This is a genomic window from Pseudomonas sp. GL-B-12, assembly GCF_019955895.1.
GTDB lineage: Bacteria > Pseudomonadota > Gammaproteobacteria > Pseudomonadales > Pseudomonadaceae > Aquipseudomonas.
In genome coordinates, this window is record NZ_JAHBCX010000014.1 from 1 (window position 1) to 57,388 (window position 57,388).

Below are 57,388 nucleotides of genomic sequence, written 5' to 3' on the forward strand. Positions count from 1 at the left end.
GGCTTGCTCGCGAAGGCGGAGTGTCAGTCAACTTCTCAGTTGAATGATCCGACGCTTTCGCGAGCAAGCCCGCTCCCACAGGGTGTTGCATGTATCCAGGGATTTAGAGGTTGAGCAGTTGCAGGCGCTCGCGGATCGAAGCCTCGATCCCGGCTTCATCCAGGCCGCACTCAGCCAGCATTTGCGCAGGCTTGGCGTGTTCGACGTAAATGTCCGGCAAGCCCAGGTGCAGCACCGACTTGAGGATGTTTTCGCGGGCGAGGAATTCGCTGACCGCGCCACCGGCGCCGCCCATGATCGCGTTTTCTTCGACGGTCACCAGCAGCTCGTGGCTGCCAGCGATTTCGCGAACCAGCGCTTCATCCAGCGGCTTGACGAAACGCATGTCGACCACGGTCGCGTCCAGCGTCTCGGCGACTTTCAGGGCTTCGGCCAATTGCACGCCGAACACCAGCAGGGCGACTTTGCTGCCTTGGCGGCGGACTACACCTTTGCCGATCTCGATTGGCTCGAGGTCTTTCTCGATGGTCGCGTTCGGGCCGTTGCCGCGCGGGTAACGCACCGCCGCCGGGCCTTCATACAGGTGACCGGTGGTGAGCATCTTGCGCAGCTCGTTTTCATCGCTCGGGGTCATCACCAGCATGCCGGGAATGCAGCGCAGGAACGACAAATCGAAGCTGCCGGCGTGGGTCGGACCGTCTTCGCCCACCAGGCCTGCGCGGTCGATGGCGAACAGTACGTCGAGATTCTGCACTGCGACGTCATGCACCAACTGGTCGTAGCCGCGCTGCAGGAAGGTTGAATAGATGGCCACCACGGGTTTGGCGCCTTCGCAGGCCATGCCGGCCGCGAGGGTGACGGCATGCTGCTCGGCAATGGCCACGTCGAAGTAGCGCAGCGGGAAACGTTCGCTGAAAGCGACCAGGTCCGAGCCTTCCTTCATCGCCGGGGTAATCCCGACCAGACGCGGATCGGCAGCCGCCATGTCGCACAACCATTCACCGAACACACCTGAGTATTTCGGCCCACTGGCCTTTTTCGGCGCGGCAGCCGGGGCGTCCAGGGGTTCGAGTTTGGTGATGGCGTGGTAACCGATCGGGTCGACTTCCGCCGGGGCGAAACCTTTGCCTTTCTTGGTGACGACGTGCAGGAACTGCGGGCCTTTCAGATCGCGCATGTTGCGCAGGGTGGCGATCAGGGTCGGCAGGTCGTGGCCATCGATGGGGCCGATGTAGTTCCAGCCCAGCTCTTCGAACAGCGTGCCGGGAACCAGCATGCCCTTGGCATATTCTTCGGTGCGACGGGCGATTTCCCAGGCACCGGGCAGGCGCGACAGCACTTTCTTGCTGCCTTCGCGCATGCTCGCGTAGGTGCGGCTGGAAAGGATCTTCGCCAGGTAGTTCGACAAGCCACCGACGTTGCGCGAGATCGACATGTCGTTGTCGTTGAGGATCACCAGCATGTTGGCGTCCACTTCCGGCGCATGGTTCAGCGCCTCGAACGCCATGCCCGCGGTCAACGCGCCGTCGCCAATCACCGCGATCGCTTTGCGCTCGCTGTTTTGCAGGCGGGCGGCAATCGCCATGCCCAGCGCGGCACTGATCGAGGTGCTGGAGTGGCCGACGCCAAAGGTGTCGTACTCGCTCTCGGAGCGGCGCGGGAACGCAGCGACGCCGTCCTTCTGGCGCAGGGTGCCCATGCGCTCGCGACGACCGGTGAGGATCTTGTGTGGATAAGCCTGATGACCCACGTCCCACACCAACCGGTCGTCCGGGGTGTCGAAGACGTAATGCAGCGCGATGGTCAGCTCGATCACGCCCAGGCCGGCACCGAAATGCCCACCGGTCTGGCCGACCGTGTAGAGCAATTCCAGGCGCAACTCATCGGCCAGGGTTTCCAGCTCGGCTTCGCCTAACCGGCGCAGGCCGTCCGGCGTGTTCGCGCGGTCGAGCAGGGGCGTGGTCGGGCGCTTGCGGGGAATCTCATGAAACGTCGTGGGCATCAGGCGAATCGTTATAGGTATAAAAGATGCGGCAGTTTACCTGATGCATCGGTCCCTGCCCACGCGTTGGTTTTTTTTGGCGGATTCGCCGTCAGCTGCGGCGATCGACGATATACCGGGCCAGATCGCGCAACGGCTCGGCCGCTGCGTCAAACGGTCGCAGGGCGTGCAGGGCCTGGTCGCGCAGTTCCAGGGCATAGGCCTTGGCAGCGTTGAGGCCGAGCAGGGCCGGGTAGGTCGGTTTGTCCCGGGCAATGTCGGCGCCCTGGCGTTTGCCGAGGGTTTCGGTATCGCTTTCGACGTCGAGAATGTCGTCCTGCACCTGGAATGCCAGGCCGATGGCCTGTGCATAAGTCTGCAGGGACTTGAGTTCGTCTTTCTCGGCACGGCCGCTGGCCAGGGCACCGAGTTTGACGCTGACCGCGATCAACGCGCCGGTCTTGTGCCGGTGCATGTACTCCAGGGCTTTCTGATCAAGCTTCAGACCGACCGAGCCGAGGTCGATGGCCTGACCGCCGACCATGCCCGCCGGGCCTGCCGCCAGCGCCAGGGCGCTGACCATTTGCAGGCGGATTTCGGCATCCGATGCGTTCAGGCGTGGATCGACCAGGGCGCTGAAGGCCAGGCTCTGCAAGCCGTCGCCGGCGAGGATCGCGCAGGCTTCATCGAATTTCTTGTGGGTGGTTGGCTGGCCGCGACGCAGGTCGTCATCGTCCATCGCCGGCAAATCGTCATGCACCAGCGAATAGGCGTGGATCAGCTCCACCGCACAGGCTGCGCCGTTGGCTTGCTCGGCCTTGCCGCCCAACGCTTCGCACGCGGCGTAGGCCAACAGTGGACGCACGCGTTTGCCGCCATTCATCACGCTGTAGCGCATGGCCTCGTACAGCCGCGCCAGCTCGGGGCTCGGCGCGGTGAACAGGGTTTCCAGGGCTGCATTGACCCGGGCCTGGCTGCTTGCCGAATACGCTGCAATCATTCTGGCTGATCCGCGTCGAAGGGTTCCTCGGCCAACTCGCCATCACGCTCGAGCAGCACCTGAACCTTTTGCTCGGCCTGGGCCAGCGCCGCCTGGCAATCGCGAGTCAGACCGATGCCTTGCTCGAAAGCGGCCAGCGAGTCCTCCAGCGACAATTCGCCATTCTCCAGACGCTCCACCAGCGTTTGCAGGTCGGCGAGGGACTGTTCGAAATCCAGTGCAGCTTTTTTGCGGGCCATGGCGGCGATTTCCGGTTGACGTTAAACCGGCGCGACACTAGCAGATAGGGGGGGCATGGGCAAATGAGCGGGGTGTTTGACAGGCGAAAAGCGGAGCCCTGTGGCGAGGGAGCTTGCTCCCGCTGGGGCGCAAAGCGACCCTAAATTCATCTGGCAGGTTTTTCAGGAATACTGAGGTCAATTGATTGGGCCTGCTTCGCAGGCCAGCGGGACGGTGCGGCGATCCGACAAGCTCCCTCGCCACAAAGTTAGTGGTCCTAAAGTGTGCTGAGGATTATTCGGCTCACGTTATGAGCCGAATAACATCGCTATTCGGCTCACCGTCCACCCATTACCGTGACTCCCACCGCAATTTCGGAGCCATCCGATTGTTAAAAAACACCCAAATGGCTAACCTTCGAGCCCTATACGACCTGGCAGTTACGGGTCTTTCAGACGAAACGCAGTATCCACATCTGTAACGCGCCCAGGATCAGGCGCAAGGTTTCGTCATGCATGGCAGGAGGCGTCGCATGCGCTCATTTCTTTTGCTGCTGATCGGGTTGGCTATCGTGCCCGTGATTCTGGCTGCGCCGAATGCCGAGCTATCGGAGCCGGTGGGCGGCTGGCGTTACAACGGTTTGCTGGACCGTAGCGAAAACCCGCAAGTCGCCTATCCCACGCCCCCCATCGACCGGGGTGTGCAGCGCAATCGCACGATGATCGAAGGCCAACTGAAGGCCCTGGGCACCCAGCGTGGGCCGCACACCTTGGCGGTCAACGGCAATCCGCTGAATCTCTATACCGACGAGCAAGGGCGTTTTGCCCGGCCCTATGCGTTTGGCGCCGGCTCCAACAGCGTCGAAGTGCGCAGCGCCGAAGGCCAGTCCCTCAAACGTGTTCAATTCTATGAAGCCAACAACCTGCGTACCCCAGCGCGGATTCGCGTGGTGCTGGGTTGGGATGATCCGAAGGCCGAACTCGACCTGCACATCGTCACGCCCGATGGCCAGCATGCCTTCTGGGCGCACCCGGCCTTGACCAACGGCGGCGGCCTCGACCCTGACGGCGTCGATGGCCCGGGTCCGGAAATGTTCACCATGACCGCGCCGCTGCATGGCACCTATCTGGTTTACGTGAACTATTGGGGCAACTTCGGCAGCGGCGGCTATAACTTCGATGAGTCCAGCAACCAGAACGAGGTCATTACCTCGCAGATCAACCTGGTGCTCAACGAAAACACCGTCGATGAAAAACGCGAGACGTTCATCGTGCCCCTGCGCGCAATCGGCGACCTGCTGCTGGTCAAGACTTTCAACTACTAAGCATCCCCGCTCCACGGATGAACATCGGGTTTTGTGAACATGAGTGATAGCACTGTTACTCCGGCCGCTGGCGCACCAGCGACCAAACCTTCCCTGCATTGGCCGACGCTGCTGATCGGGATATGCCTGGTCATTGGCGTGGCCGGTGGGTTGGGGTGGTTCATGCACAAGCCCAAGGCCCCGGCGCCTGTATTGGCCAGTGACAAATTGGGCATGAGCCGCCCGGATGGCCTGCTGGAAACCCATTCCCTGAGCCAGTTGCCCAAGGACCTGCTGGCGGTGCCGTTCCTCAAGGAAACCCTGACCGAAGATTTCGTCTTCTATTACGAAACCCATGCCGACCGCCTGGGGTTGATCGGCAGCTTGCGGCGAATCATCTACGAACATGACCTGAAACTGCAGGACACCTTGATCGAGCAACTGTTCGATCAACCTGCTGACGTAGCGTTGTGGCGCGGGGCGGATGGGCGGCTCAAGGATTTCCTGCTGGTGATGGATCGCGGCGGGCTGGCCAAGGTGCTGGAGCCGCTGGCCAAAGTGGCGCTGGACGACTCGCAGTTGAGCAAGGTCACTGACGTGAAGGTCGGTACCGACGACGTGGCGCTCTATCAACTCAGTTACAACGCGAGTAAGGCGCTGCTGTTCGCGTCCCATGGCGACAAACTGGTGGTGCTGTCCAATCCGGCGAAACTCTACGATCCGCAAAGTGGTGCAACGGAAGAGTCGGGCAGCGTGTCGACCACGGCCATTGCGGCGCTGCTCAATGGCGACAAACTGTTCCCCGAAGCCTTCGGCCTGCCGCCTCGTGCGCCGGAGGTGAAACAACGCCTGTCGGTGAATGCCAGCGTGCTGGCCATGGGTTACCAGCGCTTCATTCCGAACTTCGCCGGCCTGCGTTTCGACATGGACGACAAGGGCTGGCACAGTTTTCTGGCGATGGATGAACTGGAGAATCAGCCGGACTTCGAATTCAAACCGATCTGGCAAGCCATGCCCATGGGGGCCAGCGCTTGCGTGGCGTTGCCGCTGGCTGCCGAACAACAGAAACCACTGCTGGTGAAACTCGGTGCCGAGGAGAAGGTGGCCCAGGCATTGACCGAACACATGGCCGGTGCGGCGGGCCTGTGCTGGTATGCCGATTCGCGGTTGTATACGCCCTTGCTGGTGGCCAGCCTCAACGATGACGACAGCGGCAAACTCGATGGGGATTTGGGTAGCCTGTTCGGCTCGATGGTCGGCGCCTACGAGAGCAATGTCGAAGACGGTGCCTTCCCGGTGGTGGAAAAACAGGAAGGCCAGAGCCACCAGTGGCAACGTCAGGTCAGCTCCAGTTTCGGTCCCTATGCGGCCAAGGAAGCCGAAGTCCCCGACGCCATCACCGGCAAGGCGTTCATGAAAGTCAGCCTGGCGCGGCATGGTTCGACGCTGCTGTTTTCCCTCGACGACAAGCTGGTGGACAAGGCCCTCGGCACCCTCGACAAACGCTTCCCGCCGATGGCCGACGTGGTACCGAAAGACCTGTTGATGCCGGTCTATTTCGGCCCGGATTCGATGGCGCAACTGATGCAGCAGGAAACCCTCGACAGCCTGCCCCAGGACATGGAGCCGGTGTTCTACAACGCCGCGCAAACCTACCTGATCCCGAAACTGCGCAAGCTCGGCGGCTACGGCAAATACGCCCTGACCTTGCCCGAAGGCAGCGAGCCAGACGGCCACTGGCAGTGGCTGCCGCTGGAGTGGAAAGCCCTGTGACGACATTGATCCGAAGTCTCGGCCTGCTGGCGTTGTTGCTGAGCGCGGGTGCCCGCGCTGTCGAGGCACCGTCGCTCGACCCACAGCAATCCCAGGTGTTTCGTGCCTGGTTCGTGCGCATCGCCCAAGAGCAACTGAGCCAGGGCCCGAGCCCCCGTTGGTATCAGCAAGACTGCGCCGGGCTGGTGCGCTTCGCCGCTAACGAAGCGTTGAAGGTCCATGACGACAAATGGCTGCGCAGCAATGGACTGTCCAATCGCTACCTGCCGCCGGAACTGCAACTGAGCGACGCCCAGCGCGGTCTTGCCCAGCAATGGCAGCAGGGCGGCGGCAAGATCGGGCCATACGTCAATGCGATCAAATTGATCCAGTTCAACAGCCATCTGGTCAGCCGCGATGTGTCTCAAGCACGCCCTGGCGACCTGATGTTTTTCGATCAGGGCGACGACCAGCACCTGATGATCTGGATGGGCCGCTACATCGCCTATCACACCGGCACCAGTACCCCCACCGACAACGGCATGCGTTCGGCAAGCCTGCAGCAACTCATGACATGGAAGGACACCCGATGGATACCCGACGCAGCCAACCCCAACTTCATCGGCGTCTATCGACTGAATTTTCTTTCCCAATGACCGGTGCCCGCATGCTGCGTTTTCTGTCTCTGATGTTGGTATTGGTGCTGCCGTTCTCGGCGGTTGACGCCGAAGACTCGGTCCCGTCCAGCGGCTATGCGCCGGTCGCCGGCGAGAGTTTTTTCCTGCTGGCCGACAGCAGTTTTGCCAGCGATGAACCGGCGATGGTGCGCCTCGAAGCGCCGGGCCGCGACTATCGCCGGTTTCGCATGGAGCCCTACGGCGGTGCCGATATTCGGGTGTATCGCATCGACAAACCGCTGGATTTCCTCAAGCGCCAGAAGAACCTGCATCGGGTGGTCAGCGATGGCCAGTTCAAGGGTGAAGGCCTGTCCAATACCCTCGCTTACCTGTGGGACAACTGGTATCGCAAATCCCGTCGGGTGATGCAGCGGGCGTTTTCCTACGAGTCGCGTAAACAAGTCACCGAGGAAGTGCCGGAACTGAAGATGGGCAACGCGATGGCCGCACCAACGCCCTACGATGCGCAGCCGCAATTCGCGCTGATACCGGGTTTGCCGGTGGTCAGCCAGTTCCGTTATCCGTTGTGGCAGGCCAAGCCGATCCAGCCACCTGCAGGGGTGAACCTGGCCGGGTCTTCCAGCGAATTCGTCAGCGTCGCGCCGGGCAACGTGTACATCCCGTTGGGCAATCTCAAACCGGGTCTTTATCTGGTGGAGGCGCTGATCGGCAAGTACCGCGCGACTACCATGGTGTTCGTCTCCAACACCGTGGCGGTGAGCAAGATCGCCGGTGACGAATTGCTGGTGTGGGCCGCGCGCAAACACGAAGGCAGTTCGGTGCCGAAGGTCAATGTGTTGTGGACCGATGGCCTCGGCGTCATGAGCAGTGGCGCCACCGATACCGACGGCTTGCTGCGCCTGAAACACGTCAGCCCCGAGCGCTCGTTCGTGATCGGTGAGGACGAAGAGGGCGGGGTGTTCGTCTCCGAGAATTTCTACTACGACAGCGAAATCTACGACACCAAGCTCTATGCCTTCACCGACCGGCCGCTGTATCGGCCGGGGGATTGGGTGTCGCTGAAAATCGTCGGGCGTGAATTCAAGAACGCGCGGGACTCGGTGCAGCCAAGCGCGGCTGACGTCAATGTGACCGTGCTGGATGCGACCGGCACGGCGCTGCAATCCCTCGATCTGAAGCTCGATTCCAAGGCAGGCACTCAAGGCCGATTCCAGTTGCCCGATAACGCCGTGGCCGGTGGATATGAACTGCGTTTCAACTACAAGGATCAGGCCTACAGCAGCGCCTTTCGCGTCGCTGAATACATCAAGCCGCACTTCGAGATTTCGCTCAATCTGGCCAAGCAGGATTACCGTACTGGCGAGCCGGTCAAGGGCAACCTGGTGCTGCTGTACCCGGACGGCAAGCCGGTGGCCAATGCGAAATTGAGCCTGAGCCTGCGCGCCCAACAGCTGTCGATGGTCGACAACGAACTGCAATACCTCGGGCAATTTCCGGTGGAGCTGACCAGCACCGAATTGACCACCGATGCCAAGGGCAACGCGTCCCTCGACTTGCCGGCTGCGGACAAGCCAAGTCGCTACATGCTCACGGTGTTTGCCAGCGACGGCGCGGCGTATCGGGTCAAGACCACCAAGGAAATCCTCATCGACCGTGGCGCGGCGAATTTCCGCTTGAGCGCGCCCTGGCGCTTCAGCGCGGTGGGTGACAAGGTTGCGTTCAGCTACGCCCGCGAAGGCGAGCAGGCCGATGCCGTTACGCCGGGCAGCTATGGCTGGGTGCGACTGGAAGACCAGAGCACCGGCGAAGGCAAACTCGCGGCAACCGACAAGGCGTTCACCCTGGCCTTTGACCGGCCGGGGACCTACAACCTGACACTCAAGGATGATCATGGCCGGGTGGTTGGCGCCACCGGCCATTCGGTAACCGGCGAAGGCGTCAAAGCCGTACCCGGCACCGTGGAGATCGTCCTCGACAAGCCCGAGTACATCGCAGGCGATGAAGCGCTGGCACTGATCACTTTCCCCGAGCCAGTGAGCGATGCGCTGCTATCTCTGGAGCGGGACAAAGTCGAAGCCACTGCGTTGCTTTCCAAGGGCGGCGACTGGCTGAAGATGGAAAAACTCAGCGATACCCAATACCGCGCGCGCATCCCGGTGAAAGACGGTTTCGCGCCGAACCTGACCTTCTCGGTGCTGTACACCAAGGGCGGCCAGTACAGTTTCCAAAACGCCGGCATCAAGGTGGTCACGCCACAGATCGACGTGGCCATCGCCACCGACAAAGAAACCTATCAGCCGGGCGAAACCGTCTCGGTGGACCTGACCACCCAGTTCGCCGGCAAAGCGATTCCTGCGCACCTGACGGTCAGCGTGGTTGATGAAATGGTCTACGCCCTGCAACCGGAAGTGGCGCCGAGCATCGACCAGTTCTTCTATCACCCACGCCGCAACAACGTACGCACCAGTGCCAGTTTGTCGTTCATCAGCTATGACGTCGCCTTGCCGGGCAGCCCCGGTGCACCGGGCAAAGCCAATCGCAGTGAGCGCGGCGTGAAGGTGCTGGAGCGACCGCGTCGCGAGGACGTCGACACGGCGGCGTGGCAACCTGAATTGCTGACCGATGCCAACGGCAAAACCCGCTTCACCTTCAAGATGCCTGACTCCCTGACCCGCTGGCGCATCACCGCCAGGGCCATCGCCGATGGCGGGCAGGTCGGGCAGAAGAAGCAATTCGTGCGCTCGGAAAAACCGCTGTACCTGAAGTGGAGCGGCCCGACTCGATTCCGCGCCGGCGACAAACCGGACCTCGGTGTGTTCGCCTTCAGCCAGGCCGAGAAACCGGTCAAGGCCGAACTGGTGACCCATTTCGCCGGCAACGAACAGCGTGTGCCTGTGACCCTGAACAGCGGCATCAACTACATCCCGTTGCCGAACTTTGAACTGGCCAATGGCGAGTGGAGCGCCGAGCTGGTGCAGGATGGCAAAACCGCTGATGCTCTGGCGGTGCGCCTGAGCGCGACCGGTGAAGGCTGGCAGGTGACTCAAACCCAGAGCCTTGATGTGGGTGAGGGCGATACGCCGCTGACATTACCGACTGACGCCAGTGATATCCGCCTGCATCTGGACGACAGTCCGCAAGCGTTGTTCCGTTCTGCACTCGACGATCTGTTGAGCTACCCCTACGGTGGCGTCGAGCAGACCGCCAGCCGCCTGCTGCCATTGAGCATCGCCTACCCGACGCTGGCGGCGAATCCGCAGACCCGTGATCGCCTGCGCCTGATCATGCAAAACAGTCGCTTGCGCCTGGTACAAATGGCCGGCCCTTCGGCGTGTTTCACCTGGTGGGGCATGGACGGCGAGCCGGATGCCTTCCTCACCGCCTACGCCTATTACGCCGACTGGCATGCCAGCCAGGTGCTGGAACTGAGCCTGCCGCCGGAGCATTGGCAGCGGGTGCTGGAGGTCTACGCCAAGCAGGCGAAGAGCACGCCGCTGTTGCAGCGGGCGCTGATCCTGTCGTTCGCCAAACAGATGCAGTTGCCGGTCAACACCTTGCTCAGTGGCTTGATTGACGACCTGGCGAAAGCGGGCGAGGGCACTGCCGCGAACCTGATGGAGGACGGCGAAGACAGCCTCGTCATGAGCGATCCGGATTCCGCATTGGGGCTGGCGGCCGCACGAGTGCTGACGGCATCGCTGGCCAGGCAAGCGAAGGTCGCTTTGCCGGATGCGTTCAATCGGCAACTGGCCGACGCGCAGCAACGTCTGGCGGTCAGTTCCCAGCCGTTTGCCGAAGCGCTGAACCTGTCGCTGCAACCCTTCGATCAGGCTCACGGCCAGGCCTTGTTGCAACGTTTGCTGCCACAGCAATCGACCCTGGAACGGGCGTTGGCATTGACCTGGCTGCAACGCAGCATCGAGCAGGCATCGCCCACCATTGCATTGGCGCCGGGTGAAGGCTGGAAGAAACAGTACGGGGTTTCTGGTGAGATGTATTGGACGTGGCAGGGGGCTGCGCCAGTGCCGACGGTATTGACGCTGACCGGGGTACAAGAGCGTCCGCTGCGCGCTGCATTGAGCTACCGCAGCCAGCAGCCGGCGGTCGATCCGATGGCCGTGACCATCACCCGTCGCCTGTCGCGACTGGTGCCGGGGGATGAGGCCTTCACCTTCAAACTTGAAGCGATCGGCAACGCGCCGCTGTCCAGCGACAACCTCTATCTCGACGAAGTGATCGTCACCAGCAAAGCCGCCAAACCGTTGCGTTACGGGATGCTGGAAGTGCCGCTACCACCGGGCGCCGATGTCGAGCGCACCACCTGGGGCATCAAGCTCATGGGCAAGGCTGGCACCGAACCGACATCGCTGGAGAAGGCGCGATTCGAACCGGGGCAAATGGCTTACGCCGTTCCGGTCGATGCCTTGAGTGGCGAGTTGCGTCTGCGGCATTTGGTGCGTTTCTCGCAGAAGGGGCAGTTCAACTTGCCGCCGGTGCGTTTCACTCAGATTTATGCGCCGCAACATCAGGCGCTTGAACAAAAGGCAACCCTTGGCCAAGTCACGGTTCACTGACGTGCACAGGCTGCTGATAGGTTGGTTGCTGTGTTTGATCCCTGTGCTGGCAACGGCGCAGGACGAACCTCTGCGCCTGGCCTTCAAGGGAGACTTGTTGTCGCTGAGCCGAACGCAGGTGATCACCCGCGAGCCGTTGCCGCAGACCTTGCAGACGCCGCTGGGCAGTGTGTGGAAGTTGTTCGTCTACGCCTGGCTGGTGGACACCGGCGCGCGTGAGCCGGCTTATGAATGCCGCGGCCAGTCGAAAGAAGAGGTTTATTGCTGCACGGCGGGTGGCAGGATCGAGCGTGATCAGGCGTTGGTGAAATCGTGCGGTCTGTATTTCGAATCCGCGCGGTTGGGCATCGGCGATGCCGACTGGCGAGCCTATTGGCAGACGCGGCAGGCGCCGCAATGGTTGCTGGATTTGCCTTCGTTGCAACCGGCTACCCGGGTTTCGGTGGCGGAACTGTTGAAGGTGTTGGCCGTGCTGCCGGCGCAGGATCAAGCCCGGCGTGTGTTGCTCAATGTGGTGCTCAATGCCGCTGATGGCCAAGTCGTCGGCGAGCTCGGAAGCCGCCTGCGAGTGAAAACCTGGAGCTGGCTGGCGGATCAGGATGCAACATCGCGTCAGGGCGGGTTTGCCGGTTGGACGGCGGATGGCACACCGGTCTGGGCTGGAGGACGGGGCACCAGTCAGCGGGTACTACGTGATTACGCACCGGCACTGTCTACGGTGATTCCTGTTGCATGGCCTGCGGATGCAGGGCAGTGCGTAGAAGTCGACCTGTTCTCCCGCTATCCACTTCGGCGCGTGCTGTCGGGGGGCAGTGTGGTGACTTCCGGGGCATTGCAGGGTGACTACCGCGTTGAATTCGCCAAGGGTAATGCGCTGGATATTCACAGCGACGGCGAACTGTTTCTGCTGAACGATAAGCTCGTGGCTCGTCTGGATCGCGAAGAGTACGTCGCCCGAGTTCTCCAGCGTGAAGCCAGTGCCGAACCGGTCGAGGCCGCCAAAGCCCTGGCCGTGGCCATTCGTACGTACCTGCTGCAAAACGCCACGCGCAGCGGAGACTGCCTGAGCATCGACGACAGCAGCAGCCGTCAGCGGGTCGCACCGCGTCCGGCGTCATCCGAGTCTCGCGACATCGCCGCCTGGACCAGCGACCTGGTGCTGGCCGGCAGCACCGTCACCTACCATTCCGATCAACCCGGCCCGGACAAGCTGTCCTGGCAGCAAGCTGTCGAACAGGCCCGTGCCGGCCAGCGATACGACGCCATCCTGCTGCACGCCTACCCACGCGCCAGCCTCAGCCGCTGGGACAACCCGGTCGCGTCCTGCGAAGCGTTGCCCGCCGCGCAAGCATGGCTGCAGAAACAACGGCGCGGCTGGCGCCAAAAACTTGAAAGCGAAACCGGCTACAACGAGGTCAGCACCTTCGCCGTGTGCCGCCTGGCCTTCGGTCGCCCCTATGTCGACCGCGGACGTCAGCGCATCTACGTACGCGGTGCGCAGACGCTGCAAGAACGCCTCGACCTGACCCACGAATACCTGCACCTGGCCTTCGAAGCACACCCCAATGGCCAGGATGAAACCTACATCGAAGGGCTCGCCCGCCACCTCTTGCTGGAATAGTCCATGAAACTCCGTTATCCACAGGTCTTGCTGTTGCTCTGTTCGCTGGTGGCGTTGCCATCGGTGATGGCGGCTGACAGCGTCAAACTCAATACCCCCGCAGGCGGCTGGCGCACCGGAGCGCCTGAGGGCGAAGGGGAAAACTTCGGGCAGACCGTCAACTACCCGGCCTCGTCGGTGAATACCCCGGCAGGGCAGGCCAATACCGCGCGCATCAGCGGGCAGATCAAAGTCACGCCCAAATCCACAGAGCCCGGCCGGCTGATCGTCAACGGGGTGAGCATGCCACTGAAAATCGACCCGGCCGGCCGCTTCGATCGCCCGTTCTCATTCCCCAACGGCAGCAACAGCGTCGAGGTTCGCAGCCCTGATGGCCAACAACGTCAGCGCACGCAATTTCTCAACAGCGGCGGCGGTGCGACCCCGGCCAAGTTGCGCGTATTGCTGTCCTGGGACAGCGACAACACCGACCTCGACCTGCACCTGATCACCCCCGACGGCGCCCACATCTGGTACGGCGACCGCGTCGCCCCCAACGGCGCAGCGCTCGACGTCGACGTCACCACCGGCTACGGCCCGGAAATCTTCGCCATGCCCGCGCCGATCAAAGGGCAATATCTGGTCTATGTGAACTACTTTGGCGGCGGCTACAGCAGTGATGAAGAGGGGCAGGAAGACGCGGTGCAAGCGCTGACCACGGCGCAGGTGACGGTAATTACCGAGGAAGGCACGCCGAGTGAGAAGATGGAGACCTTCCTGGTGCCGATGCGTGCGGTGGGGGAGTTGACGTTGGTGAAGTCGTTCAGCTATCCGTGAGGTTGAGGTACAACTTGCGCAGCGTTTGCACACGATTGCGACCGTGATCCTTGGCGCTATATAGGGTTTCATCCGCCTGTGAAAGCAGGCTCGAAAGGTCGTAGCCCGACTCGCGGTTGAAAACGAGCGGGACAATATCGACCCCGCCAACTGATCAGCACCACACCCAGCGCCGCCAGCAGCATCATTGCACCCAGATATGCCAGAGGAAGCTCGCCGGTATCACGCCACCAGGCATGACAGGTCAACAAACCCATCAGAATGAAAACGAAGACCGAGACTACCAGCAGGGTCGGGATGTGCAGATCCATTGCGTAGGTTCCCGTTGAGCTTGAAAGCGAAGTCTGACCGGCAGAGCTTCTTCCGGGGTAAGGGGGCGGTTTTTGGACGGGGTGGATTTGGCATCGACCATTTTGGCTTTGCACGTGTTCTCTGGGCGGGATGGAGGCCTATTAGCGTTGTTTCATGCAGACATACATTGTGAATGTTCTTGCGTCGGTATCAGGAGTAATTGAGAGGGCCTCCAACCGACATGGAAATGCCCTGACGTGAATGATCTTCGTAGCGATACCTCTCTCGAATCAGCTTTCAACGAAATCACCCAACTGATTGTGACCGCGCGACAACGCGCCATGCAGGCGGTCAACACCGAACTGATTGAGCTGCACTGGCAGGTTGGGGCCTACATCAGTCGCAAAATTGAAGCGGCGGAGTGGGGTGATGGGGTGGTGGCGCAGCTGGCTCAGCACCTGGCCTATACGCAGCCTGGATTGCGGGGGTTCACCCGTGCGAATCTTTTTCGCATGCGTAAGTTTTACGAGGCTTATAGGCATGACGCAAAAGTCGCAGCACTGCTGCGACAATTGCCCTAGACCCAGAATCTGATCATCCTCAACCAGAGCAAACGCCCGGAGGAGCGTGAGTTTTACCTGCGCTTGGCAATCCAGGAGAAGTGGTCGAGCCGCGAACTGGAGCGGCAGTTCAAGGCAGCTCTGTTTGAACGTTCAGTGGTCAGCCCGGCAAAAGTGTCAGCACCGCTGCGACAAATTCATCCCCAGGCCCTGGATGTGTTCAAGGATGCCTACGTGGTCGAGTTTCTGGCTCTGGAACGTGGTCATGCCGAGACAGACTTGCATGGAGGCCTGTTGCACAAACTCAGGGACTTTCTGATCGAACTGGGCAGGGACTTCTGCTTTGTGGGTTCGCAATATCCGTTGCAGGTAGGTGGGCGGGACTTTGCGCTGGATCTGTTGTTTTTCCACCGCGGGCTGAACTGCCTGGTGGCGATCGAACTCAAGGTCGGACGCTTTGAGCCGGAATACCTGGGGAAGATGGATTTTTATCTTGAAGCGTTGGACCGCAATGTCCGCAAGCCACACGAAAACCCGGCGCTTGGCGTATTGCTGTGCGCGAGCAAAGAGGACGAAATCGTCGAGTACGCCCTGAACCGCTCACTGTCGCCTGCCTTGATCGCGGAGTACCACACTCAATTGCCAGACAAGAAACTGTTGCAAGCCAAGTTGCAGGAGTTTTATGCGCTGAATACGGAAGGGGTTGGGTGATTCGCGAATCACTTTCTTTCAGGCATTAAAAAGCCGGCTTGTGGCCGGCTTCTCGGGGACTGGCTTGGATCATTTTTGGTAAACCGCGCCAGCCTTCAAAACGTACACCCGGATCTTGCGTCCGGCTGTGGGACCTGGTGAGAAAGTCATCTGCCAGGTCAGTGCATCTGAGCCGCAAGGCGGGTCGATGCGCAAATGTGGGGCGCAGCATACGCAGGTTTGACGCAAATTCCCAGCGGGAAGTGCCGGGCAGAGCCGTTCGGCCACCCGGATGGGTGGCCGATGGGCGTTCTGGAGCGCTTAAAGAAACGGCACCGCCGGCCTCCGTTTGTTCAGGGTCGACCACCAGAACACCCAACCCAGCACCCTGATGTTCTGCTCTTCGATTTGTGCGGCCCTGAAGATTTCATCCGGGTACTCGGCGCGGTTGTGGCTGCGCAGTCGCAGGGAGTTGCCCGGCAGTCGGTGCAGGTACTTGATGCGCAGCATGCCGTCATGTTCGATGGCGTAGATCTCGCCATCGATTATCTGGGTCAGGCCACGGTCAATCGCCAGGGTCGAACCGTCTTCAATTTTCTCTCCCATACTGTTACCGCTCATGAAGACACAGATGGCGTCGGCGTGGTTGATTTCCAGGGAGTCAAGGTGGCTGCGGGGCAGGCGGATGGATTGCTCAGGGTCTTCTATGACGTGGGTCTCGTTGGAGCCCGGGGCGATGACAGCTTCTTTGTACAAAGGCAGTTCGACGTCGACAGGCTCGATGACCGTGTAGACACCGCGGATGGTCTGGGCATCGAAGGTGTTGCCGGATTCGTCGAGCAGGCGCAGGTGCTGGGCGTCTTTCGAGCCTTCGCCGGTTTTCAGCCAGTCGCTGCTGACGGAGAGTTTTCTGGCGACTTCTTCCATGCAATGGGCGGGCACACCGCGGGTGTACCAGTTATGTACATTTTGCGGAGCCGTATCCAGGAATTCGGCAAATCCGGTGGTCGTGATGTTCGCTGCTTCGAGGAGCGCTTTGAAGCGTGGGCCGCTAGTGTTCTTTTTCATGAACGCGAGTCTACTGCCGGCTGGTAAGGGTTTGAATAAACGCCTCGTTCAAATTTCGCGGGAAATTTACGACTGGATGTAAGACGCTATTGAGGAATTTTAAACAAGTAAAAACCAAGATAGAACGGTGTTAAACGTCATGTTTGGCGTGCTTATCAAGCACCCACAAAAAACCCCGGATCAACCGGGGTTTTTCTTGCAGCTTGTCGCTTGAAGTTCGCGGCTGCTCTTAACCTTTATAGGCAGCAACCGACTTGGTGATCGCGTCGCGGGCGGCGTCTGCGCCGGCCCAGCCTTCGATCTTCACCCATTTGCCTTTTTCGAGATCTTTGTAGTTCGCGAAGAAGTGCTCGATCTGCTGGATCAGCAGCGCTGGCAGGTCGGTGTATTCCTTCACGTCGACGTACAGCTGGGACAGCTTGTCGTGTGGGACTGCGATGACTTTGGCATCGCCGCCGCCGTCGTCGGTCATGTTCAGGATGCCGACCGGACGGGCGCGGATTACCGAACCTGGAGCAACCGGGTAAGGGGTTACGACCAGCACGTCGAGGGGATCACCGTCGTCAGCCAGGGTGTTCGGGATGTAACCGTAGTTGGCCGGGTAGAACATTGGGGTGGCCATGAAACGGTCAACGAACAGGCAATCGCTGTCTTTGTCGATTTCGTATTTGATCGGCGCGTGGTTGGCCGGAATCTCGATCGCGACGTAGATGTCGTTCGGCAGGTCTTTGCCAGCCGGAATCTTGCTGTAGCTCATTGGGCGTTGCCCCCGTTAGTTGACCAAAAACACTTGGCCGGATTGACCAAAAAGTGGCGGCGATTATAGGCATATTCCTGTATCGACGCCATGGACCAGAAGTCGTATGGCGCTCACTGGTGTGCCTGATAGACAGGATCATGCGCCTGAAGTTGCTTCAACCTCGTCAGCGGGTCCTGGCGATAGAACAGCTTCAACTGTTGGTACACCTGCGGATAAGCCTCGTGCAGCAAATCCGGGGCGCTGAAGAAGTATTCGCTGGTGACGGCGAAGAACTCGGCAGGGTTCTCGGCGGCATACGGGTCGATGGCAGTTTCGGCATCGGGATTGCGTTCCAGTTGCCGGTCAAGGTCGTCATAGGCCTCCTGCATGACGTTGGCCCAGTCGCTGACGCGCATGTCGGCATGCAGCGGCGGCAGGCCGTTGGCGACGCCGTTGAGCATGTCGAGTTTGTGCGCCAGTTCGTGGATCACCAGGTTGTAGCCTTCCCATCCTCCGCTGGCCATAACGCCGGGCCAGGCGAGGATGATCGGGCCTTGCTGCCAGGCTTCACCGCTGTGTTCACCGTCCCATTCGTGCTCGACGCCGCTGGCATCGCGATGGCGCTGGGGGCTGAGGAAGTCGTCGGGGTAGAGAATGATTTCGTGGAAGCCCTGATACCAGTTCAGGTCGCCGAGGTGTAGCAGCGGCAGTTGCGCCTGGGCTGCGAGCAGCAAGCGTTGTTCCTGATGCAGTTCGACACCGGGCAGGGCCGTCAGGTGCTTGTCTTCGAGAAACAGCACACAGGCTTCGCGCAGCCATTGGTCTTCGGCGGCGCTGAGGCCATCGAGAAAACTCAGGTGATGGCGCACCCGTTGCCACATGTCATCGGCAATCGGGTGCTTTGCCAGGGTGCGCCGGCGACGCCAGGCGCTCAGGGACCACATCGTGTCAGCGCGATTCGGCTTTGGAGTTCGAACCTGCAAGGCGGTTACGCACCATGCCAATGATCATTGGCACCAACGACAACAGGATGATGCCGACTACCAGCAGAGACAGGTTCTTCTTGATGAACGGCACGTTGCCGAAGAAGTAACCGAGCGTCACCAGCCCGCCGACCCACAGGACAGTGCCAAAGACGCTGAAGGCGAAGAACCGCGGATAAGGCATTTTCCCAACACCGGCGACGAACGGTGCAAAGGTGCGGATGATCGGCAGGAAGCGCGCCAGGGTCACGGTTTTGCCGCCATGCTTGTCGTAGAAGTCGTGGGTTTGTTGCAGGTAGTCACGACGGAAGATCTTCGAGTTCGGATTGCTGAACAGTTTTTCACCCGCCGTTCGTCCGATGATGTAGTTGGTGCTGTCGCCCAGAATCGCCGCGAGCATCAGCAGACCGCCGAGCAGTACCGGGTCCATGCCGCCACCGGCCGCCACGGCGCCAGCGATGAACAGCAGGGAGTCGCCCGGCAGGAAGGGCATGACCACCAGGCCGGTTTCACAGAAGATCACCATGAACAGAATGGCGTAGATCCATGCCCCGTAGTTGGTTACAAGCATGTCGAGGTAGACGTCGAGATGCAGGACGATGTCGATCGGGTTGAAATCCATGAAAAGCACCTGTGGTAATGGCCCGACTCAGCAGGCCTGTGCGGATGACTTCGCGTAAGACTACGGATAACGGTAGTTTTTCTTACAAGCCGGGAATATCGGGATTATACGAGGCGAGTGGTGAAAATCGCGTCGAGATTGTAGCGGGGAATGTCATGACAGGGTTGATGTTTGATAACGAACAGGTGGGAGCGAGCCTGCTCGCGATGCCGTCGCCTCGTTGGACCAGTGTTATCCAGTCGATGCCATCGCGAGCAGGTGCCGGTGATTCAGAGTTCGTCGCTGATCGGCAGCACATAGTTCTTGAATTCGGTGTCTTCCTTGAATCCGATGGATTCGTAGGTTTTCTGCGCGACTTCGTTGTTGCTGCTGGTGGAAACACGCATGCGCACGGCATTGGTTTCCTTGGCCATTTTTTTTGCGGTGCGGATCAGGTTGTCGGCCACCAACTGGCGGCGGGCGTCCTCGGCGACATAAATATCGTTGAGGATCCACACACGTTTGAGCGAAAGCGAGGAGAAACTCGGGTAAAGCTGGCAGAAACCCATCAGTTTGTTGCTGTCGTCATCGGACAGCGCCAGGTAGATCACCGACTCCTTGCGACGCAGGCGTTTTTCGAGGAACGCCCGGGACGAGTCCGGATACGGCAGGGAACCATAAAACTCGCGATATTTGACGAACAACGGGGTCAGCTGGTCCAGGTGTTCGAGGGTCGCTTGAATAATCCGCATGGTAGGTCTCGTCTTCAAGTGGCTGTCTTACGTCTCTGACGGCGATGGGAAACCCTTGGCGGCCGCGCAACGATCCTGCCTGAAACTGGTACGAATGTGCAATGCGGAGCGGTTCAGGTATTCGGTGGGCCGAGCAGGAAATTATCTTTCATGTCGCCTCCCGAGTCCGACTCCAGTGTCTGAACCTGCGCTTCGTCCTTCAGATTGACCCCTGACAACTGCCGCCGGCAGGCTTCACGCATCAAATACAGCAAACGGTGTGCCGCCATGCCGTAACTCAGCCCTTCAAGCCGGACATTGGAGATGCAATTACGGTAGGCATCGGTAAGGCCGACCTTGGGATTGTAGGTGAAATATAAACCCAGGCTGTCCGGAGAGCTGAGACCAGGGCGTTCGCCGATGAGGATCACGGTCATTTTTGCGCCAAGCAACTCACCGATCTCATCGGCGACGGCCACCCGGCCCTGTTCCACGAGTATGACTGGCGCAATAGTCCAGCTGTCGCCGGCCATTTGCTCTTCCAAGCGCGCCAGAAACGGCAGGGTATGGCGATGAACGGCCAGTGCCGACAGGCCATCGGCGACCACGATCACCAGATCCACGCCACCCGGATGGGCCGTCGCGTAATCACGCAGGGTCTGCGCTGATGCATCACCGAGTTTTCGCCCCAAGTCGGGGCGTTGCAGGTAGGTGTTGCGATCCGTCGCCGCACTGTGCAGCAAAAGACACTCGCGATCACGTTCGGCCAATTGCGCGCTGAGGGAGGCATGGTCAAACGGCAAGTGCACTGCATCCCGCGCCTGAGCGTGGGCGTACTGGAAGTCCAGTTGTGCGCGGGTGGGAATGCTGGTGCCGGTGCGGCCCAGAGCGATTCGCGCGGGTGTCAGGCGTCGTAGTTCCAGCCAAGGGTTGTGTGGATCGAAGAGTAGTTTGTCCATGTCAATGCTCATCCCAGTTGCGCCAAGGCCTGCCGGAAGGCCGACGGCAGGCTGTCGCCGAAGAGAACCCTGCCATCGGCTTGAGTGAAGATGCCCATTTTCGCCAGCCACTGCTCGAATTCCGGTGCGGGCTTCAACCCCAGGGTCTGCCGGGCGTAGAGCGCATCGTGGAACGAGGTGGTCTGGTAGTTGAGCATGATGTCGTCGGAGCCGGGGATGCCCATGATGAAGTTGATCCCGGCCACGCCCAGCAGGGTCAGCAGGGTGTCCATGTCATCCTGGTCGGCTTCAGCGTGGTTGGTGTAGCAGATGTCGCAGCCCATGGGCACGCCCAAAAGCTTGCCGCAGAAGTGGTCTTCGAGGCCGGCGCGGATGATCTGTTTGCCGTTGTACAGGTATTCCGGGCCGATGAAGCCGACAACGGTGTTGACCAGGAACGGGTTGAAATGCCGCGCCACGGCGTAGGCGCGGGTTTCGCAGGTTTGTTGATCGACGCCATGGTGGGCGTTGGCCGACAGGGCGCTGCCCTGGCCGGTTTCGAAGTACATCAGGTTCTGGCCCAGCGTGCCGCGATTGAGGCTTAATCCTGCGTCGTAACCTTCCCGTAATATGTTGAGGTTGATGCCGAAACTGGCGTTGGCTGCTTCAGTGCCGGCAATAGACTGGAACACCAGATCCAGCGGGACGCCGCGATTGACCGCTTCAATCGAGGTGGTGACGTGGGTCAGCACGCAAGCCTGGGTCGGGATTTCGTAGCGCTGGATGATCGCGTCGAGCATCTCCAGCATGGCGCAGATCGAGGCGATGCTGTCGGTGGCCGGGTTGATGCCGATCATGGCATCGCCGTTACCGTGCAGCAGGCCGTCGAGAATGCTCGCGGCGATGCCGGCCGGTTCGTCGGTGGGGTGATTCGGTTGCAGGCGCGTGGACAGTCGGCCGCGCAGACCCAGGGTGCCGCGAAACTGTGTGACCACGCGGATTTTTTGCGCCACCAGCACCAGATCTTGCACGCGCATGATCTTCGACACGGCGGCGGCCATTTCCGGAGTCAGGCCGGGGGCGAGGGCGCGCAGGACCGGCTCGTCGGCGGCATCGCTGAGCAGCCAGTCGCGAAAGCCGCCGACGGTGAGGTGGCTGACGACCGCGAAGGCTTGTTTGTCGTGGGTGTCGATGATCAGTCGGGTGACTTCATCGGACTCATAGGGAATCAACACTTCCTGCAGGAAGTGGGATAGCGGGATGTCGGCCAAAGTCATCTGGGCCGCGACGCGCTCGCCGTCATTGAGGGCCGCGACGCCGGCCAGAAAATCCCCGGAACGCGCCGGACTGGCCTTGGCCATCACATCCTTGAGGCTGTCGAAGCGATAGGTCTGGGCGCCGACGGAATGGGCATATACGGCCATGGGGCGGGGCCTCCTGATCAATTCAAAAATTCGATCCGCTTTTCTGTGGGGAATTGCATGCACTTCAATAATGCAGGCGCCAGGCTCGGGGCCCGGCGCCGGTGCATTCATATACCTTCGAGCATAGCGTCTGCCGGTGCCTCGGAACGTTGCTTGGCGGTCAACTGGAAGTACAGGTAACCGGCAACCATGAAGCCGAGGAAAACCAGGCCGATCAGGGTGTTGAACCAGGCCATCGCCACCAGGCACACCACCGCCAGGAACAACGCGATCCCCGGCACGATCGGATAGCCCGGCGCGCGGAAGGTGCGCTCCAGGTTCGGTTCGGTCTTACGCAGCTTGAACAGGCTCAGCATACTGATGATGTACATCACGATGGCGCCGAATACCGACATGGTGATCATCGCCGCCGTCAGGGTCATGCCTTGCAGGTTGACCAGGCCGTCGCTGTAGATCGCCGCGATGCCGATCACGCCACCGGCCAGAATCGCCCGGTGCGGAGTCTGGAAGCGCGAGAGTTTGGCCAGGCCTTTGGGCAAGTAACCGGCGCGAGCCAGGGCGAAGAACTGCCGGGAATAGCCAAGAATGATCCCGTGGAAACTCGCCACCAAGCCGAACAGGCCGATCCATACCAGCATGTGCATCCAGGTCGAATTATTGCCGACCACGGCTTTCATCGCCTGGGGCAGCGGGTCGTTGATGTTCGACAGTTGACGCCAGTCGCCGACGCCGCCGGCCATCACCATCACGCCGATGGCCAGGAACACCAGGGTCAGAATGCCGCTGACGTAGGCCTTGGGGATCGTGCGTTTCGGGTCCTTGGCTTCTTCGGCAGCCATGGCCGCGCCTTCGATGGCGAGAAAGAACCAGATCGCGAAGGGAATGGCGGCGAAAATACCGGGAATCGAGCCCATCGTGAACTCGTTCGAACCCGACCAGCCATTGAGTACGAAGTTACTGAAGCTGAAGCCCGGGGCGACCACGCCCATGAACACCAGCAATTCGGCGACCGCCAGCACAGTGACCACCAACTCGAAGGTGGCCGCGATGCTGACGCCGAGGATGTTCAGGCCCATGAACACGAAATAGGCGCCAACAGCAGCGATTTTCGGGTCAAGTTCCGGGTATTGCACGTTGAGGTAGGCGCCGATGGCCATGGCGATGGCCGGTGGTGCAAAGACGAATTCGATCAGGGTGGCGATGCCGGCGATCAACCCGCCTTTCTCACCGAAGGCCCGGCGGCTGTAGGCAAACGGCCCGCCAGCGTGGGGAATCGCCGTCGTCAGTTCGGTGAAACTGAAGATGAAGCAGGTGTACATCGTCGCCACCATCAGCGCGGTGACGAGAAAACCCAGTGTGCCTGCGGTGCCCCAGCCGTAACTCCAGCCGAAGTACTCGCCGGAAATCACCAGGCCGACGGCAATGCCCCATAAATGCAGGGTGCCGAGTGTAGGTTTGAGCTGTGTGGAAGAAGTAGTCATAAGTCCTCTCTAATTTTTATTGTTCAATCTTTTGGACTTTCGGGTACGACGGGTTGGGTGCAGTTCCTGAATAACGGGTACGCAAGGCCCGTGCCAGAGCGGCCAGGCCTAGGGGGTTGTTTCATTAAGGACGCCTTCGCGAGCAAGCCCACTCCCACATTGGACTTGTGTTGGTTACCTGATGCGGGTTTACACAAATCCCCTGTGGGAGCGGGCTTGCTCGCGAAAGCGGTAGAAAAGGCGACACAGAAGCACCTGTGTCGCCCCCGGTTTTTAGAAGAAGCCCAGCGGATTGATGTCGTAGCTCACCAGCAGGTTTTTGGTCTGCTGATAGTGGTCGAGCATCATCTTGTGGGTTTCACGGCCGACGCCGGACTTCTTGTAACCACCGAACGCGGCGTGCGCCGGGTACAGGTGGTAGCAGTTGGTCCACACCCGGCCGGCCTTGATGGCACGGCCCATGCGGTAGGCGCGGTTGATATCGCGGGTCCAGAGGCCGGCACCCAGGCCGAACTCGGTGTCGTTGGCGATGGCCAGGGCTTCAGCTTCGTCCTTGAAGGTGGTGATGCTCACCACCGGGCCAAAGATTTCTTCCTGGAACACGCGCATTTTGTTGGTGCCCTTGAGCAGGGTCGGCTGGATGTAATACCCGCTTGCCAGGCTACCTTCGAGTTTTTCCACCTTGCCGCCAGTCAGCAGCTCGGCGCCTTCGCCCTTGGCGATTTCCAGGTACGAAAGGATTTTGTCGAATTGCTGCTCGGACGCCTGGGCGCCGACCATGGTGTCGGTATCCAGCGGGTCGCCACGCTTGATTTGCAGGACCTTCTTCATCACCACTTGCATGAATTCGTCGTAGATCGACTCTTGCACCAGGGCGCGGGATGGGCAGGTGCAGACTTCGCCCTGGTTGAAGAACGCCAGCACCAGGCCTTCGGCGGCTTTTTCAATGAAGGACGGTTCGGCCTTCATGATGTCTTCGAAGAAAATGTTCGGCGATTTGCCGCCCAGTTCAACGGTGGACGGAATGATGTTTTCGGCCGCGCATTTCATGATGTGCGAGCCGACCGGGGTCGAGCCGGTGAAGGCAATCTTGGCGATGCGTTTGCTGGTGGCCAGCGCTTCGCCAGCTTCTTTGCCGAAGCCTTGCACAATGTTCAGCACGCCCGGTGGCAGCAGGTCGCCGATCAGTTCGACCAGCACGGTAATGCCCAGCGGGGTTTGCTCGGCAGGCTTGAGCACCACGCAGTTACCGGCGGCGAGGGCTGGGGCGAGTTTCCAGGCGGCCATCAGGATCGGGAAGTTCCACGGAATGATCTGCCCGACCACGCCCAGCGGTTCATGGATGTGATAGGCCACGGTGTTGCTGTCGATTTCGGCAGCGCTGCCTTCCTGGGCACGGATGCAACCGGCGAAGTAGCGGAAGTGGTCGGCGGCCAGCGGGATGTCGGCGTTAAGCGTTTCGCGCACGGCTTTGCCGTTGTCCCAGGATTCGGTGATTGCCAGCAGTTCGAGGTTCTGTTCGATGCGGTCGGCGATTTTCAGCAGCACCAGCGAACGCGCCTGGGCGGACGTGGCGCCCCAGGCATCGGCAGCGGCGTGGGCAGCGTCCAGGGCCTTGTCGATGTCTTCGGCCGTGGAACGGGGGAATTCGGCAATCGGTTGGCCATTCACTGGCGAGGTATTGGTGAAGTACTGACCTTTGACAGGCGCGACGAACTCGCCGCCGATGTAGTTACCGTATTTGGCTTTGAACGAAACGATAGCGCCTTCAGTACCGGGGTGAGCGTAACGCATGGTGGTCTCTCCTTGCTTTTGTGCTTATAGGGAGTCGCGCATGTGCGCTTGCTTTAAGCGTAGAGCAAGGGCCGGGCCAGTGCCTTGCATGTCAGGTAAATCAAGGCCTTGCGAGGTTTTTGTCGGACAAGCGGGGTTGGCTTGTGGCGCTTTCGGTACAGCACTGGTGACACTTTGTACCGTTTGTGGCACAGCTTGTGACCAACCGGTCTTGCAGGCATTGCAATGCGGGTCAGGCTGGAGGATGCTCGGCATCACCTCATGCACGGGACGCCGAGCCCCGGGGAGAATAATAAGAAATGCACGACAACCATTTGAGTCGCCATGCCCAGCAAGTATTGACCGTGACCCAGGGCAAGACCCACCTGCACGGTCCCGGCAGCGATCCGTCCATCGCCCGTTCCTGGCTGCGCTGCCTTGAGGACTATCACCTCGATCCGGCCCTGAGCATCGCGCCGACGGTGCTGGAACATGGCCGTGTCCTGGAAAGCCGCGAACGCTTGCAGCAAGTGCTGCACATCGCCGGCAATGAAATGACCAGCCTGCATCAACAACTCTCCGGCGCCGGCCATGCAGTGCTGCTGACCGACGCCCGCGGCGTGATCCTCAACTGCGTCACCGCGCCCGCCGAACGACAGATTTTCGAGCGCGCCGGCCTTTGGCTCGGTGCCGACTGGAGCGAGGCCTGCGAAGGCACTAACGGTATTGGCACCTGTCTGGTGGAGCGTCAGTCGCTGACCATCCATCAGGACGAACACTTTCGCGGCCGCCACACCGGCCTGACCTGTTCGGCGAGCCCGGTCTTCGATCCCCATGGCGAATTGCTGGCGGTGCTCGACGTGTCGTCGGCGCGGCGTGATGTGTCGCGGCAAAGCCAGTTCCACACCATGGCGCTGGTCAACCTGTCGGCGAAGATGATCGAGAGCTGCTACTTCCTGCGCTGCTTCGACAATCAATGGTTGCTGCGTTTTCACTTGCAGGCTGAGTCCGTCGGATTGTTCAGTGAAGGGTTGCTGGCGTTCGACGGGGAAGGGCGAATTTGCGCGGTCAACCAGAGTGCGCTGAACCTGCTGGGACATATTCGCGGCGGCTTGCTGGGTAAGCCGGTGGAGGCGTTTTTCGATTGCTCGCTCGATGAGTTGCTTGGCCGCGCGAGCACCAATGCCGCCGCCAGTTGGCCGTTGCGCACCCGTGATGGTCGCAAGCTGTTCGCGGTATTGCGCGGTGAGGCACGGCGACCGCTGCCAACTCCGTTGGTGCCAGCGACCAAGGTTGCACAAGCACCGCGTCTGTCGGGCATTTGCCTGGATGACGCGACGTTGCAGGCGGACTTCCGCAAGGCTTTGCGTGTGTACGAGCGTGACGTGCCGCTGCTGATCAACGGTGAAACCGGGTCCGGCAAGGAGGCCTTTGCCAAAGCGGTGCACCACGCCAGCCAGCGGGCGGAAAAAGCCTTTGTCGCCCTCAATTGCGCGGCCATTCCCGAAAGCCTGATCGAAAGCGAGCTGTTCGGATATCGCGGCGGCAGCTTTACCGGTGCGCGCAAAGAAGGCATGCGCGGCAAGTTGCAACAGGCCGACGGCGGGACGTTGTTCCTCGATGAAATCGGTGACATGCCACTGGCCTTGCAGACGCGCTTGCTGAGGGTGCTGGAAGACCGGCAGGTGGTGCCGATCGGCGGCGAGCCGGAAGCGGTGAATGTGCGGATCATCAGTGCCACTCACCGTAACTTGCTGGACCGTGTGCAGGACGGCAGCTTCCGCGAGGATTTGTATTACCGGCTCAACGGGCTGGAAGTCGCGTTGCCGGCCTTGCGTGATCGCAGCGACAAATCCCGGTTGCTCGACTTTCTACTGGCCGAGGAGGCGGGCGGAGAAACCGTGTTGATCGACGGCCCGGCGCGGGAGGCCTTATTGGGGTTCGCCTGGCCGGGTAACGTGCGGCAGTTGCGAAATGTGCTGCGTACGTTGGCAGCACTGTGTGAGGACGGGCGGATCGGCCTGGAGGATTTGCCGGCGATGATTCGTTCGGCCAGGCCAGCGGTGGCGCAGGTTATCGAGGAGCCATCGGAGCATCCGCTGGAAGATGCCGAACGGCTGGCGTTACTCAATGCGCTGGAGCTGACGCGCTGGCATATGACCCACACGGCGGAGCAGTTGGGGGTAAGTCGCAATACCCTCTATCGGAAGCTGCGTAAACACGGTATCGCCCGGTAGACCACGTCGCGCCCTTCGCGAGCAGGCTCTCCCACAGGGTCTGCGCAGGCCTTGTGGGAGTGAGCCTGCTCGCGAAGGTGTCTTCATATACTGAAACACAAGGTGCGATTTTTCCTACCCTAAGCTAACCTGCGGCCATGTTTTACGAGGTCGACTAATGCACATTCATATTCTTGGTATCTGCGGCACTTTCATGGGGTCAATGGCGGTTCTGGCCAAGGAGCTCGGCCATCACGTGACGGGCTCCGATGCCAACGTCTATCCGCCGATGAGCACTCAGCTGGAAGCCCAGGGCATTGAATTGACCCAAGGCTACGACCCGGCGCAACTCGATCCGGCGCCTGATCTGGTGGTGATAGGCAACGCCATGTCCCGGGGTAACCCGGCTGTGGAGTACGTGCTGAACAAAGGCCTGCCCTACGTCTCCGGCCCGCAATGGCTGGCTGATCACGTGCTGCAAGGTCGCTGGGTGCTGGCGGTTGCCGGTACGCACGGCAAGACCACCACCAGCAGCATGCTGGCTTGGGTGCTGGAGCACGCGGGCATGGCCCCGGGTTTCCTGATCGGCGGCGTGCCGCAAAACTTCTCGGTGTCCGCGCGCCTTGGCGATACGCCGTTCTTCGTCATTGAAGCCGACGAATACGACAGCGCGTTCTTCGACAAGCGCTCCAAGTTCGTGCACTACCGTCCGCGCACGGCAATCCTGAATAACCTGGAGTTCGATCACGCGGACATCTTCCCGGACCTGCCAGCCATCGAGCGGCAATTCCATCACTTGGTGCGGACTATCCCGAGCGAAGGCCTGGTGATTCATCCGACCACTGAGCCGGCCTTGCAGCGCGTGATCGAGATGGGTTGCTGGACTCCGGTGCAAACCACCGGTGCCGGCGGTCAGTGGCAGGTCAAGCTGCACAGTGAAGATGGCTCGAAGTTCGAAGTGATGTTCGAAGGCATCGCCCAGGGCGTGGTCGAGTGGGACATGACTGGCCAGCACAACGTCGCCAACGCCCTGGCGACCCTGGCTGCCGCACGCCACGTCGGCGTGGTGCCGTCCATGGGCATTGCCGCATTGAGCGCCTTCAAAAGCGTGAAGCGCCGGATGGAAAAAGTCGCGGAAGTGGGTGGCATCACCATTTATGACGACTTCGCTCACCACCCGACTGCCATCGCCACCACCCTCGACGGCCTGCGCAAGCGCATCGGCGATGCACCACTGATTGCGATCATCGAGCCGCGTTCCAACTCCATGAAACTTGGCGCGCACCGTGACGGATTGCCGGAAAGCGTGGTCGATGCCGATCAGGTGATCTGGTACGCACCGGCCAACCTCGGCTGGGACCTGGCGGGCACTGCGGCGCTGTGCACCGTGCCGTCGATTGTCAGCGATTCCCTGGAAGGCATCATCGAGCGTGTGAAGAGCCAGGCCCAACCCGGCACCCACGTGGTAATCATGAGCAACGGCGGCTTCGGCGGCCTGCACGGCAAACTGGCCGAGGCGCTCAAATGAACAACGGCCCGGACCGCATCACCCTGGCAATGACCGGCGCTTCAGGCGCTCAGTACGGCTTGCGCCTGCTTGACTGCCTGGTGCGGGAAGATCGTGAAGTGCACTTTCTGATTTCCAAGGCTGCGCAGTTGGTGATGGCTACCGAAACCGACGTCACCCTGCCGACCAAGCCGCAGATGATGCAGGCGTTCCTCACCGAATACACGGGGGCTGCCGCCGGGCAGATTCGGGTGTACGGCAAGGAAGACTGGATGTCGCCAGTGGCTTCGGGCTCCGGCGCGCCAGCGGCGATGGTGGTGGTGCCGTGCTCCACGGGCACGTTGTCGTCCATCGCTACCGGCGCCTGCAACAACCTGATCGAACGGGCCGCCGACGTGACGCTCAAAGAGCGTCGGCAGTTGATCCTGGTACCCCGTGAGGCGCCGTATTCGAGCATTCACCTGGAGCACATGCTCAAGTTGTCGAACATGGGCGTGACAATCCTGCCGGCATCACCGGGCTTCTATCATCAGCCGCAAACCATCGACGACCTGATCGATTTCGTCGTGGCGCGGATCCTTAACCTGCTGAATATTCCTCAGGACATGTTGCCGCGCTGGGGCGAGCATCATCTGACCAGCGATGAATAAGTTGCTGGTGGTTGTGCTGGCACTGCAGTTGGCCGGTTGCGCGACGGCGCGCACCCTCGATGCAGCCAAGCCGGGGGCGCCGGTGGTGTACTCGGGAACTCGTCTGGATTTGTACGCGATGAACGGCGGGTGCTGCGCCAAGGACCGTTTCGGAGCCGAAGCACCGAGCTATCCCGGTGTCGACCTGCCGGCCAGTGCGTTGCTCGACACGCTGCTGTTGCCGTTGTCGTTGTTGACGGTGATAGGGGTGAGCTTTCAGGCGACGGGTGGGTTGTAGATATAGCGCTTTTGTGGCGAGGGGGCTTGTCGGAACGCCGCACCACCCCGTTCGGCTGCGCAGCAGTCGTAATCCGGTGCGACTCAGTGTTACTGAACAAACGAAGAGGGCCGCTTCGCGACCCAACGGGGGCAAGCCTCCTCGCCACAGGTCCGTGGATTACTTGCCGAGTTTGCGCAGCTCATCCGACTCGACAACCCTGACCCCGTCCTGCTCTTCCAGCGCCAGACGCCACATCGCGCGAGCCAGTTGGCAGGCCTCGATACCATGGTATTTGCCAGGGATCAGCCGAGACAACGGGCCGGCGACTTTCTCGCCCAGTCGCGGCTCAACGCGATCACCCAGCAACAGCGAAGGGCGGCAAATAGTCAGCTGCGGCCAGTCCTGCGCGCGCAATGCGTGCTCCATTTCGCCTTTGACCCGGTTGTAGAAAATCGAGGATCTGCGATCGGCTCCCAGAGCACTGATCACGATCAAATGCCGTGCGCCCATCTCCCGGGCACGTTTGGCGAATGCCACCACCATGTCCAGGTCCACCGCGCGAAACGCCTGTTCCGAACCGGCCTGCTTGATCGTGGTGCCGAGGCAGCAATAGGCGATATCGACCCGCCCGTTCAGCTGTGGCAGGAACGCCGCCGGGTCGCCGACCGGGTTTTCAAGGTGGGGATGCTTGGCCAAAGGCCGGCGTGACGGCGCCAATACCCGCGAAATCGTTGGCTCGTTAAGCAGGCGATCAAGCAGATGTTCACCGGTCAATCCGGTGGCTCCGGCGAGCAGCACGTGCTGAGGCGTCAAGTACATAGTGTTTCTCCCTTGATACTATTCAGCTTAGTTGCTGTTTGCATCCTTGCTTTCGATGGACGCACTTTGCAGGGCTTTTCGTGCCTGCTGTTTGCGCAGTAGTTGCCAATGCGAGAGGACGGTTTTTGGTGCCCAGATCTGTGGTTCGGACGCTTCGAAACTGTCCGCCAGCTCACGTTCGGCGACAGTGGCCTTGGCCAATTTGAAGGCTTGCTCCAGATCATCGGTCTGGTTCAGGGCCTGGGCGAACAGGGCATCGCCGAAGTAAGTGAAGTTGGCTTCCTCCGAGCAACCGAAGGACACTCGGTCGGCCCGTGAGGCTGTCATGATCAGGGTCCGTTCATCTTTGAGGGCGGGGATGAAACCTCCGGAGTAGCAGGACGAAATCACGATGATCTTGTCGCGATTTTTCAATGGGGCGAGGACCGCAGCCATTTCGTCCGCTGGCAGATCGGCCAGCTCCATGCGCGGCTGGTCCAGCACCAGCTCGTGTTCGCTGGTGCCATGGCTGGTCAGGTAGATGAAAATCAGGTCTTCCGGACCGCTGCGTTCGGCCAGCGTCAGGGCAGCCCGGCGCAGGTTTTCCCGGGTAGCCATAGGGCGGTCGGCGAGGTGGTCACGATGGTTCACCAGGCGGATCTGACCAAAGGTGCCGAACCGGGTGGTGAGCATGTTGGCAACGTAGTCGGATTCGCGCAGAAACACGCTTTGCTTGCCATCACCACCCAGGGTCAACGAATACAGCTCTACCGCCGGGGTCGAGGGTGGAACGTTGGCCAGCGCTGCGTCGAGCAAGCGCCCCTGGGCCAGCAGGCCGAGTTCCAGGGTGTCGGGCAACAATTTGCCCTCGGCGTCGCGCACGCGCTGGCCGTTGATCCAGGTGCCGCTGAGCACGGTGCCATCGGTCAACACCAATGTGCCGCGCCCCTGGTAACTGTCGTTGTCGAACTGGCCGGTGTAAAAGCTGCCGTCGGACAGGTTCAGCCGGCCCTGGCCGGAAAAGCGCCAGTCATTGAACTGGCCGATGTAGTGGCTGCCGTCAGTGCCGATCAACTCGCCCTTGCCGTTCAGCGAGCCTTCCTTGAACTGGCCCAGCCAGACATCGCCGTCGGCGTTTTCGTAGCGGCCCTTGCCGTGCAGTTGATTGTTCTTGAAGCTGCCGACATAGATGTCGCCATCGGCGCTGTTGAAAGTTCCGTTGCCTTCCAGCTGGCCGTCGACGAAGTGCCCGGTGAACTGATTGCCATTGCCATCGCCGCGCTGGCCTTCGCCATTGGGTTTGCCGTGGGCGAACTGGCCCTGATAGGTGCTGCCGTCTTCGAGTTCGAGGCGACCCAGGCCGGCGTATTGATCGGCCTTGAACTCGCCGCGATAGCTCATGCCGTTTTCTTTGAGGGTGCCTTCGCCGTTGCGCCGGCCGGCCTTGAAGCCGCCGCTGTAGCTGCTGGAGTTGGTGGTCAGTGCCCCCTGACCATCGAACAGTCCCTGATTGAACTGCCCGCGATAGACTTCGCCATTGCTGCCATGCCATTCGCCCTGGCCCTGCCACTGGCCCTTGTCGAATTCGCCGGCGTACCAGCTGCCGTTCGGGTAGTCGATACGCCCCTTGCCTTGCAGCAAGCCATTGACCAGGTCACCGCGATAGCGTCCGCCGTCCGGCAGGCGGGCGTCGGGGGGCAAAGGCGATTCGCCATCGCCGCAAGCGGTGAGCATCAGGGTCAAGGCAAGGAGTGCAAGTGGGCGCATAGCGGATTCCGGGCAATTAGGCGAGGGAGTATGCCGCAGCTATGTGTCCATAAATAGGGTGAGGTACCGCGTGAGGGCGCGAAACAGCATGAGCTGCTTCGCATCCGGCAAGGTTTATACGAAACACAGGGACAGGGGTTCGGCGATGTACGCCGGTTTGTCCGAACCTTCGATTTCCAGGGTGGTGGTGGCCTTGAGCAGCCATTGGCCGGGTTTCTTCTCGATGACTTCGGTCAGGTCGACCTTCAGGCGCACTTTCGAATTGACCTTGACCGGCTGGATGAAGCGCACGCTGTCGAGGCCGTAGTTGACCACCATCTTCAAGCCTTCTGGCATGACGAGGATGTCTTCCATCAGTTTCGGGATCAGTGATAACGACAGGAAACCATGAGCGATGGTACTGCCAAAAGGCGTTTGCGCGGCTTTGACCGGGTCGACGTGGATGAACTGAAAATCCCCTGTGGCTTCGGCGAACAGGTTGATGCGCTCCTGGTCGATGGTGAGCCATTCGGAACGTCCAAGTTCCTTGCCGACATAATCTTTGAGCTCTGCAACTGGAACATAGGGCATTGAGACTCTCCTTGGGTTCATCGGTTTTATAGTTTTGGCTTGCGGGGATCTAACCTCCCGGCTTACCACTTTAGATCAACATGACCAAACGCTCCGGTCAACTGACCATGCTTTTGGCGAATGCCGGTCTATAGCACGAGCATGCTTATAATGCCCTGCCAATGCGGGTGACGGATTTTGCGGGAGATCTTTGATGTTGTTACGCGGCCTGACGTGGCTGGTGCTGTTCCAATTGCTCGGCACTGCGATCAATCATTTGTTCTTGCCGGTGCTGCCGGGGCCGATTGTGGGGTTGCTGCTGTTGCTGGTGTACCTCATCTGTCGCGGACAGGTCGGCGAGCCGCTGAACCTGGCGGCCAGCAGCCTGCTGCGCTACCTGCCACTGTTGCTGGTGCCGCCGGCTGTGGGCGTGATGGTCTACGCCGCTGACATCGCGGCGGATTTCTGGGCTATTGTCGGTGCACTGGTGTTGTCGCTGCTGCTTTCCATGGCCTTCGCCGGGGTGCTGATGCAGCGCATGGTCAAGCGTCACGCTCACTCCGAGGACAGCCAATGATCTTCGACTGGCACGGCGCCTGGACGTCGGTAATTCATCATCCCTTGTTTGGTATCGGCATTACGCTTGGCGCCTATCAACTCGTCCTGGCGGCATTCGAGAAAACCCGCTGGATCTTTTTGCAGCCGGTGTTGGTCTCCATGTTGTTGGTTATCGGCGTGCTGGTGGGCTGCGGTCTGACCTATGCCGAGTACCGCAAGAGCACCGAGATTCTCAGCATCCTGCTCGGCCCGGCCACTGTCGCCCTGGCGGTGCCGCTTTATCTCAACCTGCGACGGATTCGGCAGTTGTTCTGGCCGATATTTACTACGCTGGTGATAGGTGGGGTGGTGGCCACGGGGATGGGCGTGTTGCTGGGCTGGTCGTTCGGTGCCGAGCACATGATCCTGATGACCATGGCGCCGAAATCGGTGACCTCGCCGATCGCTATGTTGGTGGCCGAACAGATTGGCGGTGTCGCGGCGTTGGCAGCGGTGTTCGTGTTGATCACCGGTGTGATTGGCGCGATCTTTGGTCCGAGTCTGTTGACCCGGCTGGGCGTCTACAGTCCCGAAGCCCGAGGCATGGCGCTGGGCATGACCGCCCACGCGGTCGGCACGGCGGTGGCGATGCAGGAAAGTGAAGAATGCGGCGCCTTCGCGGCGCTGGCGATGAGTTTGATGGGCGTGGCCACGGCGGTGTTGCTGCCGTTGGCGGTGTCGATGGTGGTGTAAAGGAAATGTCTATGAGTCTGCCGCTTTTCCCTCTGAACACAGTGCTGTTTCCCGGTTGCATCCTCGACTTGCAGATTTTCGAGGCGCGCTATCTGGACATGATCGGCCGCTGCATGAAGCAGGGCGGCGGTTTCGGCGTGGTGTGCATCCTCGATGGCGAAGAAGTCGGGATCGCCCCGGCGGGTTACGCCCTGGTCGGGTGTGAGGCGCTGATCACCGATTTCAAGCAGCAGGACAACGGCTTGCTGGGGATTCGGGTTCAGGGTGGACGGCGTTTCCATGTATTACGAACAGAAGTCCAGCGCGATCAGTTGACCGTCGCCGAGGTCGAGTGGCTGGAAGACGAGCCGGAGCAACCGTTGCAGGACGAGGACGCCGATCTGGTGGCCTTGCTCAAGGCCCTGGCGGAACACCCGATGGTTGAAGCCTTGAACATGGGCACCGAAGCGACCGGCCAGCAGTCGCTGGCCAATCAGTTGGCGTACCTGTTGCCCTTCGCTGAACTGGACAAGATCGACCTGCTGCAACTCGATGATCCGCAGCAACGGCTGGATGCGATTCAGGCATTGCTGGATGAGTTGCAGGGGGAGTTGTTTGCCTGACGAGCGTTTTTACTCATACGCATACCGCAACATCGTATGCGGCAAATGCCGCAAAACGAAGAAGCCGAACAATGCCACCAACGCCGGCAACACCAGCCACCAGACCTTGGGTGGTAAGGCGTTCAGCGGTTCCTTGCGCTGGACCAGCCACAGGCTCGTCGCACAGACGCACGCTGCCAGCATCGCACCGGCCAGTACATCCGTCGGCCAATGCGCGCCGAGGTACACCCGTGACAGCGCAATAGCCATCGCTGGCAGGCTGCCCACTAATAGCCAGGTCAGGCGCATCCGCGGCGGCTGTCCGCGGCCGGCCAGTACGGCGAGGGTCAGGAACAGCGCAAAAGAGCCAGACGCGTGGCCACTGGGCATGCTGTAGCTGGTCAGCGGATCGCTCAGCACTTCGGGGCGCACGCGGGCAAAGAATTGTTTGGTCGCGGTGTTCGCCAGTGCCGTGCAGAGCAGGGTGCTTCCAGCGAAAATCGCCGGGCGCCATTGGCGCATCAGCAACAGCAAACCGGTCAGCAGCGCGCTGAAAAACAGCATGTTGCGGAATTCGCCGATCAACGTGAAGACCACCGCCACCTCATCGAGCATCGGGCTGCGATGCTCCTGCATCAGGGTCATCAGCCCTTGATCGAGGGCGCTCAGGTGCGGATAGCCGATGAACACTCCCGCCAGAATGAGAAAACTCATGCCGGCGATTAACGCTGTAGCCCTGCGATGCTGGCGCAAGCTGCTGGTGGTGCTCAATCCCACCATGACCGCAATGCTGCCGGCAACGATCCCGGCCTGAGTCCAGAAACCTTCGGGTAGTGGCAAGCGAATCGCCGCACCGGTGGCCCAGCCAGGCAACAGATAGGCCACCGACCACCCCGCACCGGCCAGCAAGCTGACGGCGATGAAGCGTGGGAAGGGCATGTCGCACATGCCGGCGACCATGGGCAGCATCGGCCGCAACGGCCCGATAAAACGCCCGACCAGCAGGCTGGCGATGCCATAGCGCTGGAAATAGGTCTCGGCCCCGGCAATCCATTCCGGGTGATGGCGCAAACCGGGCAGGCGCCGGATGTTCTGATGAAAGTGCCGTCCAAGGAAGTACGACACCACGTCACCCAGCACGCCGGCGAGGAAACCCAGCAGCAAGGTTTCACTCAGCGGCAACGCACCGCTGCCGGCCAGCACCGCAACGGTGAACAGTAAAACCGTGCCGGGGACGATCAGCCCGGCAATCGCCAGGCATTCCACAAAGGCCACCAGAAATATTGCCGTCGCCAGCCATTGCGGGTTGACCGTCAACCAACCGGTCACGCTATCGAGCCATTGGCCCATAAAAACCACTCCATCAAATGTTCAATTTTCTACTTGTAGGAGCGAGCCTGCTCGCGATAGCGCACGATGAGTCAAAAGTGATGTTGATTGTGCTGACCTCATCGCGAGCAGGCTCGCTCCTACAGGGGATTCCTTCAGTTTCAAAATCCGGATCAATCTCAGGTCAGCACAAAATAATCGCGACCTTCGACCTGGCCCCGTCTTAGCGGGTTGCGAGTGCAATACGCCGCGTAGGCGCCGTCGACAAAGCGATACATCAAGTGCTCGTCGCGCCCGTGGGGGATGCCCAGGCGCGTGGTCTGGAGGATGTGGGCGGGTGACTGGCCGACGTCCTCCACCAGCAACACCTCGTGATCGAACCGCTTGGCGTCCCAGACCGGCACTTTCAAGCCCAGAGACTTGCACAGCAGCGTCTGTCCGGCGCAGAGCTTTTGCGACGGGCGAGGGTGGCCCTGGGCATCGGGATTGTTCAATAGCATCTGTGCCAGGCTGGCCGGCCCGCTCAATTCATCGACCCATGGGTAGGCGGACTTGATCAGCACGGCGTTACCGGGCCCCTGGGCGCTGAAGTTCAGGGAATCGCCACCCCGGGCGTAATACATATAGATGTGGCCGCCATCCAGAAACAAAGCCTTACGCTTTTCTGTGTAGCCGAGGGAGGCGTGGCTGCCTTTTTCTGCGCAGTAATAGGCTTCGGTTTCGATGATCCGGGCGCTGAGCCACAGGTCGCCAACCCGATGGCGGATGACTTTACCCAGTAGCTCCCGGGCCAGAATTTGCGCGTCACGGTCGAAAAACGCGTCCGGGAGGCCCGTGGGCAGGCTCAAGGCGGACGCTCGAACAGTCAGATTGGACATGATGACCGGCATTTGTCAGGGCTGAATGAGTCGTGATGATAACAATTTGCAGCTTAATCCCGGCTGAACATCGGCAAATTGCCCTCCATTTCGACCATCCGCCCGTCACCGCTGTTAGTCGGTGGGCGCGACAGCTATAATCTGTCGCTTTACTCTTTACCAAGACCTTATCAAAGACCACGCCAGACCATGACTGAGTCCGTTCTTGACTACATGACCCGCCTGGGTCGCGCTGCCCGCGAAGCTTCCCGCGTGATCGGCCGTGCCAGTACCGCGCAGAAAAACCGCGCCCTGCAGGCCGCCGCCAATGCGCTGGACGCTGCCCGCGCCGAGCTGACGGCGGCCAATGAACAGGATTTGGCTGCCGGTCGCGCCAATGGTCTGCAGCCAGCCCTGCTTGAGCGCCTGGCACTGACCCCGGCGCGTATCGACGGCATGATCGTCGGCCTGCGTCAGGTAGCAGCGCTGCCGGACCCGGTTGGCGCGATCCGCGACATGAGCTTCCGCCCGTCCGGTATTCAGGTCGGCAAGATGCGCGTGCCATTGGGCGTGATCGGAATCATCTACGAGTCGCGACCGAACGTGACCATCGATGCCGCGAGCCTGTGCCTGAAGTCCGGTAACGCGACCATCCTGCGTGGCGGTTCCGAGGCGATTCATTCCAATCGCGCCATCGCCGCCTGCATTCAGCGTGGCCTGGCCGAGGCCGATCTGCCGGCCGCGGTGGTGCAAGTGGTCGAAACCACCGATCGCGCAGCCGTCGGCGCGCTGATCACCATGCCCAAGTACGTCGATGTCATCGTGCCGCGCGGTGGCCGAGGCCTGATCGAGCGCGTCAGCCGTGATGCCCGCGTCCCGGTGATCAAGCATCTGGACGGCATCTGCCACGTGTACGTGAGTGAACACGCCGATCTGGCCAAGGCCCAGCGCATTGCGTTCAACGCCAAGACTTATCGCTATGGCATTTGCGGTGCCATGGAAACGCTGCTGGTGGATCAGGCCGTTGCCAAGAATTTCCTGCCGGCGATGGCGGCCCAGTTCCGCGAAAAAGGCGTCGAACTGCGCGGCTGCGAACGCACCCGGGCGATCATCGATGCCGTGCCGGCCACCGAGGAAGACTGGAACACCGAGTACCTGGCGGCGATTCTGTCGATCCGTGTGGTCGACGGACTGGACCAGGCCATCGAGCACATCAATCATTACGGCTCCCATCACACCGATTCGATTGTCAGCGAACACCAGGGCGACACTCGGCGTTTCGTGGCTGAAGTCGACTCCTCGTCGGTGATGATCAATACCCCGACATGCTTCGCCGATGGCTTCGAATACGGATTGGGTGCCGAGATCGGCATTTCTACTGATAAGCTGCACGCCCGCGGCCCGGTGGGCCTCGAAGGACTGACCTGCGAGAAGTACATCGTAGTCGGCGACGGGCAGCTGCGCGGACAGGAGCCGGTCTGACTTGGGCGACTTCGACCTGTCAGCCCCGGTCACCGTCAGCGAGCCAGCCCCTCGCCGCATTGGCGTGCTGGGCGGAACGTTCGACCCGGTGCACATCGGCCATTTGCGCGGTGCGCTGGAAGTCGCCGAAACCCTGGCGCTCGATGAACTGCGCCTGACACCCAGTGCCAGGCCGCCCCATCGGGACAAGCCGCAGGTGTCGGCAAAAGACCGTCTGGCGATGGTCGAGTGCGCGGTGGCCGGTGTGGCACCGTTGGTGGTGGACGCCCGCGAATTGCAGCGGGACAAGCCGTCCTACACCATTGATACCCTGGAACTGATGCGCGCCGAACTGGCCGTATCCGACCAGGTTTTTCTGCTTTTGGGCTGGGACGCTTTTTGCGGCCTGCCCACTTGGCACCGCTGGGAAGAGTTGCTCCAGCATTGCCATATCCTGGTGTTGCAACGCCCGGATGCCGACAGCGAACCGCCGGATGCCTTGCGCAACCTGCTGGCAGCGCGCTCGGTGAGCGACCCGCTGGCCCTCAAAGGGCCGAGCGGACAGATTGCATTCGTCTGGCAGACACCGCTCGCGGTATCCGCCACCCAGATCCGTCAACTGCTGGCCAGCGGTAAGTCGGTACGTTTCCTGGTGCCCGACGCGGTCCTGGCCTACATCGATGCGCACGGACTCTACCGTGCGTCGAACTGAATAGGAGTGCCTCAAGGCACGTGGCAACAACGTGTATTGAAGCGCCCGAACAAACGAGCAAAACGAGTTTTATATGACGAGCAACAACGAAAGCAAAGTAAAACGCAAAGGCACATTCAAGAGCGCCCCGCTGCCGGAAAAGGTCCTCGCCGCCGAGCCGCCTAAAGGCGACGAGCTGGTCAAGATCGCCGTAGCCGCCCTGGAAGACGTCAAGGCCCAGGACGTGCTGGTGATTGATGTTCGCGACAAGCAGAGCATCACTGACTACATGATCATCGCCACCGGTACCTCCAACCGCCAGATCGGCGCGATGCTGGACAAGGTCCGCGAGGCCGTCAAAGCCCTGGGTATCAAACCGCTGGGTGAAGAAGGCAAGGGCGACAGTGACTGGGTGCTGTTGGACATGGACGACGTGATCGTCCACATGATGACCTCCAACGCCCGTCAGTTCTACGACCTGGAGCGCTTGTGGAAAGGTGCCGAGCAGAGCCGTGCGGCCGATGGCAAACACCACAGCCCTGAAGTTGGTCACGAGCACTTCAACAAGCTCAACAAAGACCAGGAATAAGGGACCGCTGTGCGACTGCGACTGATCGCCGTCGGTTCACGCATGCCCAAATGGGTGGAAGAAGGCTGGCATGAATATGCCAAGCGTCTTCCGTCCGAACTGGCGCTGGAACTGGTGGAAATACCGCTCAATACCCGTGGCAAGAACGCCGACGTGGCCCGCTTCATCCGCCAGGAAGGCGAAGCCATGCTGGCCAAGGTCGGGCCGAACGAGCGGATTGTCACTCTCGAAGTCCATGGCAAGCCCTGGAGCACCGAGCAACTGGCGGTCGAGCTCGATCGCTGGCGGCTGGACTCGCGCACGGTCAACTTCATGGTCGGCGGCCCCGAAGGGTTGGCGCCGGAAGTCTGTGCCCGGGCTGACCAGCGCTGGTCGTTGTCGCCGCTGACCTTGCCGCACCCGCTGGTGCGGATCCTGATCGGCGAACAGATGTACCGTGCCTGGACCGTGCTGTCCGGTCACCCTTACCACAAGTAATTCTGCCCTCATGTCCCAGCCGATCCGCATCAAGGACCACGAAAAAGACGCCCGTCTGGTGCGTGGCCGCGTCGTGTTCGGGGCAATTGCCGTGGTGGCGCTAATCTGCGTGCTGATCGCCCGTCTGTATTTCCTGCAGGTGATCCAGTACGAGTACCACTCGACCCTGTCGGAAAACAACCGCGTCCACGTGCAGCCGATTCCGCCGACTCGCGGGCTGATTTTCGACCGCAACGGCGTGGTGATCGCCGATAACCGGCCCAGCTTCAGCCTGAGCATGACCCGCGAACGGTCCGGCGACTGGCAGCAGGTGCTCGACGTGATCGTCGAAGTGCTGGAACTGACGCCCGAGGATCGGGTGATTTTCGAGAAGCGCATGCGTCAGGGGCGCCGGCCGTTCGAGCCGGTGCCGATCCTGTTTGAGCTGACCGAAGAGCAGATCGCCCGGATCGCCGTGAACCAGTTCCGCCTGCCGGGCGTGGAAGTGGTCGCGCAATTGGTGCGTCACTACCCTCAGGGCGCGCATTTTGCGCACTCGGTGGGCTACATGGGGCGGATCAACGAGAAAGAGCTCAAGTCTCTGGACCCGGTCAGTTATAGCGGCACCCATCAAATCGGCAAAACCGGCATCGAGCGTTTCTATGAACCGGAGCTGCATGGTCAGGTGGGTTACGAGGAAGTCGAGACCAACGCTCGGGGCCGTGTATTGCGGGTGCTCAAACGCACCGAACCGGTTTCCGGCAAAGACATCGTCCTGAGCCTGGACATCAAATTGCAGGAAGCCGCCGAAGCCGCGCTCGGCGGTCGTCGTGGTGCGGTGGTGGCCCTGAATCCGAAAACCGGTGAGGTGCTGGCGATGGTCAGTCAGCCGAGCTTCGATCCGAACCTGTTCGTCACCGGCATCAGCTCCAAGGCCTATTCCGAACTGCGCGACTCCATCGACCGCCCGCTGTTCAACCGCGTGCTGCGCGGTCTGTACCCGCCGGGTTCGACCATCAAGCCTGCCGTGGCGATTGCCGGTCTGGATTCGGGCGTGGTGACTGCCTCGACCCGGGTGTTCGACCCCGGCTACTACATGCTGCCCAACTACGATCACAAGTATCGCAACTGGAACCGCACCGGCGATGGTTTTGTCGACCTCGACACGGCGATCATGCGCTCCAACGACACCTACTTCTATGACCTCGCCCACAAGCTGGGGATCGATCGGTTGTCGTCGTACCTGTCCAAGTTCGGTATCGGTCAGAAGGTTTCCCTGGACATGTTCGAGGAGTCGCCAGGCTTGATGCCGACCCGCGAATGGAAGCGCGCGACCCGCCGCCAGGCATGGTTCCCGGGCGAAACGCTGATTCTCGGGATCGGCCAGGGCTACATGCAGTCGACCCCGTTGCAGCTGGCCCAGGCCACGGCGCTGGTGGCCAACAAAGGCATCTGGAACCGTCCGCACCTGGCCAAGACCATCGAAGGCGAGAAACCGGTGGATCAGAATCCGATGCCAGACATCATCCTGCGCGACCCGTCGGACTGGACCAAGGTCAACCACGGCATGCAGCAGGTGATGCACGGCGCCCGCGGTACGGCACGCAAGGCTTCGATCGGTGCGCAGTACCGCATCGCGGGCAAGAGTGGTACGGCCCAGGTGGTCGCGATCAAGCAGGGTGAGAAGTACGACCGCTCCAAGGTTCAGGAGCGCCATCGCGACCACGCCTTGTTCGTGGGCTTCGCCCCGGCGGACGACCCGCAGATCGTGGTGTCGGTGATGGTCGAGAACGGTGAGTCCGGCTCCGGCGTCGCCGCGCCAGTGGTGCGTCAGATCATGGACGCCTGGTTGCTCGACCAGGACGGTCACCTCAAAGCCGAATACGCCAGCCCTACTAGCGCGGAGGCCACGGCCCGTGATGAATAATTTTGATCGCATGCTCTCCAGTGAGGATGTGATGCGTCGTCGCGCGACGCTGCTGCAACGCCTGCACATTGACGGCCCGCTGCTGATCCTGCTGCTGACCCTCGCCGCCGGCAGCCTGTTCGTGCTGTATTCGGCCAGCGGCAAGAGCTGGGATCTGCTGGGCAAGCAAGCCACTTCGTTCGGCATCGGCCTGGTGTCGATGATCGTCATCGCCCAGTTCGAGCCGCGATTCATGGCGCGCTGGGTGCCGCTGGGCTACGTGGTCGGGGTGATGCTGCTGCTGGTGGTGGACATCATGGGCCACAACGCCATGGGCGCTACCCGCTGGATCAACATTCCCGGGGTGATCCGCTTCCAGCCCTCGGAATTCATGAAGATCCTGATGCCAGCGACGATTGCCTGGTACTTGTCAAAACGCACCTTGCCGCCCCAGCTAAAGCATGTGGGCATCAGCCTGATGCTGATCGGCGTGCCGTTCATTCTGATCGTGCGCCAGCCGGACCTCGGTACGTCGCTGCTGATTCTGGCCGGCGGCGCGTTCGTGCTGTTCATGGGAGGGCTGCGCTGGCGCTGGATCCTCAGCGTGCTGGCCGCCGCCGTGCCCGTGGCGATAGCCATGTGGTTCTTCATCATGCACGACTATCAAAAGCAGCGAATCCTGACGTTCCTCGACCCGGAGAGCGATCCGCTCGGTACGGGCTGGAACATCATCCAGTCCAAGGCCGCTATCGGTTCTGGCGGTGTGTTCGGCAAGGGCTGGTTGCTGGGCACCCAGTCGCATCTGGACTTCCTGCCGGAAAGCCACACCGACTTCATCATTGCCGTATTGGGTGAGGAGTTCGGCCTGGTGGGGATCTGCGCGCTGTTGCTGATCTACCTGCTGTTGATCGGCCGCGGGCTGGTGATTACTGCCCAGGCGCAGACATTGTTCGGCAAGTTGCTCGCGGGCAGCCTGACCATGACGTTTTTTGTTTATGTTTTCGTCAACATCGGTATGGTCAGTGGCCTGTTGCCGGTGGTGGGGGTGCCGTTGCCGTTCATTAGCTACGGAGGCACTTCGCTGGTGACGCTGCTGTCAGCGTTTGGGGTTTTGATGTCGATCCATACCCATCGCAAGTGGATCGCGCAGGTTTGAATAAGGTGAAATTTTCAATGCAAGTAATGCGTGGCTGGGCGACTCGATACGCGCCATGGGTCGGCCTGGTAAGCATCCTTGGCACCGTGCAGGAAGCGTTGGCCGGCGACTACGAAGGCTCACCCCAGGTGGCCGAATTCGTCGGTGAAATGACCCGCGACTACGGTTTCGCTGGCGAACAATTGATGGGCGTGTTCCGCGAAGCCGAGCGCAAGCAGTCGATTCTGGACGCCATCTCGAAACCCGCCGAACGGGTCAAGCAGTGGAGCGAATATCGCCCGATGTTCATCACCGATGCGCGCATAGCCCGGGGTGTGGACTTCTGGCGTCAGCACGAAGCGGTGTTGGCCCGTGCCGAGCAGGAATATGGTGTGCCGGCCCAGGTGATTGTCTCGATCATCGGTGTTGAAACCTTTTTCGGCCGTAATACCGGAAATTTCCGGGTGATCGATGCCTTGTCGACCCTGGGTTTCGACTATCCTCCCCGTGCCGAGTTTTTCCGCAAGGAGTTGCGTGAGTTCCTGCTGCTGGCCCGCGAAGAGCAGGTCGATCCGTTGACGCTCAAAGGCTCCTACGCCGGCGCAATGGGCTTGCCGCAATTCATGCCGAGCAGTTTCCGCGCCTATGCGGTGGATTTCGACGGTGATGGCCATATCAACATCTGGACCAACCCGGACGATGCCATTGGCAGTGTCGCCAGTTACTTCAAGCGTCATGGCTGGGTCGCCGGCGAACCGGTGGTCAGCCGCGCCGATGTCCGTGGCGATCAGGTCGACGAAGGTTTGACCGCAGGAATCGAACCGACGAAAACCGTCGGGGAGTTGCGAGCCCTGGGGTGGTCAAGTCATGATGCGCTGCGCGATGATATGCCGGTTACTGCTTTCCGCCTGGAAGGCGACAATGGCTCCGAGTACTGGATGGGCCTGAAGAATTTTTACGCGATCACGCGTTATAACCGCAGCGTGATGTACGCCATGGCCGTACATCAACTGTCTGAACAGCTGGTCCAAGCACGGGGCGTCAAGTAATGCGGGCATTGCCTATCAATAAACCCCTGAAGTTGATGGCATTCGCCGCGTTGGCTGTGTTGGTCGCCAGTTGTTCGACCAGCCGCGCGCCGGCCCAGAAGTCCACCACCGCCGTGCGCTCGACGCCGGGGCTGGACATCAACCGCGCCCACAAGGATGGCGCGCCATGGTGGGATGTCGATGTTGCGCGCATCCCGGACGCCACGCCGACCCTGCACACCGGCCCATACAAGGCCAGCCCGTACTCGGTATTGGGCAAAACCTATTTCCCGTTGCAAGAGTCCAAGACCTACGTGGCATCGGGTACTGCGTCCTGGTACGGCACCAAGTTCCACGGTCAGAACACCGCCAACGGCGAAGTGTATGACCTGTATGGCATGAGCGCCGCGCACAAGACATTGCCACTGCCAAGTTACGTTCGGGTGACCAACCTGGACAACAACAAGAGCGTGATTCTGCGGGTCAACGACCGCGGGCCGTTCTATTCGGACCGGATCATCGACTTGTCCTACGCTGCCGCCAAGAAGCTCGGTTATGCCGAAATCGGCACCGCGCGGGTCAAGGTCGAAGGCATTGATCCACAGGCGTTTTGGGCAGCCAAAGGCCGTCCGGCGCCTTTGATGCTCAACGAACCGCAAGTCGCGCAGAATAGCGCCCCGGTGATCACTGCTTCGGCCGGCACCGTCGAGCAATGGACACCGCCGCCACAGCAACACGCCGCTGCGGTGGTGCCTGTGCAGCTTGATGCAAAAAAAAACGCTTCTGTACCAGCCTCTGGCCAGTATCTGCAGGTGGGCGCGTTCGCCAACCCGGACGCTGCAGAACTCCTGAGATCGAAGCTCAGCGGGATGGTGAGCGCTCCGGTGTTCATCAGCTCGATCGTGCGCAATCAGCAGACCCTGCATCGGGTTCGCCTGGGCCCGATCGGATCGCCGGGTGAAATCCAGCAGGTGCAGAACAGTGTGCGCCTGGCCAATCTCGGTTCGCCGAGTGTGGTCACGGAGTAATACGTAGAGCTTGATTGACGGTTCGTCTGCGGTATTGGGGGGCGAACCAGGTTGTTGACTCGTTGAAGAACAAAAGCCCGGCAAGGGTGACTGAGTGAGCAACTGAACACGCGATGACTCGTAGGGTTTGTTCGAAAACTCGCCGAGCGGCGATCAGGCAAGGCAAAAATAGGCGAGGAAGCGGATTGTAGGGGCCTACATGAGCATTCCGAGCCTGTTTTTAACGCAGCATGATCGTCGCGCAGGCAGTTTTCGGGCAAAGCCTGAAGGTTATTTGATTAGTTTTGCCCTTGGGCAGTTTCCATTAGCGATTTCGAGAGACGGATGAACATCACCACCTTTGCCAAACGCCTGTTCCTGCTAGTCCCGCTGCTCCTCTCAACAGCCGCGTTCGCGGTCGAGATGATGCCGTCGCCACCGCAACTGGCCGCCAAGGCCTACGTGCTCATGGATGCCAGCAGCGGCAACGTGCTGGTCGAGAACAACGGTGACCAGCGTCTGCCACCGGCCAGCCTGACCAAGCTGATGACCGCGTACATCGCGACCCTGGAAATCCGTCGTGGCCAGATCGGCGAAAACGATCCGGTGACCGTCAGCGAAAATGCCTGGCGTACCGGCGGTTCGCGGATGTTCATCAAGGTCGGCTCGCAGGTCACCGTCAGCGACCTGCTGCACGGCATCATCATCCAGTCGGGTAACGACGCCAGCGTCGCGCTCTCCGAGCACATCGCCGGCAGCGAAGACGCCTTCGCCGACCTGATGAACAAGACCGTCGCCGACCTGGGCATGACCAACACCCACTTCATGAACCCGACCGGCCTGCCGAACCCTGAGCACTACTCGTCGGCTCATGACATGGCTGTACTGGCCCGCGCGATCATCCACGAAGACCCGGCTCACTACGCGATCTACTCGCAGAAAGAGTTCTTCTGGAACGGCATCAAGCAACCGAACCGTAACCTGCTGCTGTGGCGCGACAAGACCGTCGACGGTCTGAAAACCGGCCACACCGACGAAGCCGGCTACTGCATGGTGTCTTCGGCCGTACGTGATGGCATGCGCCTGATCGCCGTGGTGTTCGGTACCAACAGCGAAGTGGCCCGTGCCGCAGAAACCCAGAAGCTGCTGACCTACGGTTTCCGTTTCTTCGAAACCCAGACCTTCTATCAGAAGGGCACCGAACTGGCCCAGGCGCCTGTTTGGAAGGGCTCCACCAACCAGGTCAAGGCCGGCCTGGCTGAAGACCTGACCATGACCCTGCCCAAAGGCCAGCTGAAAAAGCTCGCTGCCAGCATGACCATGAACCCGCAACTGGTCGCGCCAATCGCCAAGGGCGACGTGATCGGTAAAGTCGAAGTGAAACTGGACGACAAGGTGGTGCACAGCGCCGATCTGATCGCTCTGGACGCTGTCGAGGAAGGTGGTATCTTCCGCCGCATGTGGGATAGCATCCGTCTATTCTTCTACGGCTTGTTCAACTGAATTTAGTGTGCACCTGCATGGCTCCGCGCTGATCTGGCGCGCAGCCATGCCCGTCGCCACGGCTTACGCTTACGAGGCCGTTACGCCATGACCGATACCGAAGTAAAGGCGCCAAAGATCGAATTCCCTGCCAATGATTATCCGGTTAAGGTGATCAGCGACACCGGCGTGGGCAACAAGGACAGAATCATCGACATCGTCCGCAAACATGCAACGATCAACGATGAGCGTGTTGACGAGCGCCAGAGCAGCAACGGCAAATACACCACCATTCAGCTGCACATTGTCGCGACCGACCAGGACCAGCTGTACAACATCAACAGCGAGCTGCGGGCCACCGGTTTCGTGCACATGGTGCTGTGATGTCCGGCACGCTGGGCTTTCGCGAACTCGGCCAGATGGCTTACGAGCCGGTCTGGCATGCCATGCAACGCTTCACCAACGAACGCGGCAGCGATGCCGCCGACGAGATCTGGCTGGTTGAGCATCCCGCGGTGTTCACCCAGGGCCAGGCCGGCAAGGCCGAGCACCTGCTGCTCCCCGGGGATATTCCTGTGGTGCAGGTCGACCGTGGTGGTCAAGTGACTTACCACGGGCCCGGTCAGTTGGTGGCTTATCTGCTGCTGGATGTGCGCAAGCTCGGGTTTGGCGTGCGCGATCTGGTCAGCCGGATGGAGCAATGCCTGATCGAGCTGCTGGCCAGTTACGGTGTCACCGCCGTGGCCAAGCCCGATGCACCGGGTGTCTACGTCGACGGAGCGAAAATCGCTTCCCTGGGTCTACGGATCCGCCACGGTTGTTCCTTTCACGGCCTGGCCTTGAACGTGGACATGAACCTGGAACCGTTTCGACGGATTAATCCCTGCGGCTATGCCGGGCTGGCGATGACCCAGCTGAGCGATCACGCAGGATCGATTGAATTTGCCGAGGTAAGTGCCCGGCTGCGCGCGCAGCTCGTCAAACACCTCGACTATGCTGAGCAGACGACCCTGACGGGCGGAATCGACTGATATGACTACTGATGCAGTGCAAACCATGATCCCGACGCTCGATGTCACTGAGCGCCCGGCCCCGCGTCCCAAGGTTGAAGCCGGCGTCAAGCTGCGCGGCGCCGAAAAGGTTGCACGCATCCCGGTGAAGATCATTCCGACCACCGAACTGCCGAAGAAACCAGACTGGATTCGTGTACGCATCCCGGTTTCGCCGGAAGTCGACCGCATCAAGGCCCTGCTGCGCAAACACAAGCTGCACAGCGTGTGCGAAGAGGCGTCCTGCCCGAACCTGGGCGAGTGCTTCTCCGGTGGCACCGCGACCTTCATGATCATGGGTGACATCTGCACCCGTCGTTGCCCGTTCTGCGACGTCGGCCACGGCCGTCCGAAACCACTCGACGTCAACGAGCCGGCAAGCCTGGCCATTGCCATCGCCGACTTGCGCCTGAAGTATGTGGTGATCACATCTGTGGACCGCGACGACCTGCGTGATGGCGGTGCCCAGCACTTTGCCGACTGCATCCGTGAAATCCGCAAGCTGTCGCCGAACGTGCAGCTCGAGACCCTGGTCCCGGACTACCGTGGCCGCATGGACATCGCGCTGGAAATCACCGCCGCCGAGCCGCCGGATGTGTTCAACCACAACCTGGAAACCGTGCCGCGCCTGTACAAGGCTGCACGTCCGGGTTCTGACTACCAGTGGTCGCTGACCCTGCTGCAACGCTTCAAGCAGATGATGCCGCACATTCCAACCAAGTCCGGCCTGATGCTGGGCCTGGGCGAGACCGACGAAGAAGTCATCGAAGTCATGAAGCGCATGCGCGAGCACGACATCGACATGTTGACCCTCGGCCAGTACCTGCAACCGTCCCGCAGTCACTTGCCGGTGCAGCGCTTCGTGCACCCGGACACCTTCGCCTGGTTCGCCGAGGAAGGCTACAAGATGGGCTTCAAGAACGTTGCCTCCGGTCCGTTGGTACGCTCCTCGTATCACGCCGACGAGCAGGCCAAGCTGGTCAAGGCCGAGCTGATGTCGTCCTGATCGACGCAATGAAATGAAAAGCGCCCGCACGGTGTTCAGCCTTGCGGGCGTTTTTTTGCCTGGCCTATGGCAACGACTGTTTTTTCCTGCAACCTGCGGGGCAACGGTTCCTCTTCTGTTTGTCCCCGTTCCTGACTACTGTGTGCTGAAGATTTCACGCAGGGAGATTCACGGATGACCGCTCGACCGACCCACACCCTTTGCCCTCATGCTCCCGTCCCGGCACTGCCGTCGGAAGGCCTGATCGGCGTTATCGCACCCGCTGGCCCAGCCCCGCTGGACACCGACAAGGCGCTGCAATGGATGCGTGCCCGGGGTTATTCACTGAAAGTGTTTCCCGGGGTCTACGAAAAAAACGGCTACCTGGCCGGTAGCGACGAGATGCGACTTGGCGACCTGCATGCAGCGTTCGCCGACAGCGAGGTGGATGCCATCATCTGCCTGCGCGGCGGTTACGGCACGCCGCGACTGCTCGACCGCATCGATTTTGATTTGCTGCGTGACAACGCCAAGCCGTTCGTCGGCTACAGCGACATCACCGCGCTGCATTTGGCGATCAGTCGTTATGCCGGCTTCGTGACCTTTCATGGTCCGATGCTCAATGCCGACCTGCTGGGTGACAAGCAAAAACCTACGGAGCCGTCCTTCTTCAACATGCTGCGAGGGCAGGTGAGGGCGGGAACAGTGCTGGCTCATCCGGTAGCCTACCCGCTGACCACGATCGAGCCTGGCGTGGCTCATGGGCGCTTGCTCGGAGGCAATCTGGCCATGATCGCCGCGACCATGGGCACGCCCTACGAGATGGACGCCGAGGGCGTCATTCTGTTGATCGAGGACATCAACGAGCCGCTGTATCGCATCGACCGGTTGCTGACCCAACTGCGGCTGGCAGGCACGTTGCACAAGCTGCGCGGCGTGTTGGTTGGGGACGTGGCGGGGGTTGAGGTGGCGGCGCTGGACAGGTTGCTCAAGCAGACCTTCGAGCCATTTAAGATTCCGGTGCTGTCCGGATGGCGCAGCGGGCACTGCGATCCGAACCTGACGCTGCCCATGGGGGCGTTGGTGCGGCTGGATGCTGGGAGCAAGGAGTTGGTGTTGGAACAGGATGTGGTGACCAAGCGGTAGATATTCGTTGCTTGGTACTCAGTCTTCGTCGGAACGCCGCCCGGAGCAAGCCCGCTCCCACATTGGATCTGTGAGCGCCACAAAATCAATGTGGGAGCGGGCTTGCTCGCGAAAGCGGTTCCAGCCATACGACAAACTATCGGTTACGCAACCCTTCCAGCAACTTGTGCGTCGGATAGCCATCCGCCGGCCAGCCAAACGACTGCTGGGCGCTGCGGATCGCCTTGCGGGTGTTGGCGCCGATGATCCCGTCGGCGGTGCCGGCGTCGTAGTTTTGTACGCTCAGCAGGTTTTGCAGCTCGATCCGCTCGGTACGGCTCAGAGGCAGGTCATCCTTTGGCCACGTACCGCTGATCAGGCCCGTGCCATTGAAGCGTTCCGACAACAGGCTCACCCCCAAGGCGTAGGACGACGAGTTGTTGTACTTGAGAATCGCCCGGAAGTTATCGAGCACCAGGAACGCCGGGCCGCGATAACCGGCCGGCAGCAACAGTGCGGCAGACAATTGCTCGGAGCCGGCCGGGACCTGACCACCGTTGGGCAGCATGACGCCCAGTTGGCGCCACTCGGCGACACTCTTGCGAATCGTGCCATCGGCCAGTACGTAGTTGAAACCGCTCGGCAGCTGGACTTCGAAGCCCCACGGCTGACTTCTCTGCCAGCCGGAGCTTTGCAGGTAATGCGCGGTCGAGGCCAGGGCATCGGCCGAACTGCCCCAGATATCGCGGCGCCCGTCACCATCGAAGTCCACGGCATGGGTGTTGTAGGTGGTCGGGATGAACTGGGTCTGGCCCATGGCGCCGGCCCAGGATCCGAGCATCTTCTCGGGTTCGATATCGCCTTGTTGCAGGATTTGCAGGGCGGCAATCAATTGCGCGTGGGCGAAGCCGGGACGACGACCTTCGTAGGCCAGGGTCGCCAGCGAGTTGATCACCGACTTGCTGCCCTGGAACTGGCCAAAGTTGCTTTCCATACCCCACACGGCCACCAGCGCCTGACGATCAACGCCGTAGCGCTGCTCGATGCTTTGCAGGATGTCGGCGTACTGGTTGATCAGCGACTGGCCTTTGCGTACTCGCAGCGGCGACAAGGCGCCGTCGAGGTATTCCCAAACCGGTTTTGCGAATTCCGGTTGGCTGCGGTCTGCGCGGATCACGCTGGGGTCGAAGCTGACATCGGCGAAGGCGCGGTCGAACAGATCGGCGCGGATACCGGCGGCCAGGGCATCCTTGCGGAAACCTGCCTGCCATTCGGCGAAGGTCTGGGTTGGCTGAATGTCGAGGTTCTCACCGGTCGGAACCACAGGCGGAACAACCGCCGGGGCGGTGGCGACAGGGAGCGTCTGAAGCGGCTGAGCGTCGGCTGCGGTCGGTTTTTCCGCGCAGGCGACAAGCAAAACAAGGCTGGAGGCAGCGATCAATTGGCGTAAGTGCCAACGATGGGGAAGACAAAAGGGCATGCACGGGTCCAGGGAATACGAATCAGGTACAGACCTTACCATGTCAAAGGGGTGTTCTGCTTTACGCAGCCAGAAAGTAAGAAGCCTCCCAGCTGTCAGACTGGAAGGCTTCGCGGCGGTAGCTGCCTTTGCCCTTGGCCGGGCGTTCCTGGCGGCTGCGGAACAATGGCTGGGCGATGATGGATTTGGCCTTGTTGGGGCCATGCTTTGATGGCTTTTTGCTCATGATGATGCCTCGCAAGTGAGTGGTTTTTGCGGGGCAAATCATCGGCCGAAGTTGGGGGGATGTCTAGTCCCTTGTGGCGAGGGGGCTTGCCCCCGTTCGGCTGCGGAGCAGCCGTAGAACCGGAGTGTGCGGTGTGCCTGGAAGAACTCAGTAACGAATGGGGGCCGCTTCGCGCCCCAACGGGGGCAAGCCCCCTCGCCACAGAAAGCCTTACTCGGCAGGTAACGACAATCTTTGCCCGGCCATCAACAACGTCAACCGGCTCAGGCTCATCCACGGCGAACCGGCTGCCTGGCCCTTGATCTGCGCGTCGATGCGTTGTGCTTCGAGCAGCAGTTGCGCCCAGCGTTGCGCCGAGTAGCGTTGCAGGGCTTTGCTCATCAACGGTTTACGTTTGTCCCAGACCGGAGGTTTGGCCTGGCTGAAGGCCTTGTCCAGCGGCGTACCCTGGCTGTACTGCAGGGAAATATTGGCCAGCAGGCGCAACTCCCGGGCCAGGGCCCAGAGAATCACCGGCGGCTCGACACCTTCACCGCGCAACCCTTCAAGCATGCGCAAGGCATGGGCCGCTTCGCCATTGAGCACCGCATCGGTCAGGCCGAAGACATCGAAGCGCGCACTGTCGGCCACCGCAGCCTGCACGGTTTCAACGGTGATCTGACCGCCTTCGGCCATCAGCTTGAGCTTTTCGATTTCCTGGGCGGCGGCCAGCAAGTTGCCCTCGACCCGCGCGGCGATCAGCTCAACAGCGTCCTGGCTGGCGGAAAGCCCGGCTTGGGACAGGCGTTGGCGGATCCAGCTTGGCAACTGGGCGACATCGACAGGCCAGATCTGCACGAACTGGGTTTGCTGTCCTTCGACCAGCGCTTTGCCCCACTTGGTTTTCTGCGCGCTGCCATCGAGCTTCGGCAAGCTGATCAGCAGTATGGTGTCTTCGGCCGGGCGCGAGCAGTACTCGATAAGCGCGGCGGCACCTTTGTCGCCGGGTTTGCCGGAAGGCAGGCGCAGTTCCAGCAGGCGCTTTTCGGCGAACAACGACATGCTGGCACCGGCTTGCAGCAACGTCCCCCAGTCGAAACTGGCGTCGGCGGCAAACACCTGGCGTTCATCGAATCCCTGCTGGCGGGCGGCAGCGCGAATAGTGTCGGCCGCCTCCTGGCACAGCAGCGGGTCATCGCCGCTGATGATATAGACCGGCGCAAGGGTGCCTTGCAGGTGTTTGGCGAGTTGGGCGGGGGCGAGCTTCATAAGAGAGGGCGAACGGGGCGCTCGGGCGCCCCGTAAGTCTTACTGCTGCGGCAGTTCGATAGGCGACTGGCGCGGGGTTTCCGCTTCAGTCTTGCGTGCTGCTTCCAGTGCCGCGGCGTCTGCCTTGGCCTTGGCTTCGGCAGTCTGCTGCAACTGATCCAGTTGGCCAGGGCTCAGTTGTTGCAGACGCAGCAACATGCGTTGAACCAGCTCGCGGCGGGCTTCTGTCCGGGCCGTTGCGGCTTCCTGGTCGGAACCCACCAGGTTGTTGCCGTCGTGCATGTAGATTTTCTGCACTTCAAGCTTGTCGCTCATCAGTGGCAGGTCACCGCGACCACGGATGTCGTAGTTCAATACGGTGGTCACCTGGTACTCGCCAGCACGACCGGCACCGGCGTAGCTGAGGATGCGCTGGGTTTCCTGCTCACTGGTCAGCACCAGTTTGTAAGGTGCGCCGGTGTAGACCTTGACGCCGCTGCCTTCCAGTGCCTGACGCAACTGGGTCACGGTTTCGCCATAGGCGTTACGGGCACTCAGGTCGAGTTCCTTGATTGCCAGTTCGTTGGTGTCGGTGCCTCGCAGCTGGAAACCGCAGGCGCTCAGCAGAACCGCGAGGCCCATCACCAGCAGATTGCGTTTGATCATCTTGTTGCTCCCCTTGAAACCATGTGGGCCGATCGAGCGGCCCGAAAGGTTTTGTCCGGCGCCAGGCTCGCCTGGCGCCTGCTCCAATTAGCTGGCGACGATATTGACCAGTTTCCCGGGCACTACGATCACTTTACGAATGGTCAGACCATCGACGAAACGCAGGACGTTTTCGTTGGCACGGGCGGCGGCTTCGACTTCTTCGCGGCTGGCGCTGGCCGGCATTTCGATGTGACCACGCAGTTTGCCGTTGACCTGAATCACCAACTGCAGGCTGTCCTGTACCAAAGCGCTGTCATCCACCACCGGCCAACCGGCGTCGATCACAGGATCAGCGTGACCCAGTTGATTCCACAGCTCGTGGCTAATGTGCGGCGTGATTGGAGCCAGCAGCAGAATCACGGTTTCCAGGCCTTCGTGAATCAGTGCGCGATCCTGTTCGGTGCCTTGCGCGGCTTTTTCCAGCACGTTCATCAGCGTCATCACCTGAGCGATGGCGGTGTTGAATTTGTGGTTCTGGCCGACGTCCTGGCTGGCCTGCTTGATGGCCAGGTGGATCGAACGACGAACGGCTTTCTGCTCGTCATTCAGGCTGGCGACGTCCAGTTTGCCTGGCAGGCCCTGAGTGACGTGGGCTTGAGCCAGACGCCAGACGCGCTTGAGGAAACGGTGCGAACCTTCGACGCCGGAGTCGGACCATTCCGCGCTCATGTCCGGTGGCGAGGCGAACATCATGAACAGGCGGCAGGTGTCTGCGCCGAACTGGTCGATCATCGACTGTGGGTCGACGCCGTTGTTCTTTGACTTGGCCATCTTCTCGGTGCCGCCGATTTCCACCGGCAAGCCGTCAGCTTTCAGCTTGGCGCTGATAACCTTGGCCTTGCTGTCACGCTCAAGCTCGACGTCCGCCGGGTTGAACCAGGTGTAAGCGCCATTGGCTTCGCGGCGATAGTACGTCTCGGCGATCACCATGCCCTGGGTCAGCAGGTTCTTGAACGGCTCGTTGGAGCTCACCAGGCCTTCGTCGCGCATCAGCTTGTGGAAGAAGCGCGCATAGAGCAGGTGAAGAATCGCGTGTTCGATACCGCCGATGTACTGATCCACCGGCAGCCAGTGGTCGGCCGCCGATTTTTCCACCAGGCCACCTTCAAAGTGCGGCGAGGCGTAACGGGCGTAGTACCACGAGGACTCGACGAAGGTGTCCATGGTGTCGGTTTCACGCTTGGCAGGCTGGCCGCATTTAGGGCAGCTGCACTCGTAGAACTCGGGCATGCGCGCCAGTGGCGAACCGGCGCCGTCGGGTACGACGTCTTCCGGCAGCACGACAGGCAGTTGATCTTCCGGTACCGGCACATCACCGCAAGTGTCGCAGTGGATGATCGGGATCGGGCAGCCCCAGTAACGTTGACGGCTGATGCCCCAGTCGCGCAGGCGGAACTGGGTGCGTGAGGCGCCCAGTTCTTTCTTGATCAGCGCGACTTCGATGGCGTCGAAGGCGCCCGCGAAGTCGAGGCCATCGAACTCGCCGGAATTGATCAGCGTGCCGTACTCGCCGTAGGCGTCTTGCCATGGGGCCGGGTTGCTGTCACCGGAACTGGTGCGCACTACCGATTTAACCGGCAGGTTGTACTTGTGGGCGAATTCGAAATCGCGCTCGTCGTGGGCCGGAACCGCCATCACCGCGCCGTCGCCGTAGTGCATCAGCACATAGTTGGCGACCCATACTGGCAGTTTTTCGCCGGTCAGTGGGTGCTCGACGAACAGGCCGGTCGGCAGGCCTTTTTTCTCCTGGGTGGCGACGTCGGCTTCGGCCACGCTGCCGCCCTTGCATTCAGCGATGAACGCTTGCAGCTCAGGATTGTTCAGTGCGGCCAGGGTAGCCAGGTGGTGTTCGGCAGCGACGGCGACGTAGGTCGCACCCATCAGGGTGTCCGGACGGGTGGTGAAGACTTTCAGCACGCCCGCTTCGCCGATGGAATCGACGTTGTACGGGAACTGCACTTCCATGCCGCGGGACTTGCCGATCCAGTTGCGCTGCATGGTCTTGACCTGTTCAGGCCAGCCAGTCAGCTCGTCGAGGCTCTCCAGCAGCTCATCCGCGTAGGCGGTGATCTTGAAGTAGTACATCGGGATTTCGCGCTTTTCGATCAGCGCGCCGGAACGCCAGCCGCGACCGTCGATCACTTGTTCGTTGGCCAGGACGGTCTGGTCGACCGGGTCCCAGTTCACGGTGCCGCTTTTCTTGTAAATCACGCCTTTTTCGAACAGGCGAGTGAACAGCCATTGTTCCCAGCGGTAGTAATCAGGCTTGCAGGTGGTCACTTCGCGCGACCAGTCCACCGCCAGGCCCAGGCTGCGCAGCTGGGATTTCATGTAGGCGATGTTTTCGTAGGTCCATTTGGCGGGCGCTACGTTGTTCTTCATTGCGGCGTTTTCCGCCGGCATGCCGAAGGCGTCCCAACCCATGGGTTGCAGAACGTTCTTGCCTTGCATGCGCTGGTAGCGGGAGATCACGTCGCCGATGGTGTAGTTGCGCACGTGCCCCATGTGTAGCTTGCCGCTGGGGTAAGGGAACATCGACAGGCAGTAGTAAGTCTCCTTGCCTGGCTGTTCACTGACTTCAAAGGACTTTTGCTCGTCCCAGAACGACTGGGCGGCGGCTTCGATTTCACGGGGCTGATATTGTTCGTGCATGGCTACTTTTGAACTGAATAGGGGTGGCCTAATCCTCTTCAATGCAACGCTGGACGCTGATCTCGCCACATTGGCGTTTTCGATGCCCAGCCGAGCTGGAAGTGGAGTTACAGGAAGCGCCGTAGCATACATGACCGCGCTCTACCGAGGGAAACCCTGATTGTTGCCGCACGTCCTGCAAAAACCGCTGCGAGGGCCGTTGGTCGCGGCGTTCAGCCGGTTTGTTCATGGAAGCTAAGCTCTAACTGGGGAGTAGGTCTTATCTTCCAATGAGGTGAGGGATGGTTGAGTCTCAGCAAAAAGCTACAAAACCGGAGCTGTACGAAAGGCTGATCGATCGGTTGGCCTTGGCCCTGGATGCGGCAAAAACCGCTGGCCGGTTGCGCGACGAACGCCCTCTGGAACTGGAACTGCGCGGCCTGAGCCCCGCAGAGTTTGCACTTGTCAAGGCGTATCTGGATCGCAGCGAGCGTGAGACACACGGATGCTTGTCAGAGGCAATAAAGCAACTCGACGCACCACGTTCGGCCAAGATCATCTGGCTCAAGGACAAGGTTCCCGGCAGAGACGCGGTAAAGGTCCGGTCTTTGCAGTTCAAATAGGGCACAGAGCCGTACTCCATGGTTTTTTGAAGCATAGTCCTCCTGTATTGATTGTCGCATTGCGCGAACCCACTTAGGCTTCGGGCATCTCCGGGAGATGCTCGATGCCTTTTCGTTATTTCGTGAAACAACTTCTTTTGCCACCCGGCATTCTATTGCTGCTGCTTTTGCTCGCCTGGTGGTTGCGCCGCTCAAGGCCAAGGCTTGCCGGTGCGTGCTTTGCTCTGGGGCTGGGTGGCTTCTGGCTGATGAGCCTGCCGGTGGTGGTGCAGTGGAGTGCCGGCCTGCTCGAGCGTGAGCCACCGCTGGCCCGCGATGAATGGGCAATCCTGGGGCAGCGCGCGGACGCGATCGTGGTCCTCGGCTCGGGGCGCGAGCGCGGTGATGCGGCCTGGGGGGCCGACCAGCCCACGGGTATCGGCCTGGAACGCCAGCGCTTTGCCGCGCGGCTGACCAAGGCTTCCGGCTTGCCGGTACTGACCAGCGGCGGCTTGCATTACGGCACTCCGCCCAGCGAGGCGCAGATAATGGCTGACTCCTTGCGTGACGATTTTGGCGTGACCGTGCGCTGGCAGGAAGGGCGCAGCCGCACG

The 57,388-nt window shown here is 60.9% G+C and carries 51 protein-coding genes and 1 pseudogene (1 of these 52 cut by a window edge); 29 read left to right on the forward strand and 23 right to left on the reverse strand.

Going from position 1 to position 57,388, the window contains the following annotated elements:
- Positions 1–103: 103 nt before the first annotated feature.
- The 3 genes from dxs to KGA85_RS09210 all read right to left on the reverse strand — a co-directional run bounded on the left by dxs (position 104) and on the right by KGA85_RS09210 (position 3,220).
- Positions 104–2,002, reverse strand: a complete 1,899-nt coding sequence (gene dxs, locus KGA85_RS09200) for a 1-deoxy-D-xylulose-5-phosphate synthase (RefSeq protein WP_223453633.1) — start codon at positions 2,000–2,002, stop codon at positions 104–106.
- Positions 2,003–2,093: 91 nt separating this feature from the next.
- The gene (gene ispA, locus KGA85_RS09205; RefSeq protein WP_223453631.1) at positions 2,094–2,981 is read right to left on the reverse strand and encodes a (2E,6E)-farnesyl diphosphate synthase; all 888 of its coding nucleotides are present in this window, start codon (positions 2,979–2,981) and stop codon (positions 2,094–2,096) included.
- Positions 2,978–3,220 carry an exodeoxyribonuclease VII small subunit gene (locus KGA85_RS09210; RefSeq protein ID WP_007970180.1) on the reverse strand — a complete coding sequence of 81 codons (243 nt, stop codon included), beginning with the start codon at positions 3,218–3,220 and terminating at the stop codon, positions 2,978–2,980. The genes ispA and KGA85_RS09210 overlap by 4 nt, the downstream gene beginning before the upstream one ends.
- A 512-nt stretch (positions 3,221–3,732) precedes the next feature.
- Between KGA85_RS09210 and KGA85_RS09215 the strand changes: the two genes are divergently transcribed.
- The 6 genes from KGA85_RS09215 to KGA85_RS09240 are packed head-to-tail and all read left to right on the forward strand — an operon-like array spanning position 3,733 to position 13,904.
- Entirely contained in the window at positions 3,733–4,524 is a 792-nt protein-coding gene (locus KGA85_RS09215) for a YfaP family protein (RefSeq protein ID WP_223453630.1), read from the forward strand.
- Positions 4,525–4,563: 39 nt separating this feature from the next.
- A complete protein-coding gene (locus tag KGA85_RS09220) occupies positions 4,564–6,276 on the forward strand; it encodes a DUF2138 domain-containing protein (RefSeq protein ID WP_223543071.1) in 1,713 nt (570 codons plus the stop codon).
- Positions 6,273–6,911, forward strand: coding sequence for a DUF1175 domain-containing protein (locus KGA85_RS09225; protein WP_223453628.1), 639 nt, complete (start codon positions 6,273–6,275; stop codon positions 6,909–6,911). The genes KGA85_RS09220 and KGA85_RS09225 overlap by 4 nt, the downstream gene beginning before the upstream one ends.
- The gene (locus KGA85_RS09230) at positions 6,908–11,467 is read left to right on the forward strand and encodes an alpha-2-macroglobulin family protein (RefSeq protein ID WP_223534527.1); all 4,560 of its coding nucleotides are present in this window, start codon (positions 6,908–6,910) and stop codon (positions 11,465–11,467) included. Before KGA85_RS09225 ends, KGA85_RS09230 begins: the two co-directional genes overlap by 4 nt.
- Complete coding sequence (locus tag KGA85_RS09235) at positions 11,445–13,088, forward strand: DUF2300 domain-containing protein (protein WP_263287265.1); 1,644 nt, start codon at positions 11,445–11,447, stop codon at positions 13,086–13,088. Before KGA85_RS09230 ends, KGA85_RS09235 begins: the two co-directional genes overlap by 23 nt.
- Positions 13,089–13,091: 3 nt before the next feature.
- Positions 13,092–13,904: a YfaP family protein gene (locus KGA85_RS09240; protein WP_223453625.1), complete on the forward strand. Its 813-nt coding sequence runs from the start codon at positions 13,092–13,094 to the stop codon at positions 13,902–13,904.
- Between the two features lie 68 nt (positions 13,905–13,972).
- Here the strand turns inward: KGA85_RS09240 and KGA85_RS09245 are convergent, their stop codons facing one another.
- A complete protein-coding gene (locus KGA85_RS09245; protein ID WP_223453623.1) occupies positions 13,973–14,215 on the reverse strand; it encodes a hypothetical protein in 243 nt (80 codons plus the stop codon).
- A 237-nt stretch (positions 14,216–14,452) separates the two neighbouring features.
- Between KGA85_RS09245 and KGA85_RS09250 the strand changes: the two are divergent.
- Positions 14,453–15,466 (forward strand): annotated as a pseudogene (locus tag KGA85_RS09250) (PDDEXK nuclease domain-containing protein).
- Between the two features lie 300 nt (positions 15,467–15,766).
- Here the strand turns inward: KGA85_RS09250 and KGA85_RS09255 are convergent.
- The 9 genes from KGA85_RS09255 to KGA85_RS09295 form a co-directional block, all read right to left on the reverse strand.
- Entirely contained in the window at positions 15,767–16,513 is a 747-nt protein-coding gene (locus KGA85_RS09255) for a S24 family peptidase (RefSeq protein WP_223453621.1), read from the reverse strand.
- Positions 16,514–16,742: 229 nt separating this feature from the next.
- Positions 16,743–17,270 (reverse strand): inorganic diphosphatase, encoded by a 528-nt coding sequence (gene ppa / locus KGA85_RS09260; RefSeq protein WP_007894323.1) that lies wholly within the window; start codon positions 17,268–17,270, stop codon positions 16,743–16,745.
- Positions 17,271–17,383: 113 nt separating this feature from the next.
- On the reverse strand, positions 17,384–18,196 hold the full coding sequence (locus tag KGA85_RS09265) for a zinc-dependent peptidase (protein ID WP_223453619.1): 813 nt from the start codon (positions 18,194–18,196) through the stop codon (positions 17,384–17,386).
- A gap of 4 nt (positions 18,197–18,200) precedes the next feature.
- Complete coding sequence (locus KGA85_RS09270) at positions 18,201–18,857, reverse strand: DedA family protein (RefSeq protein WP_223453618.1); 657 nt, start codon at positions 18,855–18,857, stop codon at positions 18,201–18,203.
- A gap of 269 nt (positions 18,858–19,126) precedes the next feature.
- Complete coding sequence (locus tag KGA85_RS09275) at positions 19,127–19,588, reverse strand: GNAT family N-acetyltransferase (protein ID WP_223453617.1); 462 nt, start codon at positions 19,586–19,588, stop codon at positions 19,127–19,129.
- Between the two features lie 113 nt (positions 19,589–19,701).
- Positions 19,702–20,526 (reverse strand): ethanolamine ammonia-lyase subunit EutC, encoded by an 825-nt coding sequence (gene eutC, locus KGA85_RS09280; RefSeq protein ID WP_223543072.1) that lies wholly within the window; start codon positions 20,524–20,526, stop codon positions 19,702–19,704.
- A gap of 8 nt (positions 20,527–20,534) precedes the next feature.
- A complete protein-coding gene (locus tag KGA85_RS09285; protein WP_223453615.1) occupies positions 20,535–21,929 on the reverse strand; it encodes an ethanolamine ammonia-lyase subunit EutB in 1,395 nt (464 codons plus the stop codon).
- A gap of 107 nt (positions 21,930–22,036) precedes the next feature.
- A complete protein-coding gene (gene eat, locus KGA85_RS09290) occupies positions 22,037–23,410 on the reverse strand; it encodes an ethanolamine permease (RefSeq protein WP_008052345.1) in 1,374 nt (457 codons plus the stop codon).
- A gap of 273 nt (positions 23,411–23,683) precedes the next feature.
- Positions 23,684–25,204: an aldehyde dehydrogenase family protein gene (locus tag KGA85_RS09295; protein WP_223543073.1), complete on the reverse strand. Its 1,521-nt coding sequence runs from the start codon at positions 25,202–25,204 to the stop codon at positions 23,684–23,686.
- Positions 25,205–25,503: 299 nt separating this feature from the next.
- Between KGA85_RS09295 and KGA85_RS09300 the strand changes: the two genes are divergently transcribed.
- The 4 genes from KGA85_RS09300 to KGA85_RS09315 all read left to right on the forward strand — a co-directional run bounded on the left by KGA85_RS09300 (position 25,504) and on the right by KGA85_RS09315 (position 29,833).
- Positions 25,504–27,420 (forward strand): sigma-54-dependent Fis family transcriptional regulator, encoded by a 1,917-nt coding sequence (locus KGA85_RS09300; RefSeq protein ID WP_223453613.1) that lies wholly within the window; start codon positions 25,504–25,506, stop codon positions 27,418–27,420.
- A gap of 157 nt (positions 27,421–27,577) precedes the next feature.
- On the forward strand, positions 27,578–28,927 hold the full coding sequence (gene mpl / locus KGA85_RS09305) for a UDP-N-acetylmuramate:L-alanyl-gamma-D-glutamyl-meso-diaminopimelate ligase (protein ID WP_223453611.1): 1,350 nt from the start codon (positions 27,578–27,580) through the stop codon (positions 28,925–28,927).
- Complete coding sequence (ubiX, locus tag KGA85_RS09310) at positions 28,924–29,556, forward strand: flavin prenyltransferase UbiX (RefSeq protein ID WP_223453610.1); 633 nt, start codon at positions 28,924–28,926, stop codon at positions 29,554–29,556. Before mpl ends, ubiX begins: the two co-directional genes overlap by 4 nt.
- Positions 29,549–29,833 carry a YceK/YidQ family lipoprotein gene (locus KGA85_RS09315; RefSeq protein ID WP_008022904.1) on the forward strand — a complete coding sequence of 95 codons (285 nt, stop codon included), beginning with the start codon at positions 29,549–29,551 and terminating at the stop codon, positions 29,831–29,833. Before ubiX ends, KGA85_RS09315 begins: the two co-directional genes overlap by 8 nt.
- A 159-nt stretch (positions 29,834–29,992) precedes the next feature.
- Here the strand turns inward: KGA85_RS09315 and KGA85_RS09320 are convergent, their stop codons facing one another.
- The 3 genes from KGA85_RS09320 to KGA85_RS09330 all read right to left on the reverse strand — a co-directional run bounded on the left by KGA85_RS09320 (position 29,993) and on the right by KGA85_RS09330 (position 32,950).
- Positions 29,993–30,634 (reverse strand): oxidoreductase, encoded by a 642-nt coding sequence (locus tag KGA85_RS09320; RefSeq protein ID WP_223453608.1) that lies wholly within the window; start codon positions 30,632–30,634, stop codon positions 29,993–29,995.
- A gap of 27 nt (positions 30,635–30,661) precedes the next feature.
- Entirely contained in the window at positions 30,662–32,380 is a 1,719-nt protein-coding gene (locus tag KGA85_RS09325; RefSeq protein WP_223543074.1) for a C13 family peptidase, read from the reverse strand.
- 114 nt (positions 32,381–32,494) lie between these two features.
- Positions 32,495–32,950 carry a MaoC family dehydratase gene (locus KGA85_RS09330; protein ID WP_108216330.1) on the reverse strand — a complete coding sequence of 152 codons (456 nt, stop codon included), beginning with the start codon at positions 32,948–32,950 and terminating at the stop codon, positions 32,495–32,497.
- Positions 32,951–33,143: 193 nt separating this feature from the next.
- Here KGA85_RS09330 and KGA85_RS09335 point away from each other — a divergent pair, with 193 nt between their 5' ends.
- The 3 genes from KGA85_RS09335 to KGA85_RS09345 are packed head-to-tail and all read left to right on the forward strand — an operon-like array spanning position 33,144 to position 34,821.
- Positions 33,144–33,506: a CidA/LrgA family protein gene (locus tag KGA85_RS09335; protein WP_223453604.1), complete on the forward strand. Its 363-nt coding sequence runs from the start codon at positions 33,144–33,146 to the stop codon at positions 33,504–33,506.
- Positions 33,503–34,219, forward strand: a complete 717-nt coding sequence (locus KGA85_RS09340; RefSeq protein ID WP_223453602.1) for an LrgB family protein — start codon at positions 33,503–33,505, stop codon at positions 34,217–34,219. Before KGA85_RS09335 ends, KGA85_RS09340 begins: the two co-directional genes overlap by 4 nt.
- An 11-nt stretch (positions 34,220–34,230) precedes the next feature.
- The gene (locus KGA85_RS09345; RefSeq protein WP_007998442.1) at positions 34,231–34,821 is read left to right on the forward strand and encodes an LON peptidase substrate-binding domain-containing protein; all 591 of its coding nucleotides are present in this window, start codon (positions 34,231–34,233) and stop codon (positions 34,819–34,821) included.
- 9 nt (positions 34,822–34,830) lie between these two features.
- Here the strand turns inward: KGA85_RS09345 and KGA85_RS09350 are convergent, their stop codons facing one another.
- Both KGA85_RS09350 and KGA85_RS09355 read right to left on the reverse strand, forming a co-directional pair.
- On the reverse strand, positions 34,831–36,150 hold the full coding sequence (locus KGA85_RS09350) for a bifunctional DedA family/phosphatase PAP2 family protein (RefSeq protein WP_223453601.1): 1,320 nt from the start codon (positions 36,148–36,150) through the stop codon (positions 34,831–34,833).
- Between the two features lie 158 nt (positions 36,151–36,308).
- Positions 36,309–37,007 (reverse strand): DNA-3-methyladenine glycosylase, encoded by a 699-nt coding sequence (locus KGA85_RS09355; protein WP_223453599.1) that lies wholly within the window; start codon positions 37,005–37,007, stop codon positions 36,309–36,311.
- Between the two features lie 189 nt (positions 37,008–37,196).
- Between KGA85_RS09355 and KGA85_RS09360 the strand changes: the two genes are divergently transcribed.
- From KGA85_RS09360 to KGA85_RS09420, 13 genes are all read left to right on the forward strand, one after another.
- Positions 37,197–38,468 carry a glutamate-5-semialdehyde dehydrogenase gene (locus KGA85_RS09360; protein ID WP_223453597.1) on the forward strand — a complete coding sequence of 424 codons (1,272 nt, stop codon included), beginning with the start codon at positions 37,197–37,199 and terminating at the stop codon, positions 38,466–38,468.
- Position 38,469: 1 nt separating this feature from the next.
- A complete protein-coding gene (nadD, locus tag KGA85_RS09365; protein WP_223453595.1) occupies positions 38,470–39,159 on the forward strand; it encodes a nicotinate-nucleotide adenylyltransferase in 690 nt (229 codons plus the stop codon).
- Between the two features lie 73 nt (positions 39,160–39,232).
- The gene (rsfS, locus tag KGA85_RS09370; RefSeq protein WP_007975896.1) at positions 39,233–39,727 is read left to right on the forward strand and encodes a ribosome silencing factor; all 495 of its coding nucleotides are present in this window, start codon (positions 39,233–39,235) and stop codon (positions 39,725–39,727) included.
- Between the two features lie 9 nt (positions 39,728–39,736).
- Positions 39,737–40,204: a 23S rRNA (pseudouridine(1915)-N(3))-methyltransferase RlmH gene (gene rlmH / locus KGA85_RS09375; RefSeq protein WP_008052376.1), complete on the forward strand. Its 468-nt coding sequence runs from the start codon at positions 39,737–39,739 to the stop codon at positions 40,202–40,204.
- A 10-nt stretch (positions 40,205–40,214) separates the two neighbouring features.
- Positions 40,215–42,110, forward strand: coding sequence for a penicillin-binding protein 2 (gene mrdA / locus KGA85_RS09380; RefSeq protein WP_223453593.1), 1,896 nt, complete (start codon positions 40,215–40,217; stop codon positions 42,108–42,110).
- A gap of 31 nt (positions 42,111–42,141) precedes the next feature.
- Complete coding sequence (rodA, locus tag KGA85_RS09385; protein ID WP_223453690.1) at positions 42,142–43,245, forward strand: rod shape-determining protein RodA; 1,104 nt, start codon at positions 42,142–42,144, stop codon at positions 43,243–43,245.
- A gap of 17 nt (positions 43,246–43,262) precedes the next feature.
- Positions 43,263–44,273 (forward strand): lytic murein transglycosylase B, encoded by a 1,011-nt coding sequence (gene mltB / locus KGA85_RS09390; protein ID WP_223453591.1) that lies wholly within the window; start codon positions 43,263–43,265, stop codon positions 44,271–44,273.
- Complete coding sequence (locus tag KGA85_RS09395) at positions 44,273–45,280, forward strand: septal ring lytic transglycosylase RlpA family protein (RefSeq protein ID WP_223453589.1); 1,008 nt, start codon at positions 44,273–44,275, stop codon at positions 45,278–45,280. Before mltB ends, KGA85_RS09395 begins: the two co-directional genes overlap by 1 nt.
- Positions 45,281–45,604: 324 nt before the next feature.
- Positions 45,605–46,762, forward strand: a complete 1,158-nt coding sequence (locus KGA85_RS09400) for a D-alanyl-D-alanine carboxypeptidase family protein (protein ID WP_223543075.1) — start codon at positions 45,605–45,607, stop codon at positions 46,760–46,762.
- Between the two features lie 87 nt (positions 46,763–46,849).
- Positions 46,850–47,125, forward strand: a complete 276-nt coding sequence (locus tag KGA85_RS09405; protein WP_095941984.1) for a DUF493 domain-containing protein — start codon at positions 46,850–46,852, stop codon at positions 47,123–47,125.
- Positions 47,125–47,772, forward strand: a complete 648-nt coding sequence (gene lipB, locus KGA85_RS09410; protein WP_223449073.1) for a lipoyl(octanoyl) transferase LipB — start codon at positions 47,125–47,127, stop codon at positions 47,770–47,772. The genes KGA85_RS09405 and lipB overlap by 1 nt, the downstream gene beginning before the upstream one ends.
- A 25-nt stretch (positions 47,773–47,797) precedes the next feature.
- Positions 47,798–48,796 carry a lipoyl synthase gene (lipA, locus tag KGA85_RS09415; protein ID WP_223453688.1) on the forward strand — a complete coding sequence of 333 codons (999 nt, stop codon included), beginning with the start codon at positions 47,798–47,800 and terminating at the stop codon, positions 48,794–48,796.
- A gap of 174 nt (positions 48,797–48,970) precedes the next feature.
- Complete coding sequence (locus tag KGA85_RS09420) at positions 48,971–49,921, forward strand: LD-carboxypeptidase (RefSeq protein ID WP_223453588.1); 951 nt, start codon at positions 48,971–48,973, stop codon at positions 49,919–49,921.
- A gap of 136 nt (positions 49,922–50,057) precedes the next feature.
- Here KGA85_RS09420 and KGA85_RS09425 read toward each other — a convergent pair whose 3' ends face one another.
- From KGA85_RS09425 to leuS, 5 genes are all read right to left on the reverse strand, one after another.
- On the reverse strand, positions 50,058–51,380 hold the full coding sequence (locus KGA85_RS09425) for a lytic murein transglycosylase (protein ID WP_223543076.1): 1,323 nt from the start codon (positions 51,378–51,380) through the stop codon (positions 50,058–50,060).
- Between the two features lie 61 nt (positions 51,381–51,441).
- Positions 51,442–51,606, reverse strand: coding sequence for an alternative ribosome rescue factor ArfA (gene arfA / locus KGA85_RS09430; protein WP_007990624.1), 165 nt, complete (start codon positions 51,604–51,606; stop codon positions 51,442–51,444).
- Between the two features lie 210 nt (positions 51,607–51,816).
- Positions 51,817–52,854: a DNA polymerase III subunit delta gene (holA, locus tag KGA85_RS09435; protein WP_223543077.1), complete on the reverse strand. Its 1,038-nt coding sequence runs from the start codon at positions 52,852–52,854 to the stop codon at positions 51,817–51,819.
- Positions 52,855–52,893: 39 nt separating this feature from the next.
- Positions 52,894–53,499, reverse strand: coding sequence for an LPS assembly lipoprotein LptE (lptE, locus tag KGA85_RS09440; RefSeq protein ID WP_223453582.1), 606 nt, complete (start codon positions 53,497–53,499; stop codon positions 52,894–52,896).
- A gap of 87 nt (positions 53,500–53,586) precedes the next feature.
- On the reverse strand, positions 53,587–56,193 hold the full coding sequence (gene leuS / locus KGA85_RS09445; protein WP_223453580.1) for a leucine--tRNA ligase: 2,607 nt from the start codon (positions 56,191–56,193) through the stop codon (positions 53,587–53,589).
- Positions 56,194–56,474: 281 nt separating this feature from the next.
- On the opposite strand from leuS, the gene KGA85_RS09450 reads away from it, so the two are divergent.
- Positions 56,475–56,795: a hypothetical protein gene (locus KGA85_RS09450; RefSeq protein WP_223453579.1), complete on the forward strand. Its 321-nt coding sequence runs from the start codon at positions 56,475–56,477 to the stop codon at positions 56,793–56,795.
- Between the two features lie 104 nt (positions 56,796–56,899).
- A protein-coding gene (locus KGA85_RS09455; protein WP_223453577.1) for a YdcF family protein crosses the window boundary here: on the forward strand, positions 56,900–57,388 show its 5' portion. It continues 273 nt past the right edge of the window; the window shows 489 of its 762 coding nt (coding positions 1–489); its start codon is at positions 56,900–56,902; its stop codon lies off the right edge, out of view.

Bases quoted from the DNA above. Each gene is read 5' to 3' on its own strand.
- ppa (WP_007894323.1), bottom strand. From the start codon at position 17,270: ATGAGCTACAGCAAGATTCCGGCTGGCAAAGACCTGCCGAACGACATC.
- rodA (WP_223453690.1), top strand. From the start codon at position 42,142: ATGCGTCGTCGCGCGACGCTGCTGCAACGCCTGCACATTGACGGCCCG.
- mrdA (WP_223453593.1), top strand. From the start codon at position 40,215: ATGTCCCAGCCGATCCGCATCAAGGACCACGAAAAAGACGCCCGTCTG.
- lptE (WP_223453582.1), bottom strand. From the start codon at position 53,499: ATGATCAAACGCAATCTGCTGGTGATGGGCCTCGCGGTTCTGCTGAGC.
- KGA85_RS09265 (WP_223453619.1), bottom strand. From the start codon at position 18,196: ATGTGGTCCCTGAGCGCCTGGCGTCGCCGGCGCACCCTGGCAAAGCAC.
- KGA85_RS09270 (WP_223453618.1), bottom strand. From the start codon at position 18,857: ATGGATTTCAACCCGATCGACATCGTCCTGCATCTCGACGTCTACCTC.
- KGA85_RS09245 (WP_223453623.1), bottom strand. From the start codon at position 14,215: ATGGATCTGCACATCCCGACCCTGCTGGTAGTCTCGGTCTTCGTTTTC.
- dxs (WP_223453633.1), bottom strand. From the start codon at position 2,002: ATGCCCACGACGTTTCATGAGATTCCCCGCAAGCGCCCGACCACGCCC.
- KGA85_RS09295 (WP_223543073.1), bottom strand. From the start codon at position 25,204: ATGCGTTACGCTCACCCCGGTACTGAAGGCGCTATCGTTTCGTTCAAA.
- KGA85_RS09340 (WP_223453602.1), top strand. From the start codon at position 33,503: ATGATCTTCGACTGGCACGGCGCCTGGACGTCGGTAATTCATCATCCC.
- mltB (WP_223453591.1), top strand. From the start codon at position 43,263: ATGCAAGTAATGCGTGGCTGGGCGACTCGATACGCGCCATGGGTCGGC.
- KGA85_RS09450 (WP_223453579.1), top strand. From the start codon at position 56,475: ATGGTTGAGTCTCAGCAAAAAGCTACAAAACCGGAGCTGTACGAAAGG.
- KGA85_RS09405 (WP_095941984.1), top strand. From the start codon at position 46,850: ATGACCGATACCGAAGTAAAGGCGCCAAAGATCGAATTCCCTGCCAAT.
- KGA85_RS09355 (WP_223453599.1), bottom strand. From the start codon at position 37,007: ATGTCCAATCTGACTGTTCGAGCGTCCGCCTTGAGCCTGCCCACGGGC.
- lipA (WP_223453688.1), top strand. From the start codon at position 47,798: ATGATCCCGACGCTCGATGTCACTGAGCGCCCGGCCCCGCGTCCCAAG.
- KGA85_RS09360 (WP_223453597.1), top strand. From the start codon at position 37,197: ATGACTGAGTCCGTTCTTGACTACATGACCCGCCTGGGTCGCGCTGCC.
- ubiX (WP_223453610.1), top strand. From the start codon at position 28,924: ATGAACAACGGCCCGGACCGCATCACCCTGGCAATGACCGGCGCTTCA.
- leuS (WP_223453580.1), bottom strand. From the start codon at position 56,193: ATGCACGAACAATATCAGCCCCGTGAAATCGAAGCCGCCGCCCAGTCG.
- KGA85_RS09275 (WP_223453617.1), bottom strand. From the start codon at position 19,588: ATGCGGATTATTCAAGCGACCCTCGAACACCTGGACCAGCTGACCCCG.
- holA (WP_223543077.1), bottom strand. From the start codon at position 52,854: ATGAAGCTCGCCCCCGCCCAACTCGCCAAACACCTGCAAGGCACCCTT.
- KGA85_RS09315 (WP_008022904.1), top strand. From the start codon at position 29,549: ATGAATAAGTTGCTGGTGGTTGTGCTGGCACTGCAGTTGGCCGGTTGC.
- rsfS (WP_007975896.1), top strand. From the start codon at position 39,233: ATGACGAGCAACAACGAAAGCAAAGTAAAACGCAAAGGCACATTCAAG.
- eutC (WP_223543072.1), bottom strand. From the start codon at position 20,526: ATGGACAAACTACTCTTCGATCCACACAACCCTTGGCTGGAACTACGA.
- KGA85_RS09350 (WP_223453601.1), bottom strand. From the start codon at position 36,150: ATGGGCCAATGGCTCGATAGCGTGACCGGTTGGTTGACGGTCAACCCG.
- lipB (WP_223449073.1), top strand. From the start codon at position 47,125: ATGTCCGGCACGCTGGGCTTTCGCGAACTCGGCCAGATGGCTTACGAG.
- KGA85_RS09400 (WP_223543075.1), top strand. From the start codon at position 45,605: ATGAACATCACCACCTTTGCCAAACGCCTGTTCCTGCTAGTCCCGCTG.
- ispA (WP_223453631.1), bottom strand. From the start codon at position 2,981: ATGATTGCAGCGTATTCGGCAAGCAGCCAGGCCCGGGTCAATGCAGCC.
- KGA85_RS09420 (WP_223453588.1), top strand. From the start codon at position 48,971: ATGACCGCTCGACCGACCCACACCCTTTGCCCTCATGCTCCCGTCCCG.
- KGA85_RS09255 (WP_223453621.1), bottom strand. From the start codon at position 16,513: ATGAAAAAGAACACTAGCGGCCCACGCTTCAAAGCGCTCCTCGAAGCA.
- KGA85_RS09300 (WP_223453613.1), top strand. From the start codon at position 25,504: ATGCACGACAACCATTTGAGTCGCCATGCCCAGCAAGTATTGACCGTG.
- KGA85_RS09210 (WP_007970180.1), bottom strand. From the start codon at position 3,220: ATGGCCCGCAAAAAAGCTGCACTGGATTTCGAACAGTCCCTCGCCGAC.
- KGA85_RS09345 (WP_007998442.1), top strand. From the start codon at position 34,231: ATGAGTCTGCCGCTTTTCCCTCTGAACACAGTGCTGTTTCCCGGTTGC.
- KGA85_RS09240 (WP_223453625.1), top strand. From the start codon at position 13,092: ATGAAACTCCGTTATCCACAGGTCTTGCTGTTGCTCTGTTCGCTGGTG.
- KGA85_RS09230 (WP_223534527.1), top strand. From the start codon at position 6,908: ATGACCGGTGCCCGCATGCTGCGTTTTCTGTCTCTGATGTTGGTATTG.
- KGA85_RS09425 (WP_223543076.1), bottom strand. From the start codon at position 51,380: ATGCCCTTTTGTCTTCCCCATCGTTGGCACTTACGCCAATTGATCGCT.
- arfA (WP_007990624.1), bottom strand. From the start codon at position 51,606: ATGAGCAAAAAGCCATCAAAGCATGGCCCCAACAAGGCCAAATCCATC.
- KGA85_RS09330 (WP_108216330.1), bottom strand. From the start codon at position 32,950: ATGCCCTATGTTCCAGTTGCAGAGCTCAAAGATTATGTCGGCAAGGAA.
- KGA85_RS09215 (WP_223453630.1), top strand. From the start codon at position 3,733: ATGCGCTCATTTCTTTTGCTGCTGATCGGGTTGGCTATCGTGCCCGTG.
- KGA85_RS09395 (WP_223453589.1), top strand. From the start codon at position 44,273: ATGCGGGCATTGCCTATCAATAAACCCCTGAAGTTGATGGCATTCGCC.
- KGA85_RS09320 (WP_223453608.1), bottom strand. From the start codon at position 30,634: ATGTACTTGACGCCTCAGCACGTGCTGCTCGCCGGAGCCACCGGATTG.
- KGA85_RS09285 (WP_223453615.1), bottom strand. From the start codon at position 21,929: ATGGCCGTATATGCCCATTCCGTCGGCGCCCAGACCTATCGCTTCGAC.
- mpl (WP_223453611.1), top strand. From the start codon at position 27,578: ATGCACATTCATATTCTTGGTATCTGCGGCACTTTCATGGGGTCAATG.
- KGA85_RS09335 (WP_223453604.1), top strand. From the start codon at position 33,144: ATGTTGTTACGCGGCCTGACGTGGCTGGTGCTGTTCCAATTGCTCGGC.
- KGA85_RS09325 (WP_223543074.1), bottom strand. From the start codon at position 32,380: ATGCGCCCACTTGCACTCCTTGCCTTGACCCTGATGCTCACCGCTTGC.
- eat (WP_008052345.1), bottom strand. From the start codon at position 23,410: ATGACTACTTCTTCCACACAGCTCAAACCTACACTCGGCACCCTGCAT.
- KGA85_RS09220 (WP_223543071.1), top strand. From the start codon at position 4,564: ATGAGTGATAGCACTGTTACTCCGGCCGCTGGCGCACCAGCGACCAAA.